The organism is Pedobacter sp. Hv1, assembly GCF_001412215.1.
Lineage (GTDB): Bacteria > Bacteroidota > Bacteroidia > Sphingobacteriales > Sphingobacteriaceae > Pedobacter.
In genome coordinates, this window is the sequence record NZ_LLWP01000011.1 from 1 (window position 1) to 56,791 (window position 56,791).

The following is a 56,791-nucleotide window of genomic DNA, read 5'->3' on the forward strand; positions in this document are numbered from 1 at the left end:
AAGTATTTGTTTAAAACCGTCCGCAAATTCTTCGGAGAAGCGATTGTCGTAACGCAAGAGGTCGATGATATTATCCAATCGCCTATCGTCAAAGAAAGTATCATCAATAACTCTGACTGTAAAATCCTTTTAGACCAACGAAAGTATATGAACAAGTTTGATGATATACAGGCGATGTTGGGGCTTACAGATAAGGAAAAAGGGCAGGTACTTTCTATCAATATGAACAACGATGCAAGCCGACTTTACAAAGAGGTTTGGATAGGCTTAGGTGGTACGCACTCGGCAGTCTATGCCACCGAAGTTAGTTTGGAGGAATACCTTGCTTACACCACCGAAGAAACCGAAAAAATGGAAGTGATGCAGCTTGCTGCTGAACTGGACGGCAATGTAGAACTCGCCATCAAGCATATCGCAATGCAAAGGCGGGACAAAGTAAATCAATAGTCAATTAACAATTTAAAAATTCAGAAACAATGAAAAAAGTATTGTATCTGGTGTGTACGGCACTAATGCTCGCCGTAGCACCGTCAGCGAAAGCTCAATTTGTAGTAACTGACCCTGCAAACCTGGCTTCAGGGATTATCAACAGTGCGAACGAAATCATACAGACTTCTTCCACTGTGAGCAATGTCGTTAAGAACTTCAACGAAGTGAAGAAAGTGTACGACCAGGGCAAGGAATATTACGACAAGCTGAAAGCTATCAACAACCTTGTGAAAGATGCCCGTAAGGTACAGCAAACCGTATTGTTGGTAGGCGATGTTTCCGAAATGTACGTGCAGAATTTTGGCAAGATGATGAACGACCCAAATTTTACACCGCAGGAATTGGTTGCCATCGGCAATGGTTATTCGGCACTGCTCAATGAAAGTACCGAACTGCTGAAGGAATTGAAACAGATTATAACCTCTTCAAGCCTTTCGCTAAACGACAAAGAGCGTATGGATATTATTGATCGTGTGTACAAAGAGGTAAAGGATTACCATAGCCTTGTACGCTACTACACCAATAAGAACATTTCTGTAAGCTACCTGAGAGCGAAAAAGAAAAAAGATGCCAAAAGGGTTCTTGAACTCTACGGAACCTCTAATCAAAAATACTGGTAAACTATGGAATGGGATAATCTTCACGAACTCCTGCGTTCGCTTTACGACGATATGATGCCGCTTGCAGGCGATATGGCAGCAGTAGCTAAGGGATTGGCGGGATTGGGTGCGTTGTTCTATGTGGCATTAAAGGTTTGGCAGGCTTTAAGTCGAGCAGAACCTATTGATGTGTTTCCGTTATTGCGTCCGTTCGCTTTGGGGCTTTGCATAATGTTCTTCCCAACCATCGTGTTGGGAACCATTAATGCAGTATTAAGCCCGGTGGTTACAGGAACCCACGCCATACTCGAAGACCAGGTGCTTGATCTCAACAAACTGCAACAGCAGAAAGACCAATTGGAATATGAAGCAATGGTCAGAAATCCCGAAACCGCCTATATGGCATCAGACGAAGAGTTTGATAAAAAGCTGGATGAATTGGGCTGGTCGCCATCGGACGTTGGTACAATGGCTGGAATGTATATGGACAGGCAAGCCTATAAGATTGAGAAAGCCATAAAGGATTGGTTTCGCAATTTACTGGAAATACTCTTTCAGGCGGCGGCTTTGGTTATTGATACCATACGAACATTTTTCCTGATAGTCCTTTCCATACTCGGACCAATAGCTTTTGCTATTTCGGTTTGGGACGGATTTCAGTCCACGCTCACACAGTGGATCACGAGGTATGTCAGCGTATATCTCTGGCTTCCTGTTTCCGATTTGTTCAGCTCGATGCTGGCAAGAATACAATCCCTCATACTGGAAAGGGATATAGCAATGCTTGCCGACCCGACCTATATACCTGATACGAGCAATACGGTGTACATCATATTTATGATTATCGGCATCATCGGATACTTCACAATACCGACAGTGACAGGTTGGGTAATCCAAGCCGGAGGTGCAGGAAACTTTACCCGCAACGTAAACCAAGCTGCAATGAAAACAGGGAATATCGCCGGAGCCGGGGCAGGTTCAACAGTTGGAAACATCGGTGGTAAACTGATGAATAAATAAACAATTAATCATTCTGAAAAATGGAATTTAAAACGCTAAGAAATATCGAAAACAGCTTTAGGCAAATAAGATTATATGCCATTGTGTTTGCGGTTCTCTGCATTGGCGTGGTAGGATATGCCGTATGGCAGTCCTACCGCTTTGCAGAAGAACAACGCCAAAAAATCTATGTATTGGATAACGGCAAATCATTGATGCTCGCCTTATCGCAAGATGCAAGTATCAACCGACCTGTGGAAGCAAGGGAACACGTCAGACGTTTTCACGAGCTTTTCTTTACGCTTGCTCCCGATAAAAATGCTATCGAAAGCAATATGAGCAGAGCGTTCAACCTTGCCGACAAAAGTGCTTTCGACTACTACAAGGACTTGTCGGAAAAGGGTTATTACAGTCGTATCATATCAGGAAACGTACAGCAACGCATCGAAGTAGATAGTGTGGTCTGCAATTTCGATACCCATCCTTATTCGGTACGAACCTATGCAAAACAATTCATCATTCGGTCAAGCAATGTAACCAGACGTAACTTGATTACTTCCTGCTACCTCGTCAACTCCGTTCGCTCTGACAACAACCCACAAGGCTTCAATATCGAAAAATTTGCAGTCGTGGAAAACAGAGATATAGAAGTCATCGAACGCTAAAAAATAATCTTATGGAAGCATTATCAGATTTAAACACGTTCGCAAAAATCCTTACAGAAAAAGGATATAACGGCTATTTCCATACGCAGGGTGCGTATGCCGGAAAGTTGAAAGATAGCATCAGCGATTACCTGGAAAGCTGCCAAAAAGGTGCAGATACTTTGCCTAAACAAGACTTGTTGTTGACAGGCTACCTACAATGGTCGGGAGAAGGCAAGCCAAGTGTAGAATGCAGTATGTGGGTAAATTATCTGAACGGCAAATTCTCACTCAACAGAATGGAAGTAGCAAGAAAAGACCAATTTGGGCAATTGCTAAAAAAATCGGAACTGACAAACCTCTCTTTAATAGTCGTACCAAATGCAATTGAGGTAATTGCTTTGGTTAATGATGAACAAAAGCAAAATGTGGGTAAAATCTCCAAGCGGTTCAAGCTCTAACATCATCATAAAAAATTAAGAGTATGAAAAAACTAAGAGCAAATATAGATAGGTATTTTGATAAGCTCGAGGAACGTTGGCAGGCATTGCCAGTGCGCAAGCAGCACCAATATACCCTGTGCTTTTTTGTGGGATATCTACTGCTTACCGCAGGTGTAATTTTCAAAGTCTGGTACGATACCTCAAAGTCCGGAAACGATATGATCATAGAGCATATCGAAAACCCTGTCCTCAAAAAAAATGGAAGTCCTGCAAGATTGCAGGATAGTGTATCAACAATTTTAAAAAATCAAATTTATGAAAGAAAATGAGAACAAAAAATCGGTTGTTCGGGTAACGGAGGGGAACCTGACAGCAACTGCTGATGTGTTGCAAGACGGCACACAGAATAATAAGGAGAAGCTCAAAAAGCCCTTAATCTTTGGTTTAATGGCGATTGTTTTCGTGGGTTGTATGTACCTCATATTTAAACCATCCGAAGACAAAAATACAATTGAAAATGTAGGGCTGAACGATGCGGTACCAGAGGCTACTGGAACTGGAATGCCTGCCGACAAAGGCAAGGCGTATGAGCAGGAAATGCTCGAACGCAAAGAGCAGGAAAAACGCAATGCGCTTGCAACGCTTTCCGACTACTGGAATACGGAAGATAAGGAAGAACCAACCGATGAGCAGTTTCCTGAAGATGAGGAAAGCAACGGCTTTGGCGGAGGTGGCAGAAATTCGGGAAGAAACGGCAATCCTGGGTTGAACAGCTACCGAAATATGCAAAGCACATTGGGTTCATTCTATCAGGATAATAATTCGGAAACAATGGAACTCCGCAGGCAATTGGACGAAATGAAAGAAAAGCTGGCTGAAAAAGATGTGCCTCCTGTTGCTACCGTAGATGACCAACTTAAACTAATGGAGAAGTCCTACGAAATGGCGGCAAAGTATCTTCCGCAGAATGCTAATACCGGAACTGCCGCCCCTGCTAATGGTGCTGTTCCGGGTGCTGTTGGTGCAGCGGGTGCTAATCAAAAGGAGCATTTTGTATCGTTTACGCCTGCAAGAAAAAACACCGTATCAGCCCTGTATCGGGAGCCTACGGACAGTGCTTTTTTAGCCGATTGGAGCGAAACAAAGAACCGTGGCTTTTATACTGCCGGTTCTGTGGAGCAGGTGGTACAACCTAAAAACAGTATTAAAGCCTGCGTACACGATGCCCAAACGGTTATTGGCGAAACGGGTGTGCGTTTGCGATTGTTAGAACCTGCCCAAACGCCACAGCGTACCATTCCAAAAGGAACGGTTGTAACTGCTAATGCCAAATTTCAGAATGGCAGGTTACAATTAAAGATTACCTCGATAGAACTGGAGGGCAGTATCATCCCGGTAGATATTACCATTTACGATTTGGACGGGCAGCAAGGCTTGTACGTTCCGTATTCTCCCGAAATGAATGCTCTTACCGAAATGGCAGGCAATATGAGCCAGACAGGTGGAACGAGCGTAATGCTCACACAGAATGCCGGACAACAGGTTGCCGCGGATTTAAGCAAAGGAGTGGTACAGGGAATTTCGGGCTATTTCGCTAAAAAGGTAAGAACCCCAAAGGTTACGCTGAAAGCGGGACATCAGGTCTTTCTTGTATCTAAAAAATAATGTTGAACTCAAATAAATAAAACAATGAAAAATCATTTTAAAACCTTTTGGGCAATTGCCCTGATACTCGGCTTTGCCGTAACCTCTTTTGCACAGGATAGCATCAGTATCAAAACACCACTTGCATTGGGCAAGATAGAACCGTATAAAATGGAAGTCACCTATGATAAGACTTCACATTTGATTTTTCCAACCGCTATCCGTTACGTGGATTTGGGAAGCGAATACCTGATTGCAGGGAAAGCGGAAGATGCGGAAAACGTGTTGCGTGTAAAAGCAACGGTAAGGGATTTTGAACCTGAAACCAATTTTTCAGTCATTACGAATGACGGGCGTTTTTACAGTTTCAATGTGTATTACAGTTCCTATCCCGAAGCATTGAGCTATGACCTGCTTACGATGCAAAAGGCAGTAGATAAAGCCAACGGAAACGATGTGCTTTTTGAGGAACTGGGCAACAATTCGCCATCGCTGGCAGGCTTGTTATTGGAAACCATTTACAAAAAGGATAAACGTATTGTAAAACATATCGGGGCTAAGAGCTTCGGCATTCAGTTTATTCTCAAAGGCATTTACATCCACAACGGCAAATACTATTTCCATACGGAATTGAGAAACCGTACCAATGTGCCGTTTCAGATTGATTTTGTGAATTTCAAGGTAGTGGATAAAAAGGTAGCCAAACGTACCGTAGTACAGGAACGCGCGATGATACCGCTTAGGACTTACAAGCCATTGGACGACATTGCCGGAAAAACAATCGAACAAAACGTGTTCCTGTTAGACCAATTTACCATTGCCGATGACAAGGTGCTGCTGATTGAGATTTTCGAGAAAAACGGAGGCAGGCATCAAAAGCTTCAGGTTGAAAACTCCGATTTAATCAAGGCTCGTTTGATTAACGATATGCACCTGAAATTTTAATAACCTTTTAAAAGTAATTATATGAAAAAGTATATCTATACCGTGATGCTCATCTTGATGGCCATCACGGTTACACAGGCACAAAGAATGCTCCCAAAACAAAGAGGGTTGGAAATAAGTGCAGGCGTACTATCCAATGATAAGATTGGTAATGATTATTACATCAGTGCAGCAATGACCGTAAACGGCAAAAATGGTAATTACCAGCTTTGGGCATTGGAATATACACATCAATACCACGACTACAAAGACCTCCGCATACCGCAGGAAACTTATACTGCTGAAGGTGGTTACAGTTTCTTCCTGTTGGGCGATGCCCGTAAAAATGTTACACTGAACTTCGGGATAACAGGCGTAGTCGGTTATGAAAGCATCAACCGTGGCGAAACGATGTTATATGACGGAGCAAAAATATTGAGCGAGGATAATTTTATCTACGGAGCTGGTGGACGGCTCACTTTTGAAACGTACCTGTCCGACCGTTTTGTACTTGTCCTGCAAGGACGTACAAAGGTTTTATGGGGTACGGATTTGCAACGGTTCCGACCATCCGCAGGTGTGGGATTAAGGTTTAATTTTTAAAACGTAAAAACAATGATAGCAATCTTCAATAAATTCAGAATAGGATTACTGCCGATATATGTAATGCTGGCAATCCTCACAGCTTCGGTTTCTTTGGTATCTTGTAGCAAAGATGATGAACTCGAAATACAGAACAATTTTCCTTTTGAGGTAAACGTGATGCCTGTTCCTAAAGATGTAGCCAACGGGCAAACGGTAGAAATACGCATTACCATACAGCGTAAAGGGAATTACAGCAACACGCAGTATTTTCTCCGTTACTTTCAGTTTGACGGACAAGGAACCTTGCAATACTACGATGAGCAACCGTATTTACCGAACGATTTATACCCATTGCCCACAGAGCAGTTTCGCTTGTATTACACTTCAACATCTGCCGTGTCACAATCTTTTGAGGTTTGGATTTCGGACAGCTTTGGAAATGAAAAGCAATTGAGCTTTGAGTTTAACAGTAGCGATTAATATTACTTATATAAAAGCAAAACCGACTGTTACAGGTCGGTTTTTTGCTTTCTGACAAAGTGTTCTTCTGTTCAAATTAAATAATTAGGTCAGCTTTTCTATTGGTCAATCTTTTAATTTTATTATGCCTGTTCTATATAAGTCCAATGCTTTTTGTAAAATGCCCTCAATTGTTCCTATGGGTAAGTCTTTATTAGGATTAACTCTAAAAATTTTCATTCGGGAACGATTACCTTCTTCCAATTCGGGATGACTAAGATATTTTCCTTCAACCATCAAAATATAGGGTTCTTCAGTCTTTTTATCTATCCACAAATAGCAAAACATTTTTTTCTTATAGCAGAAGCAAGGCATTCCCCATTTCCTGGTTTCATCAATAGCTGTATCCTGATTAAGAATAATGTCCCTTAACGCAAGTAAGCAACTCTTGTTGGGTTCTTCTTTATCCAAGTAAAAACTGTGAAGCTTTTCAACCATTTTATTTATTTTATTGCAATTAAAATATCTATCTCTGCATCTGCTGGGTTTTGTGCTTTCTCACCAAATACTTCAAAGTCTGCCGTGAACAGTCTATTTAGATCCATTTCCCAAATTTCAAACCATTTATTTATGACTAAGTCTTTCATTAAATCTCCTTTGGTTGAGAATTTAACATAGTTTCCACCCTTAATTGATTTACCTACCATTCCGACAGGAATAGTGTCTAAATTTTTCACTTTGCAACCCAGTATGGTCGTATAAGGCTTAGTATGGTCACTTTCATAATCCGTATAAATGGAATATATAGTATTGTCAATTTTGTTCGGAATTGCTTCCAGAACTTTATCATTTATAAATCTACCCCACAAATCCCCAATATCTTTTGCGACCTGATTGTTTTTATTTGTGGTTCTTACCGAAATACCGATTACTTTAAAAGACTCAATAGTTAATTTTTCCATTTCTTGAAATATTTTAGTTCAACCACAAAAATAAAATGGGGTTGCGACAACCTTATGTCAAGGGTCACGAAGAATATTTTTTCTTACAGATTTCAAAATATTCCTGCAAGGTCATTTTATGGGGTTCAAACTGTTCGTTGAGTGTTGTAAGGTGTTGAATTCTATCAAGTCGAAAGGCTCTGAAATCATTTCGCAACAAGCAAAAAGCAATAAGTATCCAGTTGTCTTGTGTACTGTAAATAGCAAAAGGCTCAATGGTTCTTTCCGTTGTTTGATTTGTATCCGGTGAATGATATTTAATCTTTACAAGATTGAAATTTGTTAAGGCCAATTGTAAGGTCGATAGAAAATTGCTTGTTCGGTTAACGCCTGTATTTTGCCTGCATACAACTCGGTCGGAGAGCAAGTTTGCTTTGTCTTTGGTATTGGTACGTAAAACGGATTTGATCTTATTGATGGCTTCCGAATAATCTTTTACAAATGAAGCATCTTTGTTTTTATTTATAAGCTTTTGGGCAGTTATTAACGCATTGGCTTCGCTTTCGGTAAACATTACGGGCGGAATTCTGTAACCTTCCATCAAGGTATAGCCTTTTCCTTCCTCTGTCAGAATAGGAACTCCCGCTTGTTCCAATGCTTTTATATCTCTATAGATAGTTCTGGTGCTAACCGAAAATTTTTCGGCTAATTGATTAGCTGTAATTAGTCGCTTTGTCTGTAATTGGGTTAGAATTGCAGTCAGTCTGGAAAGTCGTTTTGTATCGTTATCATTCATTGGAACTATTGTTAGTTCTTTTTTGCAGGTTATATGCTTCGTAAACAAGTATTTTCTGTTACTAAATTTCTTGTGGAAAGCAAACGTCAATTTACCACATAATTCATAATCTTGCACAATGGGTATTAACAGTAGTTAATTTTTTAATACCATATGTAAAGTGGGATACGGTTTTCCCGATGAATCCAATTCCGAACGACTTTTTGTTTCAAACCCACATTTTTTATAAAAACCTACTGCTTGTTCGTTTTGTTCATTCACATCCACTTTTTTTACATTCATTTTTTCAATTGAATAATTCAATAATATTTTTCCAATCTGCTTACCTCTATAGTCTGGATGAATGAATAACATTTCCAAATTTTGATCAGCTACTCCAAGAAAACCAGTTATTCGACCTTCCTCATTTTTTACACACTTCAATTCAACAGCATCTAGATAAATATTTAAGATAAGTGGTTTAAAATATTGAATATCCTCTTCTTTCAAAAAGTGATGTGTTGCTCGAACAGATGCTTCCCAAATATCGACCACTTCCTTATATTCTGTTTTTTTAATATTATCTATTTTGTATTTCATGTTATCTTAATTACTACTAACACGCAAATTTACGAAATAAAGCCTACGGCAAATATAGCTTTATGCCAAATACTGCCTTTCAAAGCCAATCAATACCACATTTTCCAAGCCTTTACAAATCCTTGATAAATTCGACTTCCACAGCAAAATTGAGCAAATAATGGAAGTTATCGCAATACAAAAGTCCGTATTGGACGGGATGAAAATGGAACTGAAAGCACTTTTGGAATTGACCGAAAATGCCACTCGGAAATATGTACCGATTTTCAACAAAGAAAAGTGGCTGGATAACCAGGAAGTGTGCCTGATGATGGGTATTACCAAACGGACATTGCAGACCTATAAAGACAAAGGATTGTTGCCTTATTCCAAACTGAACCGCAAGAATTATTACAAACTCTCGGATGTACAGGCTTTACTCGGAGTCGGACAACCGTATAATATCAAATACAATGGATTTACTGACGAATGAAGCTGAAGAAGTAATCGAACAACAGCAAATGATAATGCTGTTGAGAAACCGTATTGAAGAAATATTGAAAAACTATCGTCCTGTAATGAATGGAGAAATCTACTTGTCGGGCGAAGATGTGTGTAGGCTACTCCATATCAGCAAAAGGACTTTACAGCAATATCGTGATGATAATATCCTGCCATTTATACAAATTGGGGGTAAGATAATCTATAATGAAACAGATCTGGTAAGGATACTGGAAGAGAACTATACCGGGAAGAATACGGTCAATGATGGTTTCTGAACTTTCTTTTCAGATAATAGTACCGAAACAATAACCGGTCATACCATAAAGCGAAAATTAACAATCCTACCGGAAGCAAAAGAGTTCTTAATTCAAGATATGAATAAGTAAAGCCACCTATTATACAACCCAAAAAGAAACAACAGATGATTGCCAGCTTTAAGAATATACTTTTATTCAACTGTATCCGTTCTGGCCGATCTCTGTAAAAGAACAGCTGTGACAGTTCTATTCCCAGATCCGTGAACAAACCCGTTAGGTGGGTAGTTCTTACCACCGATTGGGATACCCTCGTTACCAATGCATTCTGTAATCCCATAGAAAAAAGTAGAGCTGACGATAATAGAATTGAAAACCTGGCATATTCATTCGGTAGTAAAAATGCTGAAAAACTCACCGCCAATAATATGATTATTTCAAGGAATATGGGTATAATATAAGGTGTTTGTGGTTTGTATTTTGAAACCCACTCCATAAGAAGACTTGAAACAAACGCTCCAAACAGAAAAAACAAAATGTAAAATAAATATGCAAAAGCCATTCTGTAATTTCTTAAAACAAGTTCCTCAGAAAAAAAAGCAAAATGACCTGTTACATTAGTAGTTAGCGTATGTAATTCTAAAACACCGGTAATGTTTACGACACCTGCTACACCGGATAATATTGAGGCTAATTTTAGGTTGTGCGTATAAGTACGACCTTTGCCTTTATGCCTAAACATTTGCTTCCTTTTGTTGTAAATTTACAAAATTGCTGTTGCCCCTTGTTCATAATTGTATATAATCTGTAACATTCGTACATTTGCTTTATTAAATATAGAAATACTTAAAGTGTTTTTGCTTTAAGTCCCACATTGAAAACTGGTAATTTTTAGACAACGGGACAATAAGGAAGAACGCTCATGCCATAGGCGTGGGCGCTCGCTTATTCGTTGTCGGGTATACCAGTACCTCAATGTGCGGTAAGTGTAGTTGCCTGCGCTTTCTTTTTGTGCAGGAAACTCCATTAACTCAAAATCTGACAATATTATGGAAACTGGTACAGCACAACAAAAAATCACTCTCGCATTTATCAACGACAAAAGCCCTATTTTAGATGGTATCTGCCAAGACCTTGTCGCTTCAGGAACTGAAGTCTTATTTCGTTCGGAAAGCATTGAAGATGGACTATCGCAATTATCAGAATTAAATGAACCTCCCAATGTTAGTATTATTGACCTTGATTTTTACGACAGGAATGTGCTGGCACAGATTCAAGAATTAAGGACAGAATATCCAACAATAAAGCTTATTGCTCATAGTGATATTGATGCTGAAAAAGTCGTAAAACCTCTTTTTGAAATTGGTTTTACAGGTTATTTGCTCATTGGTAGCGATGCAGACGATTTCAAGAAAGCCATTGAAGTTGTTATCAATGGCGGAAGATATTTTAGTGTGGGAGTAGCAAATATTGCACAGGAATATTTTAATAATGATTTTCATAGTGAATAAAGTAATTCATTCTACTAACTTATTAATAAGTTTTATTTCAGCCATATTCTTCATAATAGGAAAAGATTTATTCTGTAATTTAAGCAGTAATTATCCCTTTTGCTAGCTCATTCGCAACATTATTGGTATATTGCGATATTTAATTTTTACAGATAAATATGCCGAAAAAAATCAATCTAAAGGTTTTTAAAGACTTTGTACAATCAAGCAATTTTGGAGGTTTTCTCCTTTTTTTATGCGTAGTGATTTCATTGATAGTAGCAAATACATCACTTGCTCTCCCATTACAAAATTTATTGGATACAAAACTGGGTTATGAAAATGAAGCCATACACCTCAATTATTCCGTAAGTATGTGGATCAATGACGGATTGATGGCAATCTTTTTTCTGTTGGTAGGTCTGGAAATTAAAAGAGAAATTGTTGAAGGAGAACTTTCTTCTCCCAAGAAAGCTATTTTGCCTATCCTTGCTGCTATCGGTGGAGCAGTAATACCCGCATTGATTTATGTAAGTTTTAATTCCGGTAGTGAAACAGCTTCCGGCTGGGGTATTCCTATGGCTACGGATATTGCTTTTGCATTGGCCGTAATTTCGCTGTTAGACAAAAGAGTACCAACCAGTTTAAAAATATTTTTAGCGGCTTTAGCGATTGTGGATGACTTGATTGCAATTTTAGTCATTGCAATTTTCTATTCATCCGGAATTGAGTTAGGCTATCTAGGCTATGCCGGAATTGGAATGCTAGTACTGATTTTGATGAACCGTTTTAATGTTAAAAATCCCTATCTATATCTAATACCAGGAGTCTTTATATGGTATTTTGTGCATCATTCTGGCATTCATGCCACTATAGCAGGTGTACTGGTAGCTATGACCTTGCCAACCAATGATACAGAAGTTGAATCTCCGTTAGAGAAACTAGAACATGCACTTGTAAAACCGGTAAATTTTCTAATTATTCCCATTTTTGCATTCGCCAATACAAATATTACAATTCATCAGGAAATGATAGAAGGACTGACTTCCCCGTTAGGTTTAGGTATTTCACTGGGATTAATTTTTGGTAAGCCCATTGGCATTGTTGCAACCTCTTTGATATGTTCTAAGTTAGGGATAGGTCAACTTCCTGCAAACAGTAACCTTATTCACATTATTGGCTTAGGATTATTAGCTGGAATAGGTTTTACAATGTCCATATTTATATCTATGCTTTCATTTGACAATCAGGTTTTCATTGAAGAGGCCAAGCTATCTGTTTTAATAACATCACTCATTGCGGGTATCTTAGGATATGTAATTTTGAATTTATCAAGTAGAAGAAAGGGTAAAAAGACTGAAATTTAAATTCAGTCTTTTTTACTATAATATTTCTCCTTTAACCATAAACTTGCCCTTACCAATAATATGAGTACAGGAACTTCTACCAGTGGGCCGATAACACCCACAAATGCCTGTGGCGAATGAATGCCGAAAATCGATATTGCTACGGCTATTGCCAATTCAAAATTGTTTCCTGTGGCTGTAAATGCGATGGATGCGTTTTTGTCGTAAGGAACTTTAAGAGATTTATTGATAAAGAAGCTCACGAAAAACATCAACACAAAATAGATGATTAGCGGTATGGCTACTTTTACTACATCCATTGGTAATTCCAGTATTTTATCGCCTTTCAAGCTGAACATTAATACTATCGTAAACAATAAAGCGTATAAGGTAATTGGCGATATTGCGGGGACGAATTTTCGGTTATACCATTCTATACCTTTTGATTTTACAAGGAAGTAACGGCTTAAAAAACCTGCCAGGAATGGAATACCTAAATATATCAATACGCTTTCGGTAACATCTTTCATGGATACGCTTACATTGAAATTGGCTAATCCTAATTTTGCAGGTAATACGTTGATGAATAACCAAACTAAAAAGCTGTAAGTAAATATCTGGAAGATGCTATTTAATGCAACTAACATAGCTGTATATTCTCTGTTTGCTTTAGCTAAGTCACTCCAGACGATGACCATGGCAATACATCTTGCCAAACCTATAAGAATTAAGCCTGTCATATAATCGGGTTCGTGACGTAAAAACAAAACCGCTAATCCAAACATCAATACCGTGCCGATTACCCAATTGAGCAATAAGGATATGCCAATTACTTTTTTATCTCTAAATGCCTTGGGCAATAAGGAATAATCAACCTTTGCCAAGGGGGGATACATCATCAATATCAATCCTATTGCCAATGGAATATTGGTAGTACCAACAGATAAGCTGTTGGTTACATTGGAGATATTGGGAAAGAAATGCCCCAAACCCACGCCAATTGCCATTGCAAGGAATATCCATAAAGTAAGGTATCTGTCTAAGAATTTTAATTTTGGTTGCATGGCTAATTTGTAAGTTCTTTATATTGGTTTGATGTCAATAAATCTTCTAATTCTGTAATGTCTTTTATTTCAATTTTAATCAGCCAACCGTCTTTATAAGGATTGTCGTTTATGAGTGTGGGTGCTTTCAAAAGTAGTTCGTTCGTTTCAGTGATTTTACCCGAAACAGGCATAAATAAATCACTGACCGTTTTAACTGCTTCAACAGAGCCGAATACTTCGTCCTGCTGAAAACTATATCCAACGTTTGGTAAATCCGCATATACGATTTCGCCCAATTCACTTTGCGCAAATTCTGTAATGCCTATTGTACCTGTGTTGTCCTGTATGCTTATCCAGGTATGTTCTTTTGAATACTTTCTATCGGTTGGAAATTCCATTTTTATAAATTTTAGATTAGTAACCTCTTCTTAAATTTTCTGCGTATTCGTTTGGTAAAATGCTTTCTTCAACTGCTTTTGCAGCCCTTTCAATATCATAATCAAAGCGTATAAATTCTACACTGATACTATCTTTATCCAACACAGAACTGTTTTCATTAATCGTAAGCATTACATAACCGCCTCTTACATCGCTGTCCTTCGGTTTACCAACCGAACCGATATTAATGGCGTGTCGGAAATGATTTTGACCGTCAATACCCGAATTTAAAACTCTGTGATAAGGTTTGTGTGTGTGTCCGAAGCACATAATGTCTGCATCGGCTTGCTCCATAATGCGAAGCATACTTTTTTCCTCACGGTCTTCAAAAAGATATTCGTTTATTTTTCTCGGACTTCCGTGTACCAACAGCAAATTCAATTTATCTTCATTCAGTTGAAATTCTACTTTGATATGGGCTGGAAGTGTACGCAAATACGCTCTTTCTTCATCTTTCATCAAAGAATTTGTGAATGAAATAGAAATATTTCCGTTATCTTTTTCACTGTCTGTTTTGTAGGCACAACCGCATTCGTTGCTCATTCTGCCAATGCCAAAATCGTAATTTCCGGCAATGGTTGGTATTCTCCTTTTACGGATTTCGTTTACCACTTCGTTTGGCCAAATATTATAGCCCACCAAATCGCCCAAACAATAAATACTGTCTGGTTTTCTTTTTTCAACATCTTCAAAAAATGCTTCTAATGCAGGTAAATTGGCGTGAATATCACTGAATAATGCTATTTTCATTTTGTCTAATTTTTATTGTTTAAATATTTTGTTTAAGATAACTTTAGATAAGATTAAATAAATACCCTAATAATGCTCCTCCAATAACCACAAAGGCACTATTTATTTTTTTGAATTTGAAAACTACGATCGCACTTATCATTGCAATTAATATCGTCCGCCAATCAGTAATAGTTTCTTTGCCAATTGTAAGACAAATAGCGGCTATGATTGCAACAGATGCCACATTGACCGCATCGAGAAAAATGGACAGTCCTTTAGATTGGCGCATTTTTTTCATCAAGGGATTTAGCAATGCTACTAAAATAAACGACGGCAGAAAAATAGCAATCGTAGAAATAACTGCTCCGGATAGTCCGTTGATTTGATAGCCAATAAACGTAACTGAAGAAAAAACAGGACCTGGGGTAAACTGTCCAACAGCAATAGCATCCATTAATTGCTGCCGGGTGAGTAAGCCCGTTGCAACTAATTCCGTATCTAAAAAGGCGAAAAGAACATAACCGCTTCCGTAGAGGATAGCACCAATTTTCAGGAATATCCAAAATAATTTGGTATTTGTTTCAGACAGTAAGGGGCTTTGTGCGATTTGTAAGAATGCGAGCGGGATAAAACTTTGGAGCGTATTTTTTGTATCCTGAAGGTAATACAAGGCCATTGCCAGCAATCCCGCTCCAAACATCAAATAGATTTCACTAATGCCGAATAATGACAGTACCAAAACAAGAATACCTACAACCGCCAAGAATGTGGACTTGACAGATTTCTTTGCTAATGGAAAAACAGCTCCTATGATAATAGCGATGATTGCAGGTTTGATACCGTAAATAAAGGGCTGTACTTCGGGCAATTGTCCGTATTGCTGATACAACCATGCAAATATCCCGGTAATGAAAACCGCAGGTAAAATAAAGCATAACCCTGCAAAGATTAATCCTTTCCAACCGCCTTTGTCATAGCCGATGTGTATCGCCATTTCTGTACTGTTGGGGCCAGGAATGAGATTAGTAGCTCCCAACAAATCCAAAAAATGCTGTTCGCTCATCCATTTCTTTTTGACAACAACTTCCTGCTGCATCATAGCAATATGAACCGCGGGACCTCCAAAACCAATAAAACCGAGCTTGAGAAAGAGCTTGGCAATTTCCTTTATTTGAATATCACGCTCCATTTCTCATTACGATTTTATCAATAGACCAATTACCTCCACCTTTGATTAACAAAAACATACTTCCCAAAAGCATCGCCCAATCCGTACGGCTGCCGTGCAGCAATTCCCAAATACCCTCATTAGCCAAAATAGATGTTTTGGTCGTGGCAATGGCAACAAGCATAATGATGATGAGCGGAATACTTGCTAACCTTGTAAGCAACCCGAGCAAAATAAGTGCTCCGCAAAGGATTTCAAATATGCCTACAAAACTTCCAAGAAATTCAGGAGATGGCAAGCCAATTTTTTCAAACCGCCCGGCTCCCCGAAAAGCAGGAAACAGCAATTTTTGAATGCCCTCCGATAAAAAAACACCTCCAACAATCAGTCGGATTATGATTGTTGTCTTTGAATTATCTGTATGAATGATTTTTGAAAACATAAAAATTCAATTTTAACAACATCCGCCACCTGGAGTACAAGCATTAGCATTATTTACAGGCAGTTCCGCCAAATTTTTCTTTACTTTTTCGGAAGGAATACCGCAGGCATCTTGAGCCAAACAAGCTGTTGTTTTATTTTTCAGTACAAATGTCTCTCCGTTGAAATCCAAATCATACTTACCAATCGTTTCGCTTTGGTATTCCACTTCAATTTCCGCATCTTCTATGCCCAATTTTTCTTCGGATAGCTTGATGATGTTTAATAGCTTAGCTGGCTTTAATTTGTGCTCGAAATCGTCTGCATTCCATAATTGGAAGTTTACAACTTTTTCCGAACGGATTACGCCACCACAGTCTATAAAGTTTTTAGTAATTTGTCCCACTTCGGTAACGTGGAAATGTTCTGGAACTAAGGTTCCGTTTTCTAATTGAAATCCAACATTTACTAATGTTGGCAGGATTTCTTTAATTTTTGATAGCTTCATATTTCTGATATTAACTCAATAAATGTTATATTGCAATGTTACGATGATTTGGTGTTAAAAAAAGCTTAACAGCATTCTTTACTATTTACATTCTCGACAAAAAAGCTATTGAGTTCCTTCTTAATCTCATTCCAGACTGTTTCATTAATACAGTAACATACACTAGTTCCTTCTATATTTCCTTTAATGATACCAATATTTTTCAGCTCTTTCAAGTGTTGTGAAATTGTCGCTTGTGCCAATCCCAATTCTTCTACAAGATCATTACAGATGCAGGCATTTTGTTTAATGATATGTTGCAGTATAGCTATACGGGCAGGATGAGCCAGTGCCTTTAAAATACTAGCTAAATGGTTCTGCTGTTCTGTAAAAATTTCGGTTTTTGTGACACCCATCAGTTTTATAAAAATAAATATATCGCAATATTACGATAATAAATTTAAACAGCAATAATTTTAAAAAAAATTATTGCTGTAGTTGTAATATTAAACTTGGGTATTCCGATGCTATTTATTAGTCATTACTTTGTAGGTAGGATCTTCAATAATATTCACATCAATAACTGTTTCTGCATTTTTAAGTAATTGCCTGCAATCTTGGCTTAAATGACGTAAATGTAGTTTTTTACCTTCCTTGTGATACTTCTCCGTAATTTTATTTAAAGCTTCAATAGCAGACATATCAACTACTTTACTTTCCTTAAAATCAATTACAACTTCATTCGGGTCATTTAGTAAGTCAAATTTTTCAATAAATGCGGCAGTAGAACCAAAGAAGAGCGGCCCAAAAATTTCGTAATGCTTTACACCATCTTCATCTACATATTTTCTTGCACGTATTCTTTTAGCACTCTCCCAGGCAAATACTAGAGCCGAAATGACTACACCAATCAAAACCGCTAAAGCTAAGTTGTGCAATACTATGGTTATAACTGCTACCAACATACCAATAAAAATATCGTGACGAGGCATTTTATTAATAATTCGAAAGCTGACCCACTCAAATGTGCCTATAGCTACCATCATCATCACCCCGACTAATGCCGCCATTGGAATTTGCTCGATTACAGGACCTGCAACCAGAATGATTAATAAAATTGCTATAGCTGCAACTATTGCAGAAAGTCTGGCTCTTCCTCCAGCTCCGATATTCACTAAAGTTTGGGCAACCATTGCACATCCACCCATTCCGCCGAAGAAACCGTTGGTGATATTGGCTATACCTTGCGCCGCAGTCTCACGGTTAGATTGTCCTTTTGTGCTGGTTATTTCATCAACCATATTAAGCGTTAACAGACTTTCAATCAATCCAACCCCTGCCATTACCAAGGCATAAGGGAAAATAATTTCCAATGTTTCCAGACTAAAAGGAATAGCAGGGATATGAAATGAAGGTAAAGAACCTCCTACAGAGGCGATATCAATTACTTTTTTAGTATCGATGCCGAAAAAATATACAATACCAAAGACAACTATTATTGCTACTAAAGATGCAGGAACTGCCTTTGTAAATTTTGGCAATATAAATACGATGGCTATAGTTAGTAATGTCAGTCCAGCCATTAGATAAAGCGCCGGCCCCTGCATCCAACCTTCTATCCCGTTTTCTACAACTTTAAATTGAGCTACCTGTGCCATGAAAATGATTACTGCAAGACCGTTTAAAAAACCATACATTACTGGTTGTGGGATCAGGCGGACAAATTTACCCAGTTTAAAAATTCCTACTGAAAATTGCAGTACACCTGCTAATATAACCGCAGCAAATAGATATTCCACACCGTGTGATGCTGCCAATGCGATAAGTACTACTACCGTTGCTCCGGCTCCCCCAGAAACCATTCCGGGTCTGCCTCCCAAAATTGCAGTAACAATACCCATTAAAAAAGCTGCATAAAGCCCTGTCAAAGGCGAAAGCCCTGCCAGAATAGCAAAGGATAAAGACTCAGGTATCATGGTCATAGCCACCGCAAGACCCGCAAGAATTTCGTTTTTGTAATTAATTTTCTGTTTGAAATCAAACAAATTGATAATTTTCTGCATAAAAATTTATGTTTAAAGTGGTAAAAATGTAAATAGAAAAGTTTGTACACGAAAGCAAAACCTTCGGGTACGACAGAGAAGCCAATAAATTAAAATTGGGAAATATAACAGTTAGCCTAAGATCAAGGCGGAGTAACTTGGGATGATATTTGTACTGTTCTTTTCATTGAGTGGTGCAAAAGTACAATTTATAGTTATTGTACACAATTTAACACCAAAAAAACTAAAAAAAATTGTTTTACAACACAGAATCTTTTCTTTGATGGCTATGTGAAAAGAAATCGTTACTAAATACAACAAATGGGATAATGAATATCCCACGCAAAAACTCGCAACCTGTTTGGTAAAATGTAAGGAAAGGTAATTGTGAAATGGTACATTTTAACAAAGGGGTTGCATCCGCTTTAAACCGCAAAAATGCGTTTCCGACCGAAGCGAGGAATTGCATTTTTGCCCGCCGATTTAGGCTTTTAGGCAACTTTTATCGGGTGGGTGCGGAAATCTTTCAGATTGTGAAAAAATCCTTTGTATTCGGTCATTCCCCTGCGAAACAAGTTCCATAGCAAAGAACAACCCATTTGGGTCAATGATGAATTGATAAACAAATCTTGGTGTTCCAATGCTTCGGCAAGTGAGCAACTTGGCGTGTTATCCTCTTGTTCGGATTGCTTCAGCAATTCGCCAAACTCATCAGTAACAAATGGCAGGCTTGCCACTGTTTGGTATTTCTCTGAATTGGGTTGCTTTATCTCTCCGATAGTAGATAGTATTACTTGTCCTGTATCTTGGCTATTGCCAAAATCCAACCAATATTTTGGCACATCTTGATAGTATCTGCGATAGCTTATTTCTTTAAGAATTTCAGCAACGCCAAACCTCGCCTGTACATTATCCACGCACGTAATAGTAATGATTGCCCTTGCGTCTTCGGGCAATCTGCCGAACTTATCCTTTTCAAATTTTACTGTTTTAGCTTTCCAATTTGTACCTGCCCAACGGTTGCAACGATTGATTAAAGCAACGGATTTGTATAATCCTGTTTCACTTTCTGCAAAACGCTGTCTGCCCAAATTGGCACTCGTGATAACATCATCATCCCAAAGGCGGACTTGCAACCCTGCGTGTCCTAATGCTATCAAACTTTCGTTTATTTCCATTAAGGCGGTCAATACTTTTGAGCCTGTACCACCTCCTCCGATAAGGTTTACCGAAATCGGATTGGTAGGATTGAGTAAATAGTTGTCCGTAAAATGAACTGCTGTTTTTGTCGTATTCATCACAATAGATTTTTAAGGGTTTTGTTATTCTTTTTTAATACTTCTTTCGGAAAGGGTTTATCTGTGCTGATAAGGTCTTTCCAAAGGGTTACAATGTTTTTTTTCGTTAAGTTTTCGCATAATGAATGACTGAAATAAGAATTGAAAAAATAATGTTCCCACGCCTGTATAAATTCCTCAACCGAAGCCGAATTTTTAATGTCAATACTCACAGTACCCATACATACATTGCCCTTTTCGTAGATATTGAAGAAAGGTGCATAATACAATGGCGTTTTCTCGGTGGGTCTTCTGTCGTTTGCTAAAGCAAATACCGTAAGACTGCTTTTATTGGCAAACCATAGCATTGGCGGTACTTGTGCCTTGCCGTTGGAAATACCTAAACTATCCACAAAATATATCTGCCTTTGCTGTGTTTTGGTGTACCATAGCACTGTACCTTTTTCGCTCGGATTAATATGCAGAATGTTGGTCGGCAAAATTCCCTTTGGCTTTAAAAAGGCTTTGCTATTTTCTTCATCGGTCTTTAGAGCCTTTGCCAATACATTGGCTTCTTTTACTGTCAATGGGTGAGCATTGATAGGCGTTCCGTTGCTATCCATATCAAAATACTCCACATACACATCGGTATTTGTGCCTATGGTTTCGTAAAAAACCAAAGCAGATTTCGGATGGTACAATGTGCCAAAATTTTCGGTGATGTCGTTTACGATGTTCATTTTTCTGTTGTTTTATAGTCGTCTAATATTGTGCAGAGGTCATCCAATAAGGCAAACAGGCGGTTCTCAAAATCGAGATTTGTTGTTGGTATTTCACTTACGTCAAATCGCTTGGAAATGGTTGGTTCTTCCATTGCTCCGTACTCGCTAAATTCATTGTTGATGGTATCGGAAAGGCTTCCGTATAACCAACCTTTGATATCTGCAATAAATGAAATGTACTTTTCCATTCCGATTATTTCATTCTCGTCATTATCATAAGGGTCTTTTTCGGGCAATGTTGCGTTTCTGAAAATATTTTCGCTTGGATATTCAGTATAAAGGGCAAACGCATTGCGAGCAATTTTCCAACATTCGCTATCGAACGTATCAACACTTTTAAATCGGTTCAAACGCTTTTCAAATACCTTTAGATTGATGTGGTTGAATAGCTTTTGTTCTATTTTATCGCCAATGTATTCGGCATTTCTCAACTCACGTTTGTTGGTTTCGGTTTCTGCCGTTTCCTCGTCCTGTTCCACCCAATCATTCATCGTTTCGTAAAGCCAATACAAATAACTTTCTTCCTGCCTGTAATAGGGAATTAGGACGATGTGGTACAGATAACTGCATACCGACAGTAAAAGTTGTGCGGTCTTTTTACGCTTCGGGTCTTTGAGCATTTTAAACAGTGGCTTAATGGGAATATAGTACAAAGTTGTACCTGTATTGTATCGTTCCTCACTCACAAAATAGGTTTTACCGCTATTCTGTATCAATTTGAAACCATCCCAATTGATATTGGTACGCTTCAATTTAGTTTCCATATCCCACATAGACAATGTTATATTGTAGGGAAACTCAAAATCTTGGGTTTGCATTGGCTCAATGCTGTAATGCTCGGCAAGTCGGGAAAGGGACTTGTAAAAATCCCTCTCCGTTTTCTGACAAGCCTGTACGGATTGTGCTGTTTTCAGTTTAGGCAGAAATGTACATTTTAGAATAGCATTGGCAACATTGCTATCGGTACGGATTTCTGTTTGTCTTTCTGCACTTGGTTGGCGTCCTTTGGTCTTTGCATCCAATTGGCGAACTCGCCCAACTGTCGGTGTAACTGCTGTTGTCGTTTCTGTTCGGGTATGCTGATAACTCCCGATATGATGTTGCGCTGCATAATTCATCGTTTTAAAATTTTGGTTTAACCTTTCGTACCCATTACGCTCTCAAATTTGTACTCGACTGCATCGTCTTTTATTTGTGGTGCTGATACTTTTGCGGTTGTCAAAATCGGGTACATATTGGCGTAAAAATTCATTACGGCTTCCACGCTCCAACGTGGTTCGGGGTCGGTCAGTCTGATGTCCTGTCCTTTATCTTTGAGTATGAAAACTCGCTCTAATTGCGTTGCTAATAACATAACTTTCTGATTCTGGGGTTAACACTTTTATTCTTCTTCGTCCGCTTCATCAATAGGATAATCGGCAGTAACTGCTTCCTCTGGCGATTCATGTGGTGCTTCTTCCGTTGCTCCGAAAAGGCTCGGTGTTGCAAACTTGTCGGACAATGATATTTTGCGTTTGCGTATCTCGTCCGCTTTTTCGGGAAACTCCGTTATATCGGGAACTTTTATCCACGCTTCACGGAATTTGCCCTCTTTTTCCAACTCGTCCGCCTTTGCCATTGCATCTTTAAACTTCTTGTCTTTGGCTTCTTTTTCTTTTTTCTCTTTTTCGGTTTTTGCTTTCTCGATTGCCGATTGTGCTTTGGCTTCATCAAGTTGCTTTTGAAATTTTTCCATATCCACCATTAAGCCCGATACCTTTTGTATCGGTGTTGTTATCTGCTCAAAAAATCCCTCGTCAAACTCTTGGGGTGTGGCGTTGAATGTCAATGGGGGAATACCGTTTTTGGCACTATCTCCGCATTGTTCGTTGTTAAGCAATACTGTTACAATTAGGTTGCTTTCTATTCCTTTTGAAATGTTCAGTTGCAATACTCCTGTAAAGTCTAACTGCTGTATCTGATTGAAAAAATTTGTGTTCATCGTTCTAAAATTTTAAAGTGTTGTTACTTGTTCTTTGATTGCTGTCAGTTTCTCATACATATCCCTCCAATAGGCTTTTTGCCTTTTGTCGAACTCCGAAAAACGTTTGTCTTCATGGTGGTATTCTTTGTAATCTGCTGTTATTCGGATAGCTTCGTCAAGGTCTGTTACTTCGATTTGGAAACCGTTTAAATCAATTATTTTCATAGTGTTGTAATTTTACGTTCCAAAAGAGTTTCCAATATCTCGTAATCGCTTTCGTATTCTTCGCCCTCAAAGTGATAGAGGTCTGTTTCTTCGTCCTGCTCGTAGGTTTCAAAATCATCACCGCCCAAAAATATATCGCTGAGTATGCCATCCCGATAAGTTGCTCTCCCGTAAACAAGGTTTCCCATTTCTTCATAGTCCTGTACAAAATCCACTTGGTAGTATTCTGATATCTTTTGAATAATTTCAATATTGGGCGACCATTTTGTTTCATATTGAAATTGCCCTTCATCGCCCTCGTTCCAATAGATATTGAAGAAATACCCACCGTTGGTATCTTCCATAAATTCGGGTAGCTGCCCTTCTTCGGTTTTTTCTTCCTTTTCCTTCATTGATTGGAAAAGTTCTTGTATTGCTGTGATTGCTTCGGGTTTCCCCTCGAATACAACCGTATTACTGCACCAATTTGCCATAACTTTTGTTTTTAGTAGGCTACCACCGATTAAAGCGGTAGCCTGTAGTTAGTTAATTAAGATTTAGGATTTCCGCACCGTCTAAAGCAAATTCGTTACACAAGTCAAATGCTTTCTGTGATTTGAGTTGGGCAGTACCACCCAATACAATGCTTTGTAATTTGGCTTCGTCATTCTTGTAATTTCTCACGTTCTGATAGTAGCCTGTAACAGCGTTGTATGCTCCGAACAAAGTGCCTTTTGTCGTGTCCATTTGCTGTGTATCGCTTATCATTGCGTATGCAAATGCGTCCTCAACGGTATTTTTGAATACGGTGGAAATTTCATCCATAGCACCTTTTTTCAGCAAATCAAAGGTTTCCTTATTCGGGCAAAGTGCCAATTGGATTAGCTTTTTAACCTCTTGGTCTGTTACCTTTACTTTTGCCCACTCATTAAAAATGCCCTCTAATTGGTTGCTAAATGTATTGGCAAGTCCCATAATCTTATGGGCATTCTCAACACGTTGTTTTGCTCCCGAAGTGTGTTTGATGCGGACAACATTAGTCATACTGCGTAATGAAGCGTTTAAGGTATTTTGACAAACAATTCTGATAGGCGTGAATGCGGCTGTGATACTTCCGCTACCATCGTGCGAAGTGGTTAGGAAAATGTACTTTTCAGTTACATCGTCGCCATTGCCTACACGGATATAATCGGGCAATTTGGCTGTGATAAATATGCGTTCTCCGTTGCCTAATGCTCCTGCGGTTTCGTACAGAATACCATCGCCACCACCTACAATAGCATCAAAGAAATTAAAGGCTTCACGGTTTTGTACAATGTGGTAATCCTTACCGACTACTCCCAACACTGCATTGTTATCGGTGCGTATGTTGGCAAAATAGTTAGGAACTTCTAATTCACTACTGCCTATCTCTATGCCGTTAGCTGTTTCGATAATGCCCGAACCTTTGGTAAATAGTGGGGATTTTACGACTTCGTAATCTAATCCTGCGTGTTTGATAGCTTCCTCGCTTGTCGGGTACTGTTCTACGATTTGCCCCAAGTTGTGCCACGCTTTTTGCTGAACGCTGAAAAATGAATAACGTCCTGTTCTCTCGTTGAAATTGATATTATGTGCCATAATGTTAAAAATTTGATGTTAAAAAATGATTGAATACTTGTTGTTAAAATGGGAGGTCGTCCTCTGCTTTATTGTTGTTTGTGTTTGTGGTAGCTTGTGCCGTTTCCGATTTTTTGCCACCGCCGTGCAATTTGATTTGTGAGGTATGGAAATTCAGTCCTGCTCTTGGTTCTCCATCATTACCTGTCCACGCTCTTGTGCTTACTCGTCCTGATAGTTCTACCAAAGTGCCTTTTGTGAGTAGCTTGGCTACATTCGGGGTTATCCAATAGGAGCAGTCGAAATAGGTTGTTTGCTCTATGCGTTCGCCCTGTTTGTTACGGTAGCTGTCGTTGGTCGCTACTGAAAAATTTACTACTTGTTTGTCCTGTGACGTTGTGCGTACTTCCGCATCTCTTGTCAGTCTTCCTGTAATGGTCATGATTTCTACTTTTTTGCGTTATTAATTTTGTTCTGATTTTTCCCTTGATTTATTCGGCAATGAGAGGAGGTGCTGAAGTTTCGTTTCACTCTTTTGCCATTTCCAATGCTGTATTTTTTCATTTCTGACATTTTTTTTATTCGTCTAAAGAGCCGGAGTATGCTTTGTTTCGTTTCACGAGCATAAAAAGGTTAGTGTTTAGCAGGAACAAGGTTTTGTCAAGAAAATACGACCCGAATGGGTGGAGATTTTTTTGCAAACCAGGAAGGCACGACCTTGTTCCTGCGTTAAGAACACGGAAATACCTTTGCTCTTGAAATGGAACAAAAAAGCATATCGGTTCTTGAATAAAAAATCATGTGGAAGCACTTGAAAAAGGCATTGAGGAAATGGCCTTATGATTACAAAACCTGCAATTACATTTAGCAGAATTTATTTTAGTATCTCAAAGTATTGTGGCTTTGGAAGCCACGTAAACGGTACTGAAAATACTTGTTGAGGGATAAGATTGGATAGTTTTCAGTATGGTTTATTAAGTCATCCTACCAAAGCTCTTTTATTGCATGGGATGGATGCTGGAGGAATAAATGTGCTTTTGAGGATTAAGTATGGGCATAAAAAAAGCAGGATTTTTAAATCCTGCTTTTGAAAATGTGTTAATTTCTAAATTACTTCTAATTTTGAAAAATGTTCTCTAAAATGAACCATTAAGATTTCTACAAACCTTCCGATAATATAGCCTTTAGTTGCTTCATCAGGTGCTGGATTTTTAGACCAATAGGTGGTAACTATCTTAAGTCCGTTAGTATGATCTTTAGGTTGTAGCAAAACTTTCTCAGACCATTGGTCTGGAGTGTGATTATAAAGAACCTCTTTATCCTTATTTAATTTAATCTCCCAGGTTTTTAACTCACCTTTTCTAATTTTTGCATTGATAGCTTTGAATAAAGCATCATTATCTTTTGTGTGTATAATTATTTGCATACTATAAATTGATTTAAGTAGTTAATTACCTGACAAATAGAATACCACCATTTAAAAAACAACAAAAAGTCTTGCTTTTTTAGAATATAACGACAACCTGTCATGGTATAAACGCATCTTCCATCGCTTTGAACCTATGTGAGACCGAATCCATATCTTGACTAATTTTCTGACTTGTGATTTTAGCGTAAATCTGTGTAGTTGAAATGTTTTTATGTCCCATCATTTTGCTAAGACTTTCTAGAGGCACGCCCTCTGTTAAAAACATTGTTCCAAATGTGTGCCTTGCTGTATGGAAAGTAACTTTTTGTTCAGTAACAATCTCTAATTCCTGAACAAGTTTGTCTATATAGCTATTACAAATTTTATTAGTTGGAACAGGAAAAATAAAATCATTTCGGGTAGTACCTTTATATTTTTCAATAATACGTTTGGGTATTTCCATAAGCCTAACATTAGAGGCAACATCAGATTTTTGTCTTCGGCTTATAATCCAATCGTGACCATCAAAAAAGGATTGTATGTTAGTACTTTTAAGTTGTTTAATATCTATATAAGATAGTCCTGTAAAACAGCTGAATACAAAAAGATCCTTTACAATTTCATAATTTTGTTTTGAAGGATTGTGTAATAACAGGGATTCAACGTTTTCCTTAAGTAAATAGCTACGGTCATTTTCCTTCATCGATATTTCATAATCTTCAAAAGGATTTTTCCTGATAAGACCGTTTTTGACAGCTATTTCCGCAACACGATAGAGTGGCATCGTATATACCCAAACAGTATTGTGTGTGCACTTTTTGTCTATTCTAAGGAAGAAATCAAACTCTCTGATAAAATCACACGTCAATTCCCTGAACGCCATGTCATCACGATGATACCTGCTTTTAATAAATTCAGCAACATGGTTATAGACAATTTTGTACTTATAGTAGGTACTTTCGGAGCGTTCTCCTTGTACTACCATTTTTCCAAAATCATCATTATTCTTTTTAAATACTTTCAGCAAGGAATCTTCCATTACACCAACACCTAGAAATGCAAGTTTCAGCTTTTGTGCCGTTACAAAACCCTCGTGTTTCATCATATCTTCATAAAGGGTATCGATACGTGCCCGTATATTATCCAATTTTTGATTAATACCTAGTGCTTTTGCACTCTTGCCTTCAACTCTTCCGTACTTTAAATCCCAATTATTGAGGTTGATTTCTAACTTAGTTCCCAAAGTCTTAGGTGTCCCATCAATGGTAATGCGTGCCATAATAGGAGCATTACCATTCTTTTTCGGCTCGTTCTTTTTTAAGTAGAAAAGTAGCTTGAACGTGGATTTTTTTGTCTGTTCCATAACTCAAATGTTTAATGTTTAAAATTAAATTACATTGATTTACAAGGGAATATGAAAAATAGCGCAAAACACTGAAATATAATCAGTTATGCTGAAAGGTTACTTTATAAATCGGTAATGAATTAGTAACCTATCTTTGTATTTTTAAGACCAAAACCTATCAGACACCGAGTTCCAAACTAAGACTACTGTTTTATAAAGCATTGTATATAAACGGTTTTAACCGTTTTGCTTATTTTTGCTTTTTACTAATCTTTTTAAAACAAAAAAAACTCAAAACCTCAATTCGCATGTCATTTATATTTCTTTACCCGCTCACAATGCTTGATAGTATTCTAAATTCTAATAGCTTTGCATATCTACATACACCAAATATATGAGTGCACAACAACAGAATTTTAAAGTAAATGTAAATACAGAAATCGGTAGACTACGTAAATTATTGATCCATAGTCCCGATAGTGGATTAGGAAAAGTAGTACCTTCTAAAGCACAAGATTGGCTTTTTGAAGACATTGTACATTTAGATACCATCCGTAAAGACGAATACGATCATTATGTTAAATTATTGATGTACTTCCTTGATCCTGATAAAATCAAAGGCAAACTGGCCGAAATCGATTCGGAAGCCGCACAAAGAATGTTTTTTAAACCAGATAGCGATCAATTCCATGCTTCAGAAAATGTGGTAGAACTGCAACAATTACTGAGCGATATCTTAACTGATATTGCCATCAAAAAGAAATTGGCAGCATCGGTTTGTGCTATTGAGGGTTGTACCTATAAACTACAACTTCAACTTATCGATACCGAGCCCAAAGAATTGGCCAAAACTTTAATTTCTGGCTCTTTGCCCGATGGTAGAATGATCTTTTCACCCATTCCCAACCTTATCTTCACAAGAGACGTGGGCACAACCATCAATAATTTCATTTTATTAAACAAACCTGCTAAAAAAGCCAGAGTTCGCGAAAGTTTGTTGATGCGTTACATTTTCTTTAACCACAATCTATTCGAAGCCTATAGAAATAACATTTTAGAAATTCCCGATTCTGAGCACCACTTTTTAAGACCAGGCGAAGAAGAAGACAATAGAACTACCTTAGAAGGTGGTGATGTAATGATGGTAAGCAAAAACCATGTGTTAATTGGTTGTAGCGAACGTACCTCTCCTTACGGGGCCAATGAAGCCATGAAACTGTTATTCGAAAATGATGTGGTAGAAAAGGTAACAGTTGTTAAAATCCCGAACAAAAGAGATTTTATGCACTTAGATACCGTATTTACACAAGTAAAAAGGAACATTTGGGTATTGCTACATTCTATTGCAAGTGTAGAAGAAAATAAATTCCATAATCCAATTGATTTCTTGGTACAACCTGAACCTAAAGAGCAGACCGAGATTATTCAATTTTATAAAGATAAAAGTACGCCGAAACACTTTAAAAGCATGGAACAGCTTTTTGAAGACATCAGTCAAAATGACCTGAAGAGTACCGAACCCACCCAATTTATCTACAGTGGCAATGGGGTTTTCCCTTTTGATGCCCGTGAACAATGGACGGATTCTTGTAACCTGCTGGCCATTAAAGAAGGTGTGGTTTTAGGTTACGATAGAAATGACAATACAGTTGAAGCTTTTAAAGCGAAAGGATTTGCCATTGTAAAGGTAAAAGACTTGATCAACGACCTAGAAAGTGGCAAAGTGAATCCAGATACCATTACCGACACGCTGATTTTAATGCCATCGGCAGAATTATCTAGAGCACGTGGTGGATTTCATTGCATGAGTTTACCTTTATTGAGAGACGATTTGTAAGCTTGAAGGCAAAAGGTGTAAAGCTTAAGGCAAAGCCTGAAGCCAAAAACAATTTGACAACAATAACTTTATAAATAATTAAGCAAGGGAAGCTGGGACCTTACGCCTTATACCCTAAACCTTTTACCTATTTTATGCAGACGACCAACCATATTTTAATGATCCGCCCTGTCGATTTTAAATTCAATACCCAAACCGCAGGCAATAATAAATTTCAAGAGGCAACCACTCAAGACAATGTGCAACAACAAGCTTTAACTGAGTTTGATGGTTTTGTAGCCATGTTAAGAGCTAATGGTGTAGACGTAACTGTAATAAATGATACCCTGCAACCAGAAACTCCTGATTCTATTTTCCCCAACAACTGGGTGTCCTTTCATGAAGATGGTTCGGTGTACCTATACCCTATGTTTTCAGAAAACAGACGTTTGGAACGCAGAAAAGACATTATTGATCAAATTGGCGAAAAATTTCAACTGAATCATGTGAGTGATCTCAGCTTTTATGAGCAACAAGTACTCTTTTTAGAAGGTACTGGAAGCATGGTTTTAGATCGTCAACATCAAATTGCTTATGCTTGTTTAAGTGTGCGTACAGACGAAGTAGTATTGAACAATTTCTGTATGCTTACCGGATATACCCCTATTGTATTTCAAGCTGTAGATGAAAGCCGTTTCCCGATCTACCATACCAATGTGATGATGTGTATTGGCGATAAATTTGCCGTAGTTTGTTTGAATTCCATTCCAGACCCTGCGGAAAAGGAAAAAGTAAAACAAAGCTTATTGAACACAGGCAAAGAATTGATTGACATTACCTTTGATCAGATGAACCATTTTGCAGGCAATATGTTACAAGTTCAAAGCAAAGATGGTCAAAGTTTATTGGTGATGTCTGAACAAGCTTACCTTTCCTTACAACCAGAACAAATTACCACATTAACCCAATATGCCAAAATCATTTATGCACCTTTATATACCATAGAAAAAAATGGTGGTGGTAGTGCCAGATGTATGCTGGCAGAAGTGCATTTACCAGTTGGTCTGGATTTGTAGTTGGTCTGGATTTGCAATCCAGACCTCATTCTATAAAGGATTTAAAATCCAAAATTATAACAGTCGAGATTACAAATCTCGACTAACATCAGAGATTCTTCGCTACGCTCAGAATGACAAATTGCCTAATAGTAGGTTCAGAAATGTCTCTCTACAACTTGGGTTTATTTCTTAACAGTAAAAAAAACTTGAATAAGGACTATTTCTCAATTTAAAATTACATTTTTGCAAAAATTATTATGAAATAAATGCAGAGTTACTCCGAATTTCTTGATCTAAGTGTTGGCTTTCCGCAAGAAGGCTACAGCGTTATAGACGATGAATTATATTTTCAGGATCTAAATTTAATGGAAATGATAGAAACCTATGGCACGCCATTACGTTTCACCTATCTTCCCATGGTTAGTAAGAAGATACAACAGGCCAAACTGTTGTTTCAAACCGCTATTATTAAGAATAATTACCGTGGTGATTATAAATATTGCTATTGCACCAAAAGTTCACACTTTAAACATATTGTTGAAGAAGCCTTAAAAAATGGCATCCACTTAGAAACTTCTTCAGCATTTGATATGCCAATGATCGAAGCATTGGAGAAAAAAGGAGCTTTAACAAAAGACATCACCGTGATCTGTAATGGTTTTAAAACCTATCAGTACAAACAATATATCATTGATATGTTGCACGATGGCTACCATAACATTATCCCTGTATTGGATAATAAAGAAGAATTTAATCTTTATGATGATGAGGTAGAAATGGATATTCCTTGTAACCTTGGGATCCGTATCGCTGCCGAAGAACAACCAGATTCGCAGTTCTATACTTCGCGTTTAGGTGTTAGATTAGAAGATGTAATTGATTTTTACAACAATAAAATTGCTGCCAACCCTAATTTCAGGGTAAAATTGTTGCATTTCTTTATCAACTCTGGTATTACCGATTCTCCATATTACTGGAACGAGCTAGAAAAATATGTAACACTTTATTGCAAATTCAAAAAGATCAATCCAGAATTAGATACGCTTGATATTGGTGGTGGTATGCCATTTAAAGATAGTTTGGTATTCGATTTCGATTACGAATACATGGTGAATGAAATTGTAAAAAGGATAAAAGAAATTTGTGCCGAGCACGATGTGGTAGAACCAGATATCATTACCGAATTTGGAAAATATACCGTTGCAGAAGCATCAGGCATTTTATACAAGGTTTTAGGACGTAAACAACAAAATGACCGCGAAAAATGGTTAATGTTAGATGGTTCGTTCATTACCAACTTACCAGATGTTTGGGCATTGAACCAAAAATACATCTTATTGCCTATTAACAATTGGGATGCAGAATATGAGCGTGTAAACTTGGGTGGAATTACCTGCGATGGTCAGGATTATTACAATCAAGAAGCCCACATGAATAGTGTGTTTATGCCAAAAACGCGGAAAGTACAATATTTAGGTTTCTTTAACACAGGTGCTTATCAAGAGGTATTGAGTGGTTACGGTGGTATCCATCATTGTTTATTGCCAAGCCCTAAACACGTTATTATCCGTCGCAATAGAGATGAGACTTTTAACTTTGAGGTGTTTGGCGAAGAACAAAACAGCAAACAAGTATTAAAGATTCTAGGTTATACATAGGATAAACTTTGGATAGGATCTCTACCCAATCAAAAAATATAAAATCCTTCTCAACTGAGAGGGATTTTTTTTGCCTATTACCCATATAAAAATGAACCTAATCAATTATCATCAAAAAAATTACATAAATAATTCAATATGTATTGTAAGCTTAAGTTAAATTTAATTGACTTATAGTTAAATTTTTAAAACAAAAACTATGGAACAAACTAATGGAAAACAGCTTTTAACCAGAGCTGAAGCAAAAAACATTATGGGTGGTTTAAAAGATGTAAATGATGAGTGTCCTGCCGGAACACATGAGTTTATTTGTGTTACTGGAGGCTCAGGTTTAGAAAACCTCATTTACATCAGGTACTGTGTAATCGATTGGATGGAAAATCCACCATGTGAACCACCAGCTTAATTGAATAAGATCCCGGCTAACCACCGGGATTTTTTTTTGCATAAAATAGAAGATAAAGGATCTTAGTTTATTTTTCATTATATTCAATTTCCCTATTTAAATTTACCTCGCAAACATTTTTATGCTTAAAGACCTAAACTTAAATAAGGTATTTGTTATTGATATCGAGACTATACCTCAACACGAGCATTTTAGCGAAATGCCACTACATCTGCAGGAATTATGGGAACATAAAACCAGGTTGCAACGAAAAGAAGACTACACAGCCGCAGAATTTTATGAAAGAGCAGGCATTTGGGCCGAGTTCGGTAAAATTATCTGTATCAGTGTTGGCCTTTTCCACAAAGTAGCAGGCGTCTATCATTTCAGGGTTAATTCTTATGCTGGACATGAAGAGCCTGAACTTCTCCATCATTTTAATCAATTGCTAAAAGAACAGCCAGCAGATCAATTGTTATGCGCACACAATGGCAAAGAGTTCGATTTTCCCTACCTCTGCCGAAGAATGTTGGTGAATGGCATTGAAATTCCACCACAGCTACAAATAGCCGGCAAAAAGCCTTGGGAAATTAACCACCTAGATACCATGGAGCTTTGGAAATTTGGCGATTACAAAAACTATACCTCCTTAAACTTATTGGCGGCCATTTTTAATATTCCTACCCCAAAAGACGATATTGATGGCAGCATGGTAAAGGAAATCTATTACCAACAAAAAGACTTGCCCCGTATTGTAACCTATTGCCAGAAGGATGTCATTACAACTGCACAAATTTTGTTACGTTTTAAAGGATTAGCTGCAATTTCAGCAGAAAATATTACCTTAGTGAAGTAAGATATCTTCCTTCAAAAGCTATGGAAATAACATTAAGAATCCCAGAATACACCCAAGAAAAAGGTCTTTTACACACTTGGGAAGATGGATTTGAAATAGAAAATAAAATCATTGGAAATGAAATCATCATTTCTGCAAATTGTGCTGGACTTACCTCCTTAGCAAAACAATTACTTACTTTGGCACAAGGTAATGTACCTGTAGGAAGTCATTTTCATTTAGACCAATTTTCTGGTTTAGAAGAAGGATCAATAGACCTTGTAATACAAAAAATATAATGTTAGATGTAAAAGAGTTAGCCATAGCCTTCTATAACCGAGAAGAAAAAACTTGGTCTGAAGCGGTACATAAAGTTAGTTTTAAACTAGAAAAAGGTAAAGTTCTGGGTATTGTTGGCGAGTCTGGCTCTGGCAAATCTGTAACTTCTTTTTCAATCATGCGTTTGCATGATTCTAAAAACACCAACATTACAGGCGAAATCGATTTCGACAACATTAGTCTGTTGAACCTCTCTGACAATGAGATCAGAAATTTTCGTGGCAACAAAATCTCCATGATCTTTCAAGAACCCATGACCTCTTTAAACCCGGTGTTTACTTGTGGTTACCAAGTTCAGGAAGCCATTATGCTGCACCAAAAAGTCAATAAAGAAACTGCCAAAGCACAAACCATTGATCTTTTTAAGGAGGTACAATTACCCCGACCTGAAAATATTTTCGACAGCTACCCTCATCAACTTTCTGGTGGACAAAAACAAAGGGTAATGATTGCCATGGCTTTGAGTTGTAATCCAGAACTCCTCATTGCCGACGAGCCTACCACTGCACTGGATGTAACTGTTCAGAAAACCATTTTAGAGCTCTTGTTACGTCTTAAAACTGAACGCAACATGGGCTTGATCTTTATCTCTCATGACCTGGCAGTAATTAGCGAAATTGCCGACGAACTTTTGGTGATGTACAAAGGAGATATTGTAGAACAAGGACCAGCTAAACAGCTATTCGAAAATCCTCAACACCCTTATACCAAAGGTTTATTGGCTTGCAGACCTGCACCCCAGAGACTTTTAAAGCGATTACCTGTGGTGGCTGATTTTTTAAATGAAGATAAAGATTTTGCTGTTAGGCATTTATTAGATATCAATGCCTATACCCAGCAAGAAATTGAAGAAAGAAGACACCAATTATATACCCAAAAACCCTTGCTCCAAGTAGAAAAACTTTGTACTTGGTATCCCATTAAAAAGGGCTTATTTGGCAAAACATCTTCTTACGTAAAGGCGGTTGATGATATTACATTCGATGTTTTTCCTGGAGAAACCTTAGGCTTGGTAGGCGAATCTGGTTGTGGCAAAACCACTTTAGGCAGAAGCATTTTACGCTTGGTTGAACCTACTTCGGGCAAAATTCTTTTCGATGGTACTGATTTAACAAGTTTAGGTAAGCCTGAATTGAGACGGATGCGCCGAGATGTACAAATCATTTTCCAAGACCCCTACTCTTCGCTTAACCCAAAAATAACGGTTGGCAATGCCATTATGGAACCTCTACAGGTACATAAAGCTTTTAAAACCGATCAAGAACGCAAAAAACATGTATTGAGTTTACTAGAAAAAGTAGATTTAAAAGCAGAACATTTTGACCGCTATCCACATGAATTTTCTGGTGGACAGCGACAACGCATTGTAATTGCAAGGGCTTTAGCATTACAACCTAAATTTATCATCTGTGATGAGTCAGTTTCAGCGTTAGATGTTTCTGTACAAGCCCAAGTTTTAAATCTCCTTAGACAACTGCAGCAAGAATTTGGCTTAACCTATATTTTTATTTCGCATGACCTGGCTGTAGTTAAACACATTTCAGATCGGATGATTGTAATGAACAAAGGAAAAATTGAAGAAGAAGGTTTCCCCGAAGTAATTTATAACTCACCAAAAGCAGCTTATACCAAAAAACTGATTGAAGCTATCCCGGGAAAAGCACAAGCACCTTTGGCCAGTTGATATGCGAATAGTTTTTTACACAGGATTAATACTTTGCCTACTGCTTAATACTACTAAAGCACAAGTAAAAGTGATTGAATCGGGCTTTATTTTTGAAGAAGCGCCATTTAAAGCCTGTCATGCCTCTACTCTAGTCGAATTATCAAACCATCAGTTAATGAGTGCCTGGTTTGCGGGTAGCAATGAAGGAAACAAGGATGTAGCCATTTGGATGGCAATTAAACAAGGCAAAACATGGAGCAAGCCCCGCATGGTTGCCGATGGCGTACAAAATGATACCCTTCGTTATCCTTGTTGGAATCCAGTTTTATTTAAGGCAGCAAATGGCTTGTTATTTCTTCATTATAAAGTGGGTCCCAATCCAAGAACATGGTGGGCAGAAGTCAAAACTTCTACAAACGATGGCAAAACATGGTCTAAGGCTACAAAACTACCCAATGGATTTTTAGGCCCAATCAAGAATAAGCCTCTACAGCTTAAAAACGGCGACATTTTATATCCATCGAGTACTGAAAGCCTAGATGAAAAAACTTGGCACATCCATTTGGAGAAAAGCGACCGAAATGGTGAAAATTGGAAAAAGATAACCATCAACTGTGGCACCTTTGGAGTCATACAACCTTCTATATTACAATATCCCGATGGCAGATTGCAGTTACTTTGCAGGAGCAGGCAGAATGTAATTGTAAGTGCATGGTCTACCGATCAAGGTCAGAGCTGGTCAAAACTTGAGGCGCTCAGTTTGGCCAATCCAAACTCCGGAACCGATGCCGTTAGCCTTAAAAATGGTCAGCAATTGTTGGTTTATAACCCATTAAGCGCAGGTAAAGATTGGTGGGAAGGTCGCTCAGTTCTTAAACTGGCTATTTCTGCAAATGGTTTAGACTGGAATGACATTTTTACCTTAGAAAACCACGAAAAAGGCGAATATTCGTACCCAGCAATTATTCAAACCAAAGATGGCACTATCCACATCAGTTATACTTCCGAGCGTCAAAAAATAAAATACCTGCAACTCAAGCTTTAAACTTTCTGCGTTCGTGAAGTGTTATAGCCGTGTTATTTCTCATTAAAAATAACCCAAGCTAAACATACAATTACTATATTGTGAAGAACACAAATACTGCTATGGCAAAAAACAAAAACTCACAAGTAAAACTCGTTTTAACACAATTGATTAGTGATATTTTCGAGAAAAATAGAAATGTGGCACTAAACCATAAACAAGTTGCTGCCAAGCTAAATTTAAAAGATGCCGCATCTACCGATACCATTCTTGAAATATTGGTAGAACAAACAGAAAAAGGTTTATTCATTAGACCTGAACGTGGAAAATTCCGCTTAAAAGACCTTAAAACTTTTGTAACGGGCACAGTAGATATGACTGCAGATGGTTCTGCATTTATTGTACCTGATGATGAATTTGAGAAAGATATATTTGTTGCCCCACGTAAATTGCGCAATGCGCTACATGGCGACAAAGTAAAAGTATATGTTTTTGGAAAGAAAACCAGTGGGCGCAAAAACGAAGGCGAAGTTGTAGAAATTATCACAAGGGCAAAAACCGATTTCATTGGTGTTGCCAAAGTTTCTGAACGTTTTGCTTTTATTATTCCAGATGATCGTAAAATGCTACATGATATTTTTGTTCCACTGAGCGATTTAAATGGGGCTAAAAATGGTCAAAAAGTACAAGTAAGCATTACAGATTGGCCCGAAGGCGCAAAAAATCCAATTGGTAAAATCATCAATGTATTAGGTACGCAGGGTGAAAACGATACCGAGATGAATGCCATCTTAGCGCAATATGGTTTCCCTTTGAGTTTTCCTGATGCCGTAGAAAAAGAAGCCAATGCTATTCCAGAAACGGTTAGCGAAAACGAAATCAAAGACAGAAGAGATTTTAGAGATACCATCACTTTTACCATAGACCCTGCCGATGCGAAAGATTTTGATGATGCCATTTCCTTTAAAAAATTAGACAATGGAAATTACGAAATTGGCGTGCACATTGCAGATGTATCGCACTATGTATTGCCTAAAAGCAATTTAGATAAAGAAGCTTATGAGCGTGCTACATCCGTTTACTTGGTAGACCGCGTAATCCCCATGTTGCCAGAGCGTTTAAGTAATGGTGTTTGTTCTCTACGTCCTAACGAAGATAAACTGTGCTTTGCAGCTGTATTCGAGTTAGATGACCAAGCCAATATCATTAATCAATGGTTTGGTAGAACAGCCATCCACTCTGACAAACGTTTCAGCTACGAAGAAGCACAAGAAGTAATCGAAAACAAAGCAGGAGATTTTGCCGAAGAATTGTTAAAACTGAATGAGCTAGCCTATCAACTTCGCGATAAAAAGTTTAAAAATGGCGCCATTAGCTTTGAAAGTGCCGAAGTAAAGTTCAAATTAGATTCAACTGGTAAACCAATTGGTGTATATGTAAAAGAACGTAAAGACGCACATAAACTGATCGAAGATTTTATGTTGCTGGCCAATAAAAAAGTGGCCGAATTTATTGCAAAAAAAGGAAAAGGAAAGCAGAAATATACCTTTGTTTACCGATCTCATGATTCGCCCAACTTAGAAAACCTGAACAACTTTGCTACTTTTGCTTCACGTTTTGGGTACAAAATCAACATGAAAACCGATAAAGAAATAGCCAAATCGCTAAATTACCTAATGGAAGATGTTGAAGGAAAGAAAGAGCAGAACATTCTAACCCAATTGGCCATCCGCTCTATGGCAAAGGCCATTTATACCACAAAAAAGACAAGTCACTACGGATTAGCATTTGATCATTATACACATTTCACCTCTCCAATTCGTCGTTACCCCGATGTAATGGTACACCGGTTATTGGCTTTGTACCTTGATGGAGGTAAATCGGCAAACGAGGAAGAATACGAAGCCGCAAGCTCACATTCGTCGGCTATGGAGAAACGAGCTGCCGATGCAGAAAGAGCTTCCATAAAATATAAACAAGCAGAGTACTTAGAAGAAAATATTGGCAGTATATTTACAGGAATTATCTCTGGCGTAACCGAGTGGGGAATGTATGTAGAAATTATTGAGAACAAATGCGAAGGAATGATCCGTTTGCGTGACATTACCGATGATTTTTATGTACTGGACGAAAAGAATTACTGCATTATTGGTCAACGTAAAAAGAAAAAATACCAATTAGGTGATGAAGTTCAAGTAAAAGTTAAAAAAGTTGATCTCTCTAAACGCCAGATAGATTTTTCATTAATTCAAGACTAAAAAGCCAATGAAGTATATTATCTGCATTCTACTGCTCTCATTTACAGTTCAAATTAAAGCACAGAACCTACAAGGTAAAGTTGTTGATGATGCTACCGGACAAGGTATTCCTTTTGTTTCGGTAAATATTGTGGGCGCCAATGTAGCCACCGTTACCAACGAAAATGGTTTTTTTGTACTAAAACCAACCACTTTACCATTTAGGCTTAGATTTAGTCATGTAAGTTACAACACGAGCGAAGCAGATATTAAAGACATCAGTGGCCTATTAACCATTCGGCTTAATCCTGCCACTATTAGTTTAAATGAACTAACTGTAGACCCCTATAAAGGCCAAAAAATACTAAAGGCAGCCCTGCAAAAAGCAACCGAAAACATCAATACCAATTTCTACGCCAACGCTTTTTATAGGCAATTGACTTCTTTAAACGGAAAGGCTAGCCAGATTTATGAACTCTTTTACGATTTAAGATGGAATACCGCACGCATACAAGGATGGGCGGCCAAACAAAGTCGCTTTGCTGAAGTAAATGAGCAAATTGCCTTTTCAATGAACAATCAATCGTATTTAACTTTCTCTTATAGCGGTTACCTGTTGCCTAACAAGGGAGGTAAATTTGTAAGCCTCGAAACCCTAAAAGATTACGATGTGGTAGTTGAAAAGTATATAGAGCAATCGAACCAAAGCATTGCTGTAGTAAGCTGTAAATACAAAAAAGGCAGAAAAAATCAGTATTATGTCAACTCTACCTATTACATTGGTGTAGATGATTCTAAGGTTTACAGGCTCGAAAACAGCATTTTCAATCTTCCCATCCGATTGTCAGATGCAACTACAAAATTCCCTCCTGTAGTAACCACCATTGCAACATTTAATGGCGATGGGCATCCTGTTCCAGTTTTAGAAAGTGTATCTACCAAGGTCTTTTTAAGCTTAATTGTAAGAGGTCAAGATCTGAATACAGATATCAGTTCATTATTGACCATATACAATGTGAACGATGATTTAAAAAAGCAGCAATTTGAAGCTTTAAATAGAAATACCAGAGATAAAAATGTGATCGAATCACTCCGTTATGATGCTGAATTTTGGAAAAACAATCCAGTAGTGAAGCAAACTACATTGGAAGATTCATTCATCAAAATGATGGAAAGTAAATCAGCTTTCGGCACCATGACTAACCCTTAAACAATGCATAGTCCAACACAATTACAAGAAATTTTAGAAAAAGCCATTCCCCAAATAGCGTATCCACAACACCCTGCCAACCTATACGAACCTAGTCGTTACATTATGAGTTTAGGTGGTAAAAGAATTAGACCCGTAATGGTTTTAATGGCCACAGAGTTGTTTACAACCGATATCAACAAAGCACTAGATGTGGCATTGGCCATTGAAACGTTTCATAATTTTACATTGGTGCACGACGATATTATGGACAATGCGCCATTAAGAAGAGGCAAACAGACCGTACACGAAAAATGGGGCATTAACAATGCCATCCTAAGTGGCGATGTAATGATGGTAGAATCTAACAAACACCTTTCTAAAGTAGATGTAAACGTTTTAAAACCAGTATTAGATACTTTTAATGCAACGGCACAAGGTGTTTGCGAAGGGCAACAGCTCGATATGGAGTTTGAGCAGCGAGACGATGTAACCATTGAAGAATACATCGAAATGATCAGGCTAAAGACTGCAGTATTATTAGGTGGTGCCATGAAATTAGGAGCCATTGTTGGTGGGGCAAGCACGGCAGATGCAGACCTGCTTTATACTTTTGGAGAGAACCTTGGCGTTGCTTTTCAATTGCAAGACGATATATTAGATGTTTATGGCAATCCAGAGAAATTTGGCAAACAAGTTGGTGGAGATATCATAGCCAATAAAAAGACCTTTTTACACCTCAAAACTTTAGCCTTGGCACATGATGATGAGGCAGAAAGCTTAACCAGTGTTACCATCAACCAAGAAGAGAAAATAGATCAGGTAACGCATCTTTACAACAAATACGAAATAAGAAATTTGGCAACTGCCGAAATGGATAAATATTTAACAATGGCCAATCAAGCATTAGAAATCTTAGCTGTTGCTGAAGAGAAAAAGGAAAATTTCAGAACCTTGGTACAACAAATCTTAGATAGAGACCGATAAGATACCTTCACCTTATACTGATCCATTATTATCGCAATAAATAATGGATCAGTATTAAAAACCTTAAGGCAAAAAAAAGCCTCGATCAAATGATCGAGGCTTTTTTTTGTAATTAAATTACAAATATTATTCAGCAGATGCTGCTTCAGCATCGTCAGCTTTAGCTGCTTTTTTTGCAGGTGCTTTAGCCGCTTTAGGTGCTTTTTCTTCTTTAGCTTCGGTAGTTGCTGCTTTAGCAGTAGCTACTTTTTTAGGTGCTGCTGCTTTAACAGGAGCTGCATCTTCTACTGTAACAGGTAATACAGAAACATAAGATTTGTTGTCTTGTTTCTTTTTAAAAGTTACAATACCAGGAACTAAAGCGAATAAAGTATGGTCTTTACCAATACCTACGCCTTTATCAGGGTGGTGTTTTGTACCGCGTTGACGAACGATAATGTTACCAGCGATAGCTTCTTGACCACCAAAGATCTTAATACCTAAACGCTTGCTATGCGATTCACGTCCGTTTCTAGAACTACCGGCTCCTTTTTTATGTGCCATTTTATTTTATATTTTTTAAGAATTGGAAACCCAATCTTACAATTAAACAAAAAAATTAACTACAGAGTGATACTCTCAATCTGGATTTTGGTGAAATACTGGCGGTGACCATTTTTCTTTTTGTAACCTTTTCTACGTTTCTTTTTGAAAACGATTACTTTATCACCTTTTAAATGAGACACGATTTTAGCTGTAACCGATGCACCTTTTACTGCAGGAACCCCTACTGTAATTTTACCACCATTATCAACCAACAATACATTGTCAAATTCAATACTAGCGCCTTCATCTCCTTGCAAACGGTGTACAAAAAGGTGCTGGTCTTTTGCAACTTTGAATTGCTGTCCTGCTATATTTACTATTGCGTACATTGTTAAATAATTATTTTAGAATTGTTTATTTTTTTTATCGAGGTGCAAATATAGAATAAATACTATTCAAACACAAGTAGATGATGAAATAATTTTAAATCGTTTTGCAATTAAAGCCTTTCTATTGGCTTTTGTGCTTAAATAGTGTATAATCAACTGCGGCTAGCCACCTATGATGTAGCATACACTCCTATTATTTTCATACTAACCTACTTCTTTAGTAAACCCTACAACTTTCAATTTAGAAAAAAAGATAGATAAATTTTCATATCTACGATTTATTCGTAGATTTACGAAAACTAAATTGAAAAACATGAAACCAATTCTAACCACTCTTTTGGCAATTGTATTTAGCACTACTGCTTTTGCACAAAGCCCAGATAAGGCCTTGGCCAAAGTAAGTTATACCTTCTCTCACATCAGAGATACTACACAACGAGACAAGCCTTATACAGAAGCAATGCTATTGTTCATTGGCAAAAATGCATCCCTCTATACCAGTTATGATAAGATTGCGCAAAGCGAACTTAGGAAAAAAGCGATAGAACAACAGATTAAAGAAACACCAGATGGACAACCCATGAAGATCAATCTTGGCAAAATAAAGCCAACCACTTCAATAGAATATTTTCTTTTTGCAAAAGAAAAAAAGCTCTTCGTTAAAGAGCCTGTTGTAAATGATTATTTGACAGAAGAGCCAGCATTTCAGATTGTATGGAAGCTAACCAAAGATACGGCGAGTTTTTCTGGTGTGCATTGCCAAAAAGCAACAACTCACTTTAAAGGCAGAAACTGGATAGCTTGGTATGCATCTGAACTACCTTTCCAAAGTGGACCATGAAAACTCAATGGTCTGCCTGGTTTAATTATAGAAGCTTATGATGACAAAAAAGAAGTACAGTTTCTATTTTCCGGTATCGAGAATATAAAAGATGAAGCCATAAAGCCAAAACAGAACATTGGAGATACTGAAACGATCAAATCCATCAATTCAATTCCTGGCAATGAAATCAAACTACCCATTAACACCATCAGGACTACAATAGCCGAACTTGATAAACTTAAAGCAGCAAGAGCAAAAGATCCAATGGGTTTCGCAAATGCACAAATGGCTGGCAATGGTGTAAGCATGAGCATAACCACGTCAAAAAAACCAGGAGCTACAATGGTTAAAAGCACATTCAATAACCCAATAGAATTACCCGAGAAGAATTAGGGCTTGTATTTAATGTATACGAAGTGTTAAAAATAATTAAATATAAATAATATTACGAATTATTCGTAGATTTACGAAAACTTAATTAAAGATTATGAAAACTATCCTAACCACATTATTCGCCATTACCATTAGTACTTTATCATTTGCCCAAAACACAGATAAGGTATTGGCAAGGGTAAGCTACAATTTTACCCATACCAGAGACACCTTGCGAAGAGATAATCCATACACAGAAAACATGCTGTTGATTATTGGAAAAAATGCATCTGTTTATACCAGCTATGATCGGATTCTACGACAACTCAACTTAGACAAACCTTCTAGCACTGCCCCATTTAAACCAGTTACCCAAGTCGATTACTTCTATTTTGCTAAAGAAAATGAGTTTTACACCAGAGAAAAAATCATCACAGAATACTTAGCCAAAGAAGTTGCTCCAAAAATCAATTGGAAGATCACAAAAGATACTGCTAGTTTTTCTGGTGTACATTGTAAAAAAGCAACCACTTATTTTAAAGGCAGAAATTGGATTGCCTGGTTCGCACCTGAGCTACCTTTTCAAAGTGGACCTTGGAAGTTAAATAGCCTGCCTGGATTAATTGTAGAAGCTTATGATGACAAAGGAGAAGTTAAGTTTCAATTTGCAGGTATCGATAACCTCGACAAACAAGCCATCACAGCAGAACAGCAAGCATTAGCAGCCCACTTTTATTTTGGCCCAACCATTAAATTTCCGGCCGATGCTAAACTAACTACCAAACCTGATCTCGACAAACTAAAAGCTACTAGAGATAGAGATCCTATTGGTTTTGCAAAAGCATCAAGCCCAAATGATGGAAGAATTGTTGTAATGGGTTCAAGTATGACTGGTGTTTCGCATAACGTCATCAACAATCCGATAGAACTACCAGAAAAGAAAGATAAATAATATTGCTGTTTAAAATCACTTTATGAAAGCCATTTTAATCTTATTTTTTACAATTACCACAGCTACACTTGCTTTGGCCCAAAGCCCCGATAAAGTTTTGGCTAGGGTAAGGTACAATTTTGTACATGTACAAGATACTACCCAAAAAGATACCCCATATACAGAGAACATGGTATTGGCCATAGGCAAAAATGCTTCCTTATACGCAAGTAAGGATGGATTAGACCAAACTCTTACCCGAAACAACCTTATTTTAGAAAATGCCAAAAAACTAGACCCAGGCTTAGTGAGCATCCAGTTAGACCGGACAAGCCCAGATGTAAACTCGAAGGTCTATTTTTTCTTTGCCAAAGAAAACAAATTCATTACCAAAGAACGGGTATTTAACAACTATTTGGTAGAGGAAATTGCCCCAAAAATAAACTGGACCATCACAGCAGATACCATTAACCTTTCTGGAGTACATTGCAAAAAGGCACAAGCTTATTTTAAGGGAAGAAATTGGACAGCTTGGTATGCCATTGACCTACCTTTTCAAAGCGGACCTTGGAAACTCAATGGTTTGCCTGGATTAATTGTGGAGGCTTATGATGAAAAGAAAGAAGTACAATTTTTATTCGCTGGTTTAGAAAATACAGCAGACCCTGTCAATAACGAAACCATTACAAGTCATGGACCTAAAATCATAGACATGGATGTGAATTTGGTTAAAAGTAATGAAATCAAATTACCTAGCAATGCCATCCGAACCACTCAAAAAGAACTTGATAAATTAAAAGATAGCAGAGAAAAAGATCCGCAAGGTTTTATGAATGCCCAAATGAGCGCCAATGGTATTGGTTATGTAAAAGCACAACGAAAAGCAACAGTAGAACTTCCAAAAAAGGCCATTCTCAATAACCCTATCGAACTACCAGAAAAGAAAAACTAACTAATCAAAAGACGATGAAAACTTTATTAAGCAGCCTATTGGCACTATTTGCTACAAGTGCCGTAATGGCACAAAAACCAGACAGTTTATTAGCCAGGGTGCGGTATACCTATGTCAATACCACAGACACTTTAAAAAGTGGAAAAACACGTACCGAAAACATGCTGCTATTTTTAGGCAAAAATGCCTCATTATATACCAGTTATGATAAAATCAGATACGAAATCTCTCAAGACCAGAAATATAGAGCAAAAATGATGGCTAATGCAGGCAGTGGAAAACCTGTAGCCATTTTAATAGATAATACAAACGGAGAATGGCTGTCTACCTCTTCTAATTTATATTTTTCAAAAGAGAATAAATTCTTCACCAAAGAGGTGATCGCCCTTCAAAGCTATCTTATAGAAGAGCCTGCCCCACAAATCAATTGGAAAATTACAAAAGATACCACCAGCTTTTCGGGCTTAAGCTGCAAAAAAGCGATTGCTAATTTCGAAGGCAAAAATTGGATTGCCTGGTTTGCCCCCAGCCTACCCTTTCAAACCGGACCTTGGAAATTAAATAGCTTACCAGGTTTAATTATTGAAGCCTATGAGGAAAATAAACTGATCCAGTTTCAATTTGCTGGCTTAGAAAGTGTCAAAGAAGGCGAACATCAAAGAATTGATGACGTTACTAAAAGAGCTGATGCCAGACCCGGCGACTATAATCCAATTGACCAGTTAATTGGCCGTGACGTAGGTACGGCTTATTTTGAAAATGTGATCAAATTACCTATTGGTGCCATCAGAGCAGATAAAGAAAAGTTTGAAAAATTGAGAGCTGCTTTTTTAAAAGACCCCGCCGGTTTCGTAAGAACTCGGTCTAGATATTAACAAAAAATCAATATTTCTATCAATACATTAAATCAAAAAGAGATGAAAACTATATTAACCACCCTATTTGCCATCGCTATAAGTACAACAGCCATAGCACAACAGCCAGACAAGGCACTGATCAGAGTGAAATATGCACTATCACACCTATCTGACACCACCAAAAGAGACAACTTTTACAAAGAGACCATGATGCTTGTTGCAGGCAAAAATGCATCGGTATTTTTAAGCTACGATAAGGTTTTAAGAGATATGCAGGCAAAAGAAGCCCTTCAAGAACAAGTGAAACAGCAAGTAAGTAATGGCGGTCTCAAATCGATTACCATGCCCCCTCGTAAAAGACAGTTTAGCGAAACTGAATTTTACTATTATGCCAATGAGGCCAAACTATTTACAAAAGAACAATTAGGCGTTACCTATTTGGTTGAAGAAAATGCCGAAAAAATTGATTGGAAAATAATGCCAGAGACACTTAATATTGAAGGAATCTCCTGTAAAAAAGCAACAGCAAATTTCAGAGGTCGAAATTGGACCGCTTGGTTTGCCGAAGAACTGCCTTTTGCTAGTGGACCATGGAAACTGGTTGGGCTACCCGGCTTAATTATACAAGCTTACGATGAACAAAAAGAAGTATCATTTGATTTTGCCGGACTGGAAAGTATAGCAGAAAACAAAAATAAGGCGACCGAAAATTCATTAGGCGAATATGATATTAAAAAATATGGAAGCAGCAATGTACTTTCTGATAATGAAATCAAATTACCAGCCGGAGCTGTTAAAGCTACAATAAAGGAAATTAAACGCTTAAGAGAAGCCAGAGCTAACGATCCGCAAGGTTTTGCTAAGGCTCAAATGGCGGCAATGGGGCTTGGTGGTTTACAGCAGGTTTCTACAGGCAATAGAACAACAGCACCAATTCCAGCAACGGTGTTCAATAATCCAATCGAGAAGAAAAGTCCTAATTAATTACCATACTCCTGTTTAACCCCTAGTCGCACTATATTTTAACATATAAGTTAAAAAATGTTAAATCATTTTTATTATTACGAAATACCCGTAGTTTTACGAAAGATTAATTGATATAAAATATACAATGAAAACCATTCTCGCCATTTTATTTACGATGTCAATTACATCTATTGTTTTAGCACAAAATGCTGATCAGGCTTTAGCTAGGATTCATTATAAGTTTAGCCACATTAGAGATACCACAAACAGAGACGAACCTTTTCAAGAAAACATGATCTTAATTATTGGCAAAAATGCATCAGTATATGCCAGTTATGATAAAATGACCCAAGCAGAAAGATTAGCTGCATTTCTTAAAGAGCAAACAAAAGCAAATGGTGGCACCTTAACCAATATAGTAATGCAAAAGGGTTTAATGAAAAAAGTAACCAGTACCGATTTCTACAGTTATCCCAATGAGCAAAAGTCATTCTCAATTGAATATTTGATGATGAACAAATACATTATTCCTGAAGAACTGCCTACCATCAAATGGACAATAAAGCAGGATACGATGAGTTTTGCTGGCGTAAATTGCAGAAAAGCAATTAGCCGTTACAAGGGCAGAAACTGGACTGCTTGGTATGCTGTTGATTTGCCCTTTCAAAGCGGACCATGGCAATTAAGTGGTTTGCCAGGATTAATTATAGAAGCCTATGATGACAGGAAAGACATTCAGTTTCGGTTTGAAGGTTTAGAGAATGTAAATGAAAGCAATCTGGTAACCAAAGATGACAAAATCCGAATAGGAACTGGCGAACTCAATTTTAGCAATAATTCTTACCTCGGTAGAGAAATTAAACTCCCTAAAGATGCCATCAAAGCAACCAGAGCAGAAATCAACAAATTGAGACAAGCCATAACTGACAATCCAGCAGCAAGCATGGGAGGTACAGTTGTGGCAGGTGCAACGGTAGTAAAGAAAAATGCACCCACCCAAAAAACTGCTAAAAATACTTTTAACAACCCAATAGAATTACCAGAAATCAAAAAATAATTAACCAAACACGATATGAAAACGACTTTAACTACTTTATTCGCCATTGCCATTACTTCTGCTGCTTTGGCACAAAATCCAGACAAGGCTTTGGCTAAGGTAAAATACAGCTTTACCCATATACAAGATACCACCCAAAAAGACAAGCCCTACACTGAGAATATGTTATTGCTAATTGGCAAAAATGCTTCTGCCTATACCAGTTATGACAAAATAGAAGCTCAGTTGGCAATGCAAAAACAGATCCAAGAACAACTGAAAAATCAGGCAGGAACTGGAAATGCAACGATAAAATTTGAGAGTAAAGGTTACAAACCTACCTCTAACCTTGATTATTTCTATTTTGCTAAAGAAAACAAATTCTATGTAAAAGAACGTGTTTTCAATAATTACCTAATAGAAGAAGAAGTACCCAAAATCAATTGGAAAATTAGCAAAGACACCACAAGTCTTTCGGGCGTACGTTGCCAAAAGGCAACAGGTTATTTTAAAGGTAGAAATTGGATAGCTTGGTTTGCACCAGAACTTCCTTTTCAAAGTGGCCCATGGAAATTAAATGGTTTGCCAGGTTTGATTATAGAGGCTTATGATGAGAAAAAGGAAGTTCAATTCCAATTTGCAGGCATGGAAAATATAACCGAAGCCGATCAAAAGGCAGCAGAGAATAGCGATCTTAAAATAGCTGGCCCTAGTGGTTCTCCATCGGTAGTGAAAATAATGGGTATGGATACCGGCAATCCTTTTATGGGGAATGAGATCAAACTTCCAGTAGATGCTGTTAAAACCACCCGCAAAGAGTTAGATAAACTAAAAGATGCACAAGCTAAAGACCCACAAGGTTTTATGAATGCACAATTGGCAGGTAGCGGTGTTAAAGTTGGTAACTTCCAAAGGTCTACAGGCGGAACTCCACCACCTCAAGCAGTGGTTAACAACCCTATCGAATTACCAGAAAAGAAATAAGCACCATGTTTTTTGTTGGAATTTTATTAGTAGTTCTCTTTCTGTTAAACTACATTTTAGGTTAATAGAAGACCCTAAAACCAGATCAAATTCTGGTAAAATTTAGGTATAGTTTGAAGCATTGCTGAAGTGCCATTGCCAAGTTATGCCATTATTTACGACTGAATTAGCTCAAAAAGAAATGAAAAAACGATTGCTCTATCTATTGCTGATCACCATGTTGAGCAGTGTAGCCGCCTTTGCCCAAAAACAGGTTAAAGGAAAAATAAAGGATGCAAAGGGTACCCCTATTGTATCTGTGAATGTTAACCTAAAAGATAAAGAAGGTAATATTCTCAGTTTTACCAGAACCAACGACAAAGGTGAATACCTGCTTTCCTTTACCGAAGAGAATAAAGATCTTACAGTAGAAGCTACAATTATTGGCTATGAAAAGAAAACCATTGGCATTACCGAGTTGACCAAAAATTACGACCTGATTTTAAAAGATACAGAAATTAACCTTAAAACAGTTGTGGTTAAAAATAGACCTGTATTAACTGCTAATGGTGATACATTGAACTACAAAACTTCTGATTTTGCCGATAAACAAGACAGAACGATTGGTGATGTACTGAAAAAGATGCCCGGTATTGTGGTAGATGAAAATGGCAAAGTAAGCTACAATGGCAAAAGCATTTCTAATCTGTACCTAGATAAAGATAATTTACTAGATGATAAGTATAACATTGCTACCAAAAGCATCCCTCATGGTGCAGTTGAAAAAGTTCAGGTGATCCAAAATGACCAACCTATAAAAATGCTGCGCAAAAACAACATGAGTGACGATGTGGCCTTAAACTTAGTAATCAAAGATGATGCTAAATTGAAAATGATGGGCGATATCAAAGCAGGTCTTGGCACACCTGATCGATTTGATGGTAATATCAATGCCATGATGTTTAAAAAGGAATTGAAATTTATCAATAGCCTAAAAGGCAACAATATTGGTATCGATCCTGGTATCGACCTCACATCGCACAACATGGCCGATTACCTGAAACGTTTTGACAATAACAAACCTAGCAGTTTTCTTTCTGCTGGCGCTGCTGGTGTACCTACATTGCCACAAAAAAGATCGTTATTCAATAAGGCTGGCTTGGTTAACCTGAACAATCTTTACAAACTTAACCCAGATTTACAGCTAAAGGCCAATATCTCTTATCTGTACGACCAAAGAAGTCAAGAATACAATAAGTCGTCTGAGACTTATTTACCGGGACAAACCATTCGCTACAACGAAGTTCAGAACAATGCCATCAACCCACAAAAATTCAGGGCACAATTGAACCTCAACAACAATACGGAGCAATCTTACCTGAACAATACCTTTATTGCAGAATATGCACCCAACTATACCAATTCTAATGTGGTAATCAATGGCATTGGTGCCAACCAGACACTTAACCAAAAAACATTCGACCTTTCTAATGAAATGAGCTACAGGAAAAAATTGAAATCTGATGATATCCTTAACTTTTATTCATTTTTAAATAGAACAACGCAACCAGAAATCTTAAATATCAGACCAGGCTTAAATCAAGACATTTTAAACAACAACAAACCTTATTTTGGGTTAGACCAATACATCAAATTACCCACTTTGTACACCAACAACTTTATGTCTTTTGCCGTTGTAAGCAACAAGTTTGTACAAACCTATAAAACTGGCTTTAGTATACAAAAACAAGACTTTAATTCGGAGCTTTATCGAATCCAAAATGACCAAACTACAGAATTGGTCTCACAAAGTACTACCAATGATCTAGACTGGCTTAAAACAAGAGCATTTGTGGAAGCAGGATATGAATACACTGGCGAAAAAATTAAGGCAGGGTTATTTCTTCCGTTCAGCTATAACAACATCAATTATAGCGACCCCGGTAAAAGCTTAGACAAAAGTTTAGATAAATTCTTTATCAATCCATCTTTCAACTTCAAATATCAAACTGGCATAGAAAATTACATTTCGGCCAATTACAACTATAGCAATAGCTTAGGTGGTATTGACGATGTTTATCGTGGTACGGTATTAAAAAATTACCGTTCATTGTTTGCCAACAACGCTCCTATTTCCGAAAGTAAAACACATGGAGTTGGAGCTAACTTTAACTTCCGTAAGGCCATGCAAATGGTGTTCTTTAGCTTAGGGGTTAACTATTCGGCAACTACATTAAATACCATTTCTTCATTTACTTTAAGTGATAATATCCAACAACGTGTTGTTTTGCCTTTGGCCAATCAAGCTAAATCTCTTTCTGTTAACGCAAGTGCAAGCAAATATCTCTTCGCTTTAAGAAGCACAGTTAATATTGGCACAAGTTTTAGCCAAAGCAGATTTGATCAGTTACAGAACAATAAATTATTGCCATTTGATGCGCAAACGATCAATTACACTGGAGGTATAGATTCTAAATTGACCAATTTCATGAATTTCTCTTACAATGGCACGTATACCGTAAGCAATAACAAATCGTCGGCAAGTAACATCAACAATAAATTCCAGCAGTTAAGACAACAATCTAGTTTAACATTTACAGCCTTTAAAAGTGTATTTGTAAATTTTGCTGCAGAGCACATTTTTACCCACCAACAAAATCAGCCAAATTTGAACTATTTGTTTGCTGATTTTAATGTAAGATACAAATTGATGAAACTTAAAACAGACCTCGAATTTGGTATAACCAATTTAGCCAATGTTAAAAAGTTCGAAGCCGTTAACCTTTCTGCAAACTCATTAACCTCAGGCACTTATTATATTCCAGGACGAGTTGCCATGTTAAAAGCAACTTTCAATTTCTAAACAACTGAATTGTGCGTATTGGTTAGGGTTAATAAATAATATACCAAACAAACAATTGAAGCCCCGAAACTGTAAAGTTGAGGGGCTTTTTATGTTTAAAATAAATGATACTAATTCTGTTAGAAAGGAGTTAATCTTTAAGTTACAATTACATTTTCATTCCTTTTTTCATCAATATGATCAACAACATTCAAATTCAAAAAACCGAAATCCTTTCCGACAATTGGTACACCTTAAAAAAAATCACTTATCAATATTTAACAAAAGATGGGGAGCAACAAGTTCAAAGCAGAGAGGCTTACGATAGAGGTAACGGCGCTACTATCCTGCTTTACAATACCGCACAGCGAACCATTATCTTAACCAGACAGTTTAGGTTACCTACTTACCTCAACGGAAATGAAACTGGCCTATTAATAGAGGCCTGTGCAGGTTTATTAGATCAAGACCATCCAGAAGATTGCATTAGGCGTGAAACTGAAGAAGAAACTGGCTATCAAATTACCGATATTCAAAAGGTTTTTGAAGCTTATATGTCACCGGGTTCCGTAACAGAATTGCTTTATTTCTTTATTGCCGAATATTCCAAATCGATGAAAGTAAGTGAAGGCGGAGGGCTAGCACACGAACAGGAAAACATTGAGGTTTTAGAATTGAATATTGATAATGCCATGAAAATGATTGAAACTGGAGAAATTAAAGATGGAAAAACCATCTTGTTGCTTCAACATATTAAACTGAAGGGTATTTTATAAAAATCTCTTTTAGCGATAGCCACAAAAAAAGGCCTCTATATAGAACAGAGGCCTTTTCATTTGTGTATCAATTCGATCTTAATTTTGTTTGATCTTTCTACCGATTACCTGAACTTCGGTAAGTTTTGGTTCTTCTTGCTTAACCATTTTTACATTTTTGATATGGTCTGGATTTACCTTATTCAATTCTTCCTCACCAACCTTTTTTCCATTCAAAACAATAGTAAGGGATCTTCCACTTTTTAAACTATCAACTGGCTTGGTCACTTTACCATATCCAATTACAGTAACTACTCCTTCTTTGCTGTTTGTTGCCTCAATTAAATCTTTATCTGCTTTAGTTAGCGGCCCACCTTGTACCCTACCCATTAATCTTCTCGGCATTGTAGTTGTCGTATCAACAAATACAAGTTTCCCTTCAAACTTTCCTCTTGCAGGAATGTTCGCAACAGCAACTGATGCAATTGCATTAAATATCCTCTCTTCAGTTTGCGCTTTTGAGTGCGTACTATCTGTAGTGATGTAAATTGTATTCATCGTATAAGTAACTTTATGCGTAGAATCAGGCTTTATAGTTACCTCAACAGGAGCTTGTTTTTTTCTTCTTGGACTGTGTTTCGAAATGATTTTTTTAGGCTCAACTGTAGCTTTATCATCATCAATAATATGATGATCAATTAAAACCTGTTGTAAAGGCGCCAAATGTTTTTTAATGTCTTTTTTAGTTACCGTAAAGGCCAAAGTAGTTAACAATAAAACAGGCAATACCAATAAATAACGGCTTAATGTTAAACGAGAAGAACGTTTCACATTCATCATTTTGATCCGTTTTTTCAGATCGGAAAGGTTAAAATTATTTACAATGGGTACAGACGGAACTAAAGTACCTACATCTAACAAACTGTATTGGTATGCTTTTTTATCAATTCCCTTTTTTAAGATCTTCTCGTCGGTTATAAATTCTAAATTCTCTTTTACCGCTCTTTTCATTAACCAAACTCCCGGATTAAACCAATAAAAAACGACACTCAGTTCGGCCAAGATAATATCTAAAGAATGCCATTGCTTCACATGAATATTTTCATGCGCTAAAATGGTTTTGAGCTCTTGTTCTTTATGTAAAGAGGGATTGATATAAACCGTTTGCCAAAATGAAAATGGGCTTACAGGTTCTGTTAAAATCCTTACCTGATAATCAGCAATAGAACCTGGCGCTGATTTTTGATGCATTTTGTATAAAGAAACAAACTGGATCAGCAATCTAAATGCCATAAAAACTACCCCTATATAAAACAATAGGCTAATCCACCCCCAGTAGGCTGTAATTAAGTTTGAGGGAACCAATGCAGTTACCTGTTGGTTCATTTTAACTACCGTTTCTTGATTAACATGGGTTTGGTTGAAAAAGAAATCTGTTAAATCTATAAAAGGATAAATGGTAGAAAACAGGATTCCAAATACCAAAAAAATACGATTGATTACATAAAATGTTAATCGACGTAAAATAAGATAATAGGCTGCTGCAAAAAGTACAAGAACCAGGTTTATCTTAAACAGAATGATAAAGAGATAAGGCATATCATTACTTTTCAGGGTTTTCGATCAGGTTAATAATTTCTTTAAGCTCTGCTGTGCTTATTTTTTTATCCTTCGCAAAAAAAGCAACCAATTCTTTATAAGAACTCTGGAAGTAATTATTTACAAAACCGTTCATGAAACGTTTTTTGTATTCTGCTTCTTTTACCTTGGCACTGTAACGATTGGCATTCGCATAACGTTCGCTTTTTAAAAAGCCTTTACGCTCTAAATTTTTAATGGTTGATGCTAAAGTGGTATAAGGCGGTTTGGGCTCAGGCATGGCATCCATAAAATCTTTAATAAATCCTGCCCCCACTTGCCATACTGCAAGCATTGCCTCTTCTTCTTGTAATGTTAACTTCTCCATAGTTTACGAATATATCGTAAATATACGAAATTACTATTGATACAAAAAAATTTCAGGGTGTTAAAATTTGTTAAGGCTTTGAGTACCTGTCTTCTGCCTCGTTTATGGTTTGTGCAATTACCTTTTGTAACTGTTCTGCCGCAGCTGCAACAGTTACGTTTTCATCATAATCCGTCATGTAAATGATCTTTTTTGTTTTACCCTCGTAATTGAATGTAATTTCGTAGCGTAAAACTTTGTCACTTTTTAAATTGGCCTTCGGATTGGCAATTACATCGGGCAGTTTCCATAGATCGAGCTCATTGGCCTTGCTATGTAAAAAAATAACGTGATTGGCATTGAGCTTTACCTTGGTGATGACCAAAGAATCTTTATTATTCAAATATCGGTATTCGCCTGTAGCAGAATTATAGCTATTGGCCAGTGTATCGCCAACACCCCACTTATAGGTTAAGGATACAAAAGAAGAAGCCGGGTAAGGACCTTGTTTAAGATTGATCAGATAATAACCACCAATACCAACAATAAGGATAACAGCAATTGTTGCAATGAGCGAAAGCTTTTTTCTCAATTCAACAGCCATTATTTCTTTGCCCTTTCTTCGGCATCGATAATCCGTTGCTCAATGATCTTCTGCATTTGTGCCGCTGCATTTTTCATGCGTACATTGCCCTCAAAATTTGGCAGATAAGTAACTTCCTTAGATTTTTTCTGATAGTTAAATTTCATGAAATAACGCAATGTTTTAGGGTTTTTCAAATCGTTCTCGTTATTGGCCACTACATCTGGCAAATTCCAAAAACCTTGTTCATCGGCATTGCTATCTAAAAACTTTTTATCTCTGGCATTCAACTCTATATGTTTGATGACCAAAGAATCCTTATCATTTAAGTACCTGTATTCGCCTGTTGCAGAATTATAGGAGTTTTCTAATTGATTGCCTACCCCCCATTTATACTCCATAGAAACAAATTCTTTTGCTTTAAATGGCGCATTCCGGATAATTGGTGCGTAATAGATAATGGCATAAATTAAAAATGGTACTACAACCGTTAAAAATAAAAATATCCTTTTCCCTCTGCTCGTCATATGATATAAAAATAGCTTAAATCTAATCTAAAGGCCCAGTTAACTCGCCTTCCCACTTGCTCACTACTGCGGTTGCAATACTGTTACCCACTACGTTAGTTGCTGATCTGCCCATATCTAACAATGGATCTATCCCAATCAATAACGCTAACCCTGCTTCTGGAATATTAAAAGTAGCAATGGTACCTGCAATTACCACCAACGAAGCTCGTGGCACACCTGCAATACCCTTACTGGTTAACATTAAAATCAACAACATGGTAATCTGCTGCTCAAACGAAAGATGAATACCATAACATTGCGCAATAAACAAAGAAGCAAATGTCATGTACAACATCGAGCCATCTAAATTGAAAGAGTAGCCCAATGGCAGTACAAAACTTACAATTTTATCTTTGCAACCAAAACGCTCCAATTGCAACATGGTTCTTGGATAGGCAGCCTCACTACTTGCTGTACTAAAGGCCAACATCACCGGCTCTTTCATTCTATTCATTAGGTTAAATACCCTACGCTTCAAGATCAGGTAACCTATAAAGATCAACAAGATCCAAAGCAATAACATACTCGAATAAAACTCTCCTATAAATAAAGCATAAGTAGACAATACACTAATACCCTGTTTGGCAACAATGGCAGCCATGGCACCAAATACGGCGAATGGTGCAAAATTCATTACATATCCTGTTACTTTTAAGATGATATGGGCTACAGAATCAAAAAACTCGATCACCATTTTACCTTTTTCGCCAATGGCGGCTGTTGCCACACCAAAGAATAGAGAGAAAACTACAATCTGCAAAATCTCATTGGTAGCCATTGCTTCGGCAAAACTTTTTGGCACAATGTGCGAAATAAAATCTTTAACAGACAATGCTGCACCTTTAATACCCGTATCGGTATGGCTACTTGGCAATGGCAAATTCATGGCCTCGCCTGGTTTAAATAAATTAACCATAATCATTCCCAATACCAACGACATTAAGGAGGCACTAAGGAACCAAAGCATTGTTTTGCCACCAATACGACCTACTGCTTTAATATCGCCTACTTTAGCTACACCAACAACAAGCGTGGTAAACACCAATGGTGCCACAATCATTTTAATCAAACGAAGAAAAATATCACTCAACAAAGTGAGGGGCTCTAATTTTTTCTCCCTTTCTTTTTCGTTTGTTTTACGAATGGTTACCTGCTCTGCTTTTTGCGCTTGAAGAACTGCGAACTGGCTAACTGTTGTATCAGAAAGATTGCTCATTTGAGCTTCGATCTTTTTTATTTGTGCCTCAGCACCAACAATTGCATTATTATTTTTGTTGAAGTTATTTACATTTAAGAAATAACCTACAGCAACACCTACTATAAGTGCTATAAAAATAAATAGTGTAAGTCTGTTTTTATTCGACATTGGTTAGGTTTAGAATTTAATCAAGGTGTAAAACTACAATAATAAAATTATTCTCTAAACTTTGTTGATAAAGCATTAGTTATTTTACATATTTGGGGCGTAACAATACAAGCTACCAAACATCTAATGCTGTAGCT

Annotated in this window: 66 protein-coding genes; 34 read left to right on the forward strand and 32 right to left on the reverse strand. The window is 37.4% G+C overall.

Annotated elements, in window-relative coordinates:
- From AQF98_RS19340 to AQF98_RS19385, 10 genes are all read left to right on the forward strand, one after another.
- The coding region (locus AQF98_RS19340) for a TraG family conjugative transposon ATPase (RefSeq protein ID WP_152969770.1) at positions 1-447 on the forward strand (447 nt) is incomplete at its 5' end.
- A 29-nt stretch (positions 448-476) separates the two neighbouring features.
- Positions 477-1,109 (forward strand): DUF4141 domain-containing protein, encoded by a 633-nt coding sequence (locus AQF98_RS19345; protein WP_055133638.1) that lies wholly within the window; start codon positions 477-479, stop codon positions 1,107-1,109.
- A gap of 3 nt (positions 1,110-1,112) precedes the next feature.
- Positions 1,113-2,108: a conjugative transposon protein TraJ gene (gene traJ / locus AQF98_RS19350; RefSeq protein ID WP_055133639.1), complete on the forward strand. Its 996-nt coding sequence runs from the start codon at positions 1,113-1,115 to the stop codon at positions 2,106-2,108.
- 20 nt (positions 2,109-2,128) lie between these two features.
- Positions 2,129-2,752 carry a conjugative transposon protein TraK gene (gene traK, locus AQF98_RS19355; protein ID WP_055133640.1) on the forward strand — a complete coding sequence of 208 codons (624 nt, stop codon included), beginning with the start codon at positions 2,129-2,131 and terminating at the stop codon, positions 2,750-2,752.
- Positions 2,753-2,763: 11 nt separating this feature from the next.
- Positions 2,764-3,192: a hypothetical protein gene (locus AQF98_RS19360; protein WP_045756192.1), complete on the forward strand. Its 429-nt coding sequence runs from the start codon at positions 2,764-2,766 to the stop codon at positions 3,190-3,192.
- Between the two features lie 23 nt (positions 3,193-3,215).
- Entirely contained in the window at positions 3,216-3,503 is a 288-nt protein-coding gene (locus AQF98_RS19365) for a hypothetical protein (RefSeq protein WP_045756193.1), read from the forward strand.
- Positions 3,490-4,839 (forward strand): conjugative transposon protein TraM, encoded by a 1,350-nt coding sequence (gene traM / locus AQF98_RS19370; protein WP_055133641.1) that lies wholly within the window; start codon positions 3,490-3,492, stop codon positions 4,837-4,839. Before AQF98_RS19365 ends, traM begins: the two co-directional genes overlap by 14 nt.
- A gap of 24 nt (positions 4,840-4,863) precedes the next feature.
- Positions 4,864-5,763 carry a conjugative transposon protein TraN gene (gene traN, locus AQF98_RS19375; RefSeq protein ID WP_055133642.1) on the forward strand — a complete coding sequence of 300 codons (900 nt, stop codon included), beginning with the start codon at positions 4,864-4,866 and terminating at the stop codon, positions 5,761-5,763.
- A 21-nt stretch (positions 5,764-5,784) separates the two neighbouring features.
- Positions 5,785-6,345, forward strand: a complete 561-nt coding sequence (locus tag AQF98_RS19380) for a conjugal transfer protein TraO (protein ID WP_055133643.1) — start codon at positions 5,785-5,787, stop codon at positions 6,343-6,345.
- A 12-nt stretch (positions 6,346-6,357) separates the two neighbouring features.
- The gene (locus AQF98_RS19385) at positions 6,358-6,807 is read left to right on the forward strand and encodes a DUF3872 domain-containing protein (protein ID WP_055133644.1); all 450 of its coding nucleotides are present in this window, start codon (positions 6,358-6,360) and stop codon (positions 6,805-6,807) included.
- Between the two features lie 105 nt (positions 6,808-6,912).
- Here the strand turns inward: AQF98_RS19385 and AQF98_RS19390 are convergent, their stop codons facing one another.
- From AQF98_RS19390 to AQF98_RS19405, 4 genes are all read right to left on the reverse strand, one after another.
- Entirely contained in the window at positions 6,913-7,284 is a 372-nt protein-coding gene (locus AQF98_RS19390) for a DUF1801 domain-containing protein (RefSeq protein WP_055133645.1), read from the reverse strand.
- A gap of 5 nt (positions 7,285-7,289) precedes the next feature.
- Positions 7,290-7,748 (reverse strand): GyrI-like domain-containing protein, encoded by a 459-nt coding sequence (locus AQF98_RS19395; RefSeq protein WP_055133646.1) that lies wholly within the window; start codon positions 7,746-7,748, stop codon positions 7,290-7,292.
- Positions 7,749-7,812: 64 nt separating this feature from the next.
- The gene (locus tag AQF98_RS19400; protein ID WP_055133782.1) at positions 7,813-8,523 is read right to left on the reverse strand and encodes a YafY family protein; all 711 of its coding nucleotides are present in this window, start codon (positions 8,521-8,523) and stop codon (positions 7,813-7,815) included.
- 135 nt (positions 8,524-8,658) lie between these two features.
- Positions 8,659-9,102 (reverse strand): GNAT family N-acetyltransferase, encoded by a 444-nt coding sequence (locus AQF98_RS19405; protein ID WP_055133647.1) that lies wholly within the window; start codon positions 9,100-9,102, stop codon positions 8,659-8,661.
- 160 nt (positions 9,103-9,262) lie between these two features.
- On the opposite strand from AQF98_RS19405, the gene AQF98_RS19410 reads away from it, so the two are divergent.
- On the forward strand, positions 9,263-9,574 hold the full coding sequence (locus AQF98_RS19410) for a helix-turn-helix domain-containing protein (RefSeq protein ID WP_034727230.1): 312 nt from the start codon (positions 9,263-9,265) through the stop codon (positions 9,572-9,574).
- Positions 9,555-9,860, forward strand: a complete 306-nt coding sequence (locus tag AQF98_RS19415) for a helix-turn-helix domain-containing protein (protein ID WP_034727231.1) — start codon at positions 9,555-9,557, stop codon at positions 9,858-9,860. Before AQF98_RS19410 ends, AQF98_RS19415 begins: the two co-directional genes overlap by 20 nt.
- Here the strand turns inward: AQF98_RS19415 and AQF98_RS19420 are convergent.
- Positions 9,844-10,581: a YoaK family protein gene (locus tag AQF98_RS19420; RefSeq protein WP_034727234.1), complete on the reverse strand. Its 738-nt coding sequence runs from the start codon at positions 10,579-10,581 to the stop codon at positions 9,844-9,846. The genes AQF98_RS19415 and AQF98_RS19420 overlap by 17 nt on opposite strands.
- A gap of 307 nt (positions 10,582-10,888) precedes the next feature.
- Between AQF98_RS19420 and AQF98_RS19425 the strand changes: the two genes are divergently transcribed.
- Positions 10,889-11,350 (forward strand): response regulator transcription factor, encoded by a 462-nt coding sequence (locus AQF98_RS19425; protein WP_034727237.1) that lies wholly within the window; start codon positions 10,889-10,891, stop codon positions 11,348-11,350.
- Between the two features lie 158 nt (positions 11,351-11,508).
- Positions 11,509-12,696 (forward strand): Na+/H+ antiporter NhaA, encoded by a 1,188-nt coding sequence (gene nhaA / locus AQF98_RS19430; RefSeq protein ID WP_034727241.1) that lies wholly within the window; start codon positions 11,509-11,511, stop codon positions 12,694-12,696.
- 2 nt (positions 12,697-12,698) lie between these two features.
- Here nhaA and arsB read toward each other — a convergent pair whose 3' ends face one another.
- The 19 genes from arsB to AQF98_RS19525 form a co-directional block, all read right to left on the reverse strand.
- Positions 12,699-13,739, reverse strand: a complete 1,041-nt coding sequence (gene arsB / locus AQF98_RS19435) for an ACR3 family arsenite efflux transporter (protein ID WP_034727244.1) — start codon at positions 13,737-13,739, stop codon at positions 12,699-12,701.
- Positions 13,740-13,741: 2 nt separating this feature from the next.
- A complete protein-coding gene (gcvH, locus tag AQF98_RS19440; RefSeq protein ID WP_034727246.1) occupies positions 13,742-14,119 on the reverse strand; it encodes a glycine cleavage system protein GcvH in 378 nt (125 codons plus the stop codon).
- Between the two features lie 16 nt (positions 14,120-14,135).
- Positions 14,136-14,909: a metallophosphoesterase gene (locus AQF98_RS19445; RefSeq protein WP_034727251.1), complete on the reverse strand. Its 774-nt coding sequence runs from the start codon at positions 14,907-14,909 to the stop codon at positions 14,136-14,138.
- A 43-nt stretch (positions 14,910-14,952) separates the two neighbouring features.
- Complete coding sequence (gene chrA, locus AQF98_RS19450) at positions 14,953-16,080, reverse strand: chromate efflux transporter (protein ID WP_034727253.1); 1,128 nt, start codon at positions 16,078-16,080, stop codon at positions 14,953-14,955.
- Positions 16,070-16,501: a DoxX family protein gene (locus AQF98_RS19455; RefSeq protein ID WP_034727255.1), complete on the reverse strand. Its 432-nt coding sequence runs from the start codon at positions 16,499-16,501 to the stop codon at positions 16,070-16,072. Before AQF98_RS19455 ends, chrA begins: the two co-directional genes overlap by 11 nt.
- Before the next feature lie 12 nt (positions 16,502-16,513).
- Positions 16,514-16,987 (reverse strand): DUF6428 family protein, encoded by a 474-nt coding sequence (locus tag AQF98_RS19460; protein ID WP_034727258.1) that lies wholly within the window; start codon positions 16,985-16,987, stop codon positions 16,514-16,516.
- 65 nt (positions 16,988-17,052) lie between these two features.
- Entirely contained in the window at positions 17,053-17,382 is a 330-nt protein-coding gene (locus AQF98_RS19465; protein ID WP_002978307.1) for a helix-turn-helix transcriptional regulator, read from the reverse strand.
- 111 nt (positions 17,383-17,493) lie between these two features.
- Positions 17,494-19,029, reverse strand: a complete 1,536-nt coding sequence (locus AQF98_RS19470) for a SulP family inorganic anion transporter (protein ID WP_034727262.1) — start codon at positions 19,027-19,029, stop codon at positions 17,494-17,496.
- A 470-nt stretch (positions 19,030-19,499) separates the two neighbouring features.
- Entirely contained in the window at positions 19,500-20,306 is an 807-nt protein-coding gene (locus tag AQF98_RS19475) for a PRTRC system ThiF family protein (protein WP_055133648.1), read from the reverse strand.
- Complete coding sequence (locus AQF98_RS19480) at positions 20,306-21,025, reverse strand: PRTRC system protein B (protein ID WP_055133649.1); 720 nt, start codon at positions 21,023-21,025, stop codon at positions 20,306-20,308. Before AQF98_RS19480 ends, AQF98_RS19475 begins: the two co-directional genes overlap by 1 nt.
- On the reverse strand, positions 21,022-22,185 hold the full coding sequence (locus AQF98_RS19485; RefSeq protein ID WP_055133650.1) for a hypothetical protein: 1,164 nt from the start codon (positions 22,183-22,185) through the stop codon (positions 21,022-21,024). Before AQF98_RS19485 ends, AQF98_RS19480 begins: the two co-directional genes overlap by 4 nt.
- A gap of 17 nt (positions 22,186-22,202) precedes the next feature.
- Positions 22,203-22,421: a PRTRC system protein C gene (locus AQF98_RS19490; protein WP_037438461.1), complete on the reverse strand. Its 219-nt coding sequence runs from the start codon at positions 22,419-22,421 to the stop codon at positions 22,203-22,205.
- 27 nt (positions 22,422-22,448) lie between these two features.
- A complete protein-coding gene (locus tag AQF98_RS19495) occupies positions 22,449-23,048 on the reverse strand; it encodes a PRTRC system protein E (RefSeq protein WP_055133651.1) in 600 nt (199 codons plus the stop codon).
- A 12-nt stretch (positions 23,049-23,060) separates the two neighbouring features.
- Positions 23,061-23,255: a hypothetical protein gene (locus tag AQF98_RS19500; protein ID WP_055133652.1), complete on the reverse strand. Its 195-nt coding sequence runs from the start codon at positions 23,253-23,255 to the stop codon at positions 23,061-23,063.
- Positions 23,252-23,728: a hypothetical protein gene (locus AQF98_RS19505; RefSeq protein WP_055133653.1), complete on the reverse strand. Its 477-nt coding sequence runs from the start codon at positions 23,726-23,728 to the stop codon at positions 23,252-23,254. The genes AQF98_RS19500 and AQF98_RS19505 overlap by 4 nt, the downstream gene beginning before the upstream one ends.
- A gap of 52 nt (positions 23,729-23,780) precedes the next feature.
- Positions 23,781-24,854, reverse strand: a complete 1,074-nt coding sequence (locus AQF98_RS19510) for a DUF932 domain-containing protein (protein ID WP_055133654.1) — start codon at positions 24,852-24,854, stop codon at positions 23,781-23,783.
- A gap of 43 nt (positions 24,855-24,897) precedes the next feature.
- Positions 24,898-25,275, reverse strand: a complete 378-nt coding sequence (locus AQF98_RS19515) for a single-stranded DNA-binding protein (protein WP_055133655.1) — start codon at positions 25,273-25,275, stop codon at positions 24,898-24,900.
- Positions 25,276-25,938: 663 nt separating this feature from the next.
- On the reverse strand, positions 25,939-26,259 hold the full coding sequence (locus AQF98_RS19520; RefSeq protein WP_055133656.1) for a hypothetical protein: 321 nt from the start codon (positions 26,257-26,259) through the stop codon (positions 25,939-25,941).
- A gap of 100 nt (positions 26,260-26,359) precedes the next feature.
- Entirely contained in the window at positions 26,360-27,604 is a 1,245-nt protein-coding gene (locus AQF98_RS19525) for a site-specific integrase (protein ID WP_055133657.1), read from the reverse strand.
- 376 nt (positions 27,605-27,980) lie between these two features.
- On the opposite strand from AQF98_RS19525, the gene AQF98_RS19530 reads away from it, so the two are divergent.
- The 11 genes from AQF98_RS19530 (at position 27,981) to AQF98_RS19580 (ending at position 40,780) form a co-directional block, all read left to right on the forward strand.
- On the forward strand, positions 27,981-29,423 hold the full coding sequence (locus AQF98_RS19530) for an arginine deiminase family protein (protein ID WP_055133658.1): 1,443 nt from the start codon (positions 27,981-27,983) through the stop codon (positions 29,421-29,423).
- A 134-nt stretch (positions 29,424-29,557) separates the two neighbouring features.
- Positions 29,558-30,478, forward strand: a complete 921-nt coding sequence (ctlX, locus tag AQF98_RS19535) for a citrulline utilization hydrolase CtlX (RefSeq protein ID WP_055133659.1) — start codon at positions 29,558-29,560, stop codon at positions 30,476-30,478.
- A 248-nt stretch (positions 30,479-30,726) separates the two neighbouring features.
- Entirely contained in the window at positions 30,727-32,118 is a 1,392-nt protein-coding gene (locus AQF98_RS19540; RefSeq protein WP_055133660.1) for an arginine decarboxylase, read from the forward strand.
- 199 nt (positions 32,119-32,317) lie between these two features.
- Complete coding sequence (locus tag AQF98_RS19545; RefSeq protein ID WP_055133661.1) at positions 32,318-32,524, forward strand: hypothetical protein; 207 nt, start codon at positions 32,318-32,320, stop codon at positions 32,522-32,524.
- Positions 32,525-32,645: 121 nt separating this feature from the next.
- Positions 32,646-33,359, forward strand: coding sequence for a 3'-5' exonuclease (locus AQF98_RS19550; RefSeq protein WP_055133662.1), 714 nt, complete (start codon positions 32,646-32,648; stop codon positions 33,357-33,359).
- A gap of 20 nt (positions 33,360-33,379) precedes the next feature.
- Positions 33,380-33,637: a hypothetical protein gene (locus AQF98_RS19555; protein ID WP_055133663.1), complete on the forward strand. Its 258-nt coding sequence runs from the start codon at positions 33,380-33,382 to the stop codon at positions 33,635-33,637.
- Positions 33,637-35,361: an ABC transporter ATP-binding protein gene (locus tag AQF98_RS19560; RefSeq protein ID WP_055133664.1), complete on the forward strand. Its 1,725-nt coding sequence runs from the start codon at positions 33,637-33,639 to the stop codon at positions 35,359-35,361. Before AQF98_RS19555 ends, AQF98_RS19560 begins: the two co-directional genes overlap by 1 nt.
- 1 nt (position 35,362) lies before the next feature.
- Positions 35,363-36,388, forward strand: coding sequence for an exo-alpha-sialidase (locus AQF98_RS19565; protein ID WP_055133665.1), 1,026 nt, complete (start codon positions 35,363-35,365; stop codon positions 36,386-36,388).
- Between the two features lie 101 nt (positions 36,389-36,489).
- On the forward strand, positions 36,490-38,625 hold the full coding sequence (gene rnr, locus AQF98_RS19570; RefSeq protein ID WP_055133666.1) for a ribonuclease R: 2,136 nt from the start codon (positions 36,490-36,492) through the stop codon (positions 38,623-38,625).
- Positions 38,626-38,632: 7 nt separating this feature from the next.
- Entirely contained in the window at positions 38,633-39,814 is a 1,182-nt protein-coding gene (locus tag AQF98_RS19575; protein ID WP_055133667.1) for a carboxypeptidase-like regulatory domain-containing protein, read from the forward strand.
- A gap of 3 nt (positions 39,815-39,817) precedes the next feature.
- Positions 39,818-40,780 carry a polyprenyl synthetase family protein gene (locus tag AQF98_RS19580; RefSeq protein WP_055133668.1) on the forward strand — a complete coding sequence of 321 codons (963 nt, stop codon included), beginning with the start codon at positions 39,818-39,820 and terminating at the stop codon, positions 40,778-40,780.
- 126 nt (positions 40,781-40,906) lie between these two features.
- On the opposite strand, the gene rpmA is transcribed toward AQF98_RS19580, so the two are convergent.
- Complete coding sequence (gene rpmA, locus AQF98_RS21970; protein ID WP_082435192.1) at positions 40,907-41,323, reverse strand: 50S ribosomal protein L27; 417 nt, start codon at positions 41,321-41,323, stop codon at positions 40,907-40,909.
- Positions 41,324-41,382: 59 nt separating this feature from the next.
- Entirely contained in the window at positions 41,383-41,694 is a 312-nt protein-coding gene (rplU, locus tag AQF98_RS19590) for a 50S ribosomal protein L21 (RefSeq protein ID WP_055133669.1), read from the reverse strand.
- 313 nt (positions 41,695-42,007) lie between these two features.
- Here rplU and AQF98_RS19595 point away from each other — a divergent pair, with 313 nt between their 5' ends.
- Entirely contained in the window at positions 42,008-42,535 is a 528-nt protein-coding gene (locus AQF98_RS19595; protein WP_055133670.1) for a GLPGLI family protein, read from the forward strand.
- A 35-nt stretch (positions 42,536-42,570) separates the two neighbouring features.
- Here the strand turns inward: AQF98_RS19595 and AQF98_RS19600 are convergent, their stop codons facing one another.
- The gene (locus tag AQF98_RS19600) at positions 42,571-42,879 is read right to left on the reverse strand and encodes a hypothetical protein (protein ID WP_055133671.1); all 309 of its coding nucleotides are present in this window, start codon (positions 42,877-42,879) and stop codon (positions 42,571-42,573) included.
- 125 nt (positions 42,880-43,004) lie between these two features.
- Between AQF98_RS19600 and AQF98_RS19605 the strand changes: the two genes are divergently transcribed.
- From AQF98_RS19605 to nudK, 8 genes are all read left to right on the forward strand, one after another.
- Positions 43,005-43,841: a GLPGLI family protein gene (locus AQF98_RS19605; RefSeq protein ID WP_055133672.1), complete on the forward strand. Its 837-nt coding sequence runs from the start codon at positions 43,005-43,007 to the stop codon at positions 43,839-43,841.
- Positions 43,842-43,863: 22 nt separating this feature from the next.
- The gene (locus AQF98_RS19610; protein ID WP_055133673.1) at positions 43,864-44,772 is read left to right on the forward strand and encodes a GLPGLI family protein; all 909 of its coding nucleotides are present in this window, start codon (positions 43,864-43,866) and stop codon (positions 44,770-44,772) included.
- 14 nt (positions 44,773-44,786) lie between these two features.
- On the forward strand, positions 44,787-45,647 hold the full coding sequence (locus AQF98_RS19615) for a GLPGLI family protein (protein ID WP_082435194.1): 861 nt from the start codon (positions 44,787-44,789) through the stop codon (positions 45,645-45,647).
- 42 nt (positions 45,648-45,689) lie between these two features.
- The gene (locus tag AQF98_RS19620; protein WP_055133675.1) at positions 45,690-46,613 is read left to right on the forward strand and encodes a GLPGLI family protein; all 924 of its coding nucleotides are present in this window, start codon (positions 45,690-45,692) and stop codon (positions 46,611-46,613) included.
- Positions 46,614-46,740: 127 nt separating this feature from the next.
- Positions 46,741-47,652, forward strand: coding sequence for a GLPGLI family protein (locus AQF98_RS19625; RefSeq protein ID WP_055133676.1), 912 nt, complete (start codon positions 46,741-46,743; stop codon positions 47,650-47,652).
- Between the two features lie 15 nt (positions 47,653-47,667).
- A complete protein-coding gene (locus AQF98_RS19630) occupies positions 47,668-48,615 on the forward strand; it encodes a GLPGLI family protein (protein ID WP_055133677.1) in 948 nt (315 codons plus the stop codon).
- A 181-nt stretch (positions 48,616-48,796) separates the two neighbouring features.
- On the forward strand, positions 48,797-51,457 hold the full coding sequence (locus tag AQF98_RS19635) for a carboxypeptidase regulatory-like domain-containing protein (protein ID WP_161805892.1): 2,661 nt from the start codon (positions 48,797-48,799) through the stop codon (positions 51,455-51,457).
- 176 nt (positions 51,458-51,633) lie between these two features.
- Complete coding sequence (gene nudK, locus AQF98_RS19640) at positions 51,634-52,212, forward strand: GDP-mannose pyrophosphatase NudK (protein WP_055133679.1); 579 nt, start codon at positions 51,634-51,636, stop codon at positions 52,210-52,212.
- Between the two features lie 78 nt (positions 52,213-52,290).
- Here the strand turns inward: nudK and AQF98_RS19645 are convergent, their stop codons facing one another.
- The 5 genes from AQF98_RS19645 to AQF98_RS19665 all read right to left on the reverse strand — a co-directional run bounded on the left by AQF98_RS19645 (position 52,291) and on the right by AQF98_RS19665 (position 56,654).
- Complete coding sequence (locus AQF98_RS19645) at positions 52,291-53,790, reverse strand: M56 family metallopeptidase (protein ID WP_055133680.1); 1,500 nt, start codon at positions 53,788-53,790, stop codon at positions 52,291-52,293.
- Between the two features lie 4 nt (positions 53,791-53,794).
- On the reverse strand, positions 53,795-54,157 hold the full coding sequence (locus AQF98_RS19650) for a BlaI/MecI/CopY family transcriptional regulator (protein ID WP_055133681.1): 363 nt from the start codon (positions 54,155-54,157) through the stop codon (positions 53,795-53,797).
- Positions 54,158-54,227: 70 nt separating this feature from the next.
- Positions 54,228-54,740 (reverse strand): hypothetical protein, encoded by a 513-nt coding sequence (locus AQF98_RS19655; protein ID WP_055133682.1) that lies wholly within the window; start codon positions 54,738-54,740, stop codon positions 54,228-54,230.
- Positions 54,740-55,246: a hypothetical protein gene (locus AQF98_RS19660; protein ID WP_055133683.1), complete on the reverse strand. Its 507-nt coding sequence runs from the start codon at positions 55,244-55,246 to the stop codon at positions 54,740-54,742. The genes AQF98_RS19655 and AQF98_RS19660 overlap by 1 nt, the downstream gene beginning before the upstream one ends.
- 22 nt (positions 55,247-55,268) lie before the next feature.
- On the reverse strand, positions 55,269-56,654 hold the full coding sequence (locus AQF98_RS19665) for a dicarboxylate/amino acid:cation symporter (protein ID WP_055133684.1): 1,386 nt from the start codon (positions 56,652-56,654) through the stop codon (positions 55,269-55,271).
- Positions 56,655-56,791: the final 137 nt, after the last annotated feature.

Bases quoted from the DNA above. Each gene is read 5' to 3' on its own strand.
- AQF98_RS19345 (WP_055133638.1), top strand. From the start codon at position 477: ATGAAAAAAGTATTGTATCTGGTGTGTACGGCACTAATGCTCGCCGTA.
- traJ (WP_055133639.1), top strand. From the start codon at position 1,113: ATGGAATGGGATAATCTTCACGAACTCCTGCGTTCGCTTTACGACGAT.
- traK (WP_055133640.1), top strand. From the start codon at position 2,129: ATGGAATTTAAAACGCTAAGAAATATCGAAAACAGCTTTAGGCAAATA.
- AQF98_RS19360 (WP_045756192.1), top strand. From the start codon at position 2,764: ATGGAAGCATTATCAGATTTAAACACGTTCGCAAAAATCCTTACAGAA.
- AQF98_RS19365 (WP_045756193.1), top strand. From the start codon at position 3,216: ATGAAAAAACTAAGAGCAAATATAGATAGGTATTTTGATAAGCTCGAG.
- traM (WP_055133641.1), top strand. From the start codon at position 3,490: ATGAAAGAAAATGAGAACAAAAAATCGGTTGTTCGGGTAACGGAGGGG.
- traN (WP_055133642.1), top strand. From the start codon at position 4,864: ATGAAAAATCATTTTAAAACCTTTTGGGCAATTGCCCTGATACTCGGC.
- AQF98_RS19380 (WP_055133643.1), top strand. From the start codon at position 5,785: ATGAAAAAGTATATCTATACCGTGATGCTCATCTTGATGGCCATCACG.
- AQF98_RS19385 (WP_055133644.1), top strand. From the start codon at position 6,358: ATGATAGCAATCTTCAATAAATTCAGAATAGGATTACTGCCGATATAT.
- AQF98_RS19390 (WP_055133645.1), bottom strand. From the start codon at position 7,284: ATGGTTGAAAAGCTTCACAGTTTTTACTTGGATAAAGAAGAACCCAAC.
- AQF98_RS19395 (WP_055133646.1), bottom strand. From the start codon at position 7,748: ATGGAAAAATTAACTATTGAGTCTTTTAAAGTAATCGGTATTTCGGTA.
- AQF98_RS19400 (WP_055133782.1), bottom strand. From the start codon at position 8,523: ATGAATGATAACGATACAAAACGACTTTCCAGACTGACTGCAATTCTA.
- AQF98_RS19405 (WP_055133647.1), bottom strand. From the start codon at position 9,102: ATGAAATACAAAATAGATAATATTAAAAAAACAGAATATAAGGAAGTG.
- AQF98_RS19410 (WP_034727230.1), top strand. From the start codon at position 9,263: ATGGAAGTTATCGCAATACAAAAGTCCGTATTGGACGGGATGAAAATG.
- AQF98_RS19415 (WP_034727231.1), top strand. From the start codon at position 9,555: ATGGATTTACTGACGAATGAAGCTGAAGAAGTAATCGAACAACAGCAA.
- AQF98_RS19420 (WP_034727234.1), bottom strand. From the start codon at position 10,581: ATGTTTAGGCATAAAGGCAAAGGTCGTACTTATACGCACAACCTAAAA.
- AQF98_RS19425 (WP_034727237.1), top strand. From the start codon at position 10,889: ATGGAAACTGGTACAGCACAACAAAAAATCACTCTCGCATTTATCAAC.
- nhaA (WP_034727241.1), top strand. From the start codon at position 11,509: ATGCCGAAAAAAATCAATCTAAAGGTTTTTAAAGACTTTGTACAATCA.
- arsB (WP_034727244.1), bottom strand. From the start codon at position 13,739: ATGCAACCAAAATTAAAATTCTTAGACAGATACCTTACTTTATGGATA.
- gcvH (WP_034727246.1), bottom strand. From the start codon at position 14,119: ATGGAATTTCCAACCGATAGAAAGTATTCAAAAGAACATACCTGGATA.
- AQF98_RS19445 (WP_034727251.1), bottom strand. From the start codon at position 14,909: ATGAAAATAGCATTATTCAGTGATATTCACGCCAATTTACCTGCATTA.
- chrA (WP_034727253.1), bottom strand. From the start codon at position 16,080: ATGGAGCGTGATATTCAAATAAAGGAAATTGCCAAGCTCTTTCTCAAG.
- AQF98_RS19455 (WP_034727255.1), bottom strand. From the start codon at position 16,501: ATGTTTTCAAAAATCATTCATACAGATAATTCAAAGACAACAATCATA.
- AQF98_RS19460 (WP_034727258.1), bottom strand. From the start codon at position 16,987: ATGAAGCTATCAAAAATTAAAGAAATCCTGCCAACATTAGTAAATGTT.
- AQF98_RS19465 (WP_002978307.1), bottom strand. From the start codon at position 17,382: ATGGGTGTCACAAAAACCGAAATTTTTACAGAACAGCAGAACCATTTA.
- AQF98_RS19470 (WP_034727262.1), bottom strand. From the start codon at position 19,029: ATGCAGAAAATTATCAATTTGTTTGATTTCAAACAGAAAATTAATTAC.
- AQF98_RS19475 (WP_055133648.1), bottom strand. From the start codon at position 20,306: ATGAATACGACAAAAACAGCAGTTCATTTTACGGACAACTATTTACTC.
- AQF98_RS19480 (WP_055133649.1), bottom strand. From the start codon at position 21,025: ATGAACATCGTAAACGACATCACCGAAAATTTTGGCACATTGTACCAT.
- AQF98_RS19485 (WP_055133650.1), bottom strand. From the start codon at position 22,185: ATGAATTATGCAGCGCAACATCATATCGGGAGTTATCAGCATACCCGA.
- AQF98_RS19490 (WP_037438461.1), bottom strand. From the start codon at position 22,421: ATGTTATTAGCAACGCAATTAGAGCGAGTTTTCATACTCAAAGATAAA.
- AQF98_RS19495 (WP_055133651.1), bottom strand. From the start codon at position 23,048: ATGAACACAAATTTTTTCAATCAGATACAGCAGTTAGACTTTACAGGA.
- AQF98_RS19500 (WP_055133652.1), bottom strand. From the start codon at position 23,255: ATGAAAATAATTGATTTAAACGGTTTCCAAATCGAAGTAACAGACCTT.
- AQF98_RS19505 (WP_055133653.1), bottom strand. From the start codon at position 23,728: ATGGCAAATTGGTGCAGTAATACGGTTGTATTCGAGGGGAAACCCGAA.
- AQF98_RS19510 (WP_055133654.1), bottom strand. From the start codon at position 24,854: ATGGCACATAATATCAATTTCAACGAGAGAACAGGACGTTATTCATTT.
- AQF98_RS19515 (WP_055133655.1), bottom strand. From the start codon at position 25,275: ATGACCATTACAGGAAGACTGACAAGAGATGCGGAAGTACGCACAACG.
- AQF98_RS19520 (WP_055133656.1), bottom strand. From the start codon at position 26,259: ATGCAAATAATTATACACACAAAAGATAATGATGCTTTATTCAAAGCT.
- AQF98_RS19525 (WP_055133657.1), bottom strand. From the start codon at position 27,604: ATGGAACAGACAAAAAAATCCACGTTCAAGCTACTTTTCTACTTAAAA.
- AQF98_RS19530 (WP_055133658.1), top strand. From the start codon at position 27,981: ATGAGTGCACAACAACAGAATTTTAAAGTAAATGTAAATACAGAAATC.
- ctlX (WP_055133659.1), top strand. From the start codon at position 29,558: ATGCAGACGACCAACCATATTTTAATGATCCGCCCTGTCGATTTTAAA.
- AQF98_RS19540 (WP_055133660.1), top strand. From the start codon at position 30,727: ATGCAGAGTTACTCCGAATTTCTTGATCTAAGTGTTGGCTTTCCGCAA.
- AQF98_RS19545 (WP_055133661.1), top strand. From the start codon at position 32,318: ATGGAACAAACTAATGGAAAACAGCTTTTAACCAGAGCTGAAGCAAAA.
- AQF98_RS19550 (WP_055133662.1), top strand. From the start codon at position 32,646: ATGCTTAAAGACCTAAACTTAAATAAGGTATTTGTTATTGATATCGAG.
- AQF98_RS19555 (WP_055133663.1), top strand. From the start codon at position 33,380: ATGGAAATAACATTAAGAATCCCAGAATACACCCAAGAAAAAGGTCTT.
- AQF98_RS19560 (WP_055133664.1), top strand. From the start codon at position 33,637: ATGTTAGATGTAAAAGAGTTAGCCATAGCCTTCTATAACCGAGAAGAA.
- AQF98_RS19565 (WP_055133665.1), top strand. From the start codon at position 35,363: ATGCGAATAGTTTTTTACACAGGATTAATACTTTGCCTACTGCTTAAT.
- rnr (WP_055133666.1), top strand. From the start codon at position 36,490: ATGGCAAAAAACAAAAACTCACAAGTAAAACTCGTTTTAACACAATTG.
- AQF98_RS19575 (WP_055133667.1), top strand. From the start codon at position 38,633: ATGAAGTATATTATCTGCATTCTACTGCTCTCATTTACAGTTCAAATT.
- AQF98_RS19580 (WP_055133668.1), top strand. From the start codon at position 39,818: ATGCATAGTCCAACACAATTACAAGAAATTTTAGAAAAAGCCATTCCC.
- rpmA (WP_082435192.1), bottom strand. From the start codon at position 41,323: ATGGCACATAAAAAAGGAGCCGGTAGTTCTAGAAACGGACGTGAATCG.
- rplU (WP_055133669.1), bottom strand. From the start codon at position 41,694: ATGTACGCAATAGTAAATATAGCAGGACAGCAATTCAAAGTTGCAAAA.
- AQF98_RS19595 (WP_055133670.1), top strand. From the start codon at position 42,008: ATGAAACCAATTCTAACCACTCTTTTGGCAATTGTATTTAGCACTACT.
- AQF98_RS19605 (WP_055133672.1), top strand. From the start codon at position 43,005: ATGAAAACTATCCTAACCACATTATTCGCCATTACCATTAGTACTTTA.
- AQF98_RS19610 (WP_055133673.1), top strand. From the start codon at position 43,864: ATGAAAGCCATTTTAATCTTATTTTTTACAATTACCACAGCTACACTT.
- AQF98_RS19615 (WP_082435194.1), top strand. From the start codon at position 44,787: ATGAAAACTTTATTAAGCAGCCTATTGGCACTATTTGCTACAAGTGCC.
- AQF98_RS19620 (WP_055133675.1), top strand. From the start codon at position 45,690: ATGAAAACTATATTAACCACCCTATTTGCCATCGCTATAAGTACAACA.
- AQF98_RS19625 (WP_055133676.1), top strand. From the start codon at position 46,741: ATGAAAACCATTCTCGCCATTTTATTTACGATGTCAATTACATCTATT.
- AQF98_RS19630 (WP_055133677.1), top strand. From the start codon at position 47,668: ATGAAAACGACTTTAACTACTTTATTCGCCATTGCCATTACTTCTGCT.
- AQF98_RS19635 (WP_161805892.1), top strand. From the start codon at position 48,797: ATGAAAAAACGATTGCTCTATCTATTGCTGATCACCATGTTGAGCAGT.
- nudK (WP_055133679.1), top strand. From the start codon at position 51,634: ATGATCAACAACATTCAAATTCAAAAAACCGAAATCCTTTCCGACAAT.
- AQF98_RS19645 (WP_055133680.1), bottom strand. From the start codon at position 53,790: ATGCCTTATCTCTTTATCATTCTGTTTAAGATAAACCTGGTTCTTGTA.
- AQF98_RS19650 (WP_055133681.1), bottom strand. From the start codon at position 54,157: ATGGAGAAGTTAACATTACAAGAAGAAGAGGCAATGCTTGCAGTATGG.
- AQF98_RS19655 (WP_055133682.1), bottom strand. From the start codon at position 54,740: ATGGCTGTTGAATTGAGAAAAAAGCTTTCGCTCATTGCAACAATTGCT.
- AQF98_RS19660 (WP_055133683.1), bottom strand. From the start codon at position 55,246: ATGACGAGCAGAGGGAAAAGGATATTTTTATTTTTAACGGTTGTAGTA.
- AQF98_RS19665 (WP_055133684.1), bottom strand. From the start codon at position 56,654: ATGTCGAATAAAAACAGACTTACACTATTTATTTTTATAGCACTTATA.